We start from the raw sequence: 57,671 nt of genomic DNA on the forward strand, positions 1-57,671 counted from the left end.
GCACTGGTCCTCGCGGGCCAAGCTCACCAACACCGCCGACATGATCCGCCTGATCATCCGCGACGAGGCCGTGCACGGCTACTACATCGGCTACAAGTACCAGAAGGGCCTGGAGCTGGTCTCCCAGGCCGAGCGCGACGAGCTCAAGAACTACACCTTCGAGCTGCTCTTCGAGCTCTACGACAACGAGGTCGACTACACCCAGGACCTCTACGACGAGGTCGGGCTGACCGAGGACGTCAAGAAGTTCCTGCGCTACAACGCCAACAAGGCGCTGATGAACCTCGGCTACGAGGGCCTGTTCCCGAAGGACGAGTGCGAGGTGAACCCGGCGATCCTGTCGGCGCTCTCGCCCAACGCCGACGAGAACCACGACTTCTTCTCCGGCTCGGGTTCCAGCTACGTCATCGGCAAGGCGGTCAACACCGAGGACGAGGACTGGGAGTTCTGAGCGAACCCCCGCACTGACGACGGCGGCGCACCTGTTCGGGTGCGCCGCCGTCGTCAGTGCGCGCGCTTGCGCCAGCGCAGCGGCGGCATGCCGTAGCGGCGATGGAAGGCGCGGTTGAACGCGGCCTCGGAGTGATAGCCGACCGCGCCCGCGATCCGGCCGACCGGTTGCGCGGTCGAGCCGAGCAGATGCGCGGCGTGCTCGAGGCGCCGATCGGTGACGTAGGCGCCGGGCGACTGCCCGAGCAGCCGGGTGAACCGGTCGGTGAAGGCCGACCGGGACAGCCGGGCCAGCGCCGCCAGCTCGGCGACCTGCCACGGGTGGTCCGGGCGGTTGTGGATCGCGGTGAGGACCGGGCCGAAGGCTGGGTCGAGGGCCGCGGTCAGCCAGCCGGGCGCGGTGTCGTCGGCGGCCGACCAGGCGCGCAGCGCGTGGATGAACAGCAGATCCAGGATGCGCGAGATCATCACGCCCGCACCGGGTCTGGCATCGGTGATCTCGACGACGAGCAGTTGCAGGCTCAGCGTCAGCCAGTCGCGCTCGGCGCCTGCCCGGATCAGCACCACGGCGGGCAGGACCGACAGCAGCGGGTCGGCGATCACCTCCTCGACCTCGAAGGTGCCGGTGACCCAGCGTGGCGCCGCCGGATCGGCCAGGTCGCCGACGCGGCGGAAGGTGTCGGCGGTGGTGAGGCCGCGTTCGGCGAGCGCCGGGGTGCCCGCGCCGAGGACATGGCGATCACCGCGGGCGAGCAGAGCCATATCGCCCTCGCGCAGGGTGAACGAGCGGTCGTCGACGCGCAGCTCGAGCTCGCCGCGTTCGGCGATGTGCAGCAGCCGGAGACCGGCCGGAAGCGCGATGGCGAACGGTGCCGGCGGCGCGCAGCGGACGAGGCGATCACCGCGTAACCGGACCGTGTGCAGGATGTCCGAGAGGGCGTCCAGCTCGGTATCGGGCGCGAGGGGATCGGCGGTGTCTGGTCGATCGGCAAATTTTCCCGGTCCATCGGTCATGGTATTTGCCTCATCATCCAAATATCGTGGATCTTGCTCGTCGCGTCAATCGTCTCGCAACGCATCGGACGATCCGGCCGCCGAGAACCCGACCGAGAGAAAGGCATCTCATGGCTGCCAAGCCGACAGTTGTTCTGGTTCATGGTTTCTGGGGTGGCGCCGCGCACTGGGCGAAGGTGATCGTGGAACTGAACCGGCGCGGTTATCCGGCGTTGCACGCGGTGGAGAATCCGCTCACCTCGCTCGCCGATGACGCCGAGCGGACCAGGAAGATGGTGGCCCAGGTCGACGGACCGGTGCTGCTGGTCGGCCACTCCTACGGCGGTGCGGTGATCACCGAGGCCGGTGACCTGCCCAATGTCGCCGGCTTGGTCTACGTCGCGGCCTTCGCCCCCGACGCGGGGGAGAGCCCGGGCGCGATCAGCGAGCAGCACCCGCCCGCCGCGTTCGCGAATATCGCGCCGGATTCGGACGGCTATCTGTGGATCGCGCAGGACAAGTTCCACGAGAGCTTCTGTCAGGACCTGACCGCCGAGGAGGCGCTGGTGATGGCGGTGACGCAGAAGGCGCCGCTCGGGTCGACCTTCGGTGACACCGTCACCGCGCCCGCCTGGAAGGTCAAGCCCACCTGGTACCAGGTGTCCACCGAGGACCGGATGATCCACCCGGACAACGAGCGGCGGATGGCCGAGCGGATGAACCCGCGCGAGATCGTCGAACTCGCCGCGAGTCACGCGTCGCTGGCCTCGCAGCCGGGGGCGATCGTCGACCTGATCGACACCGCGGCCGCCGCCGTCGCGAGCTGAATCCGCTACGCCGCCCGCTGTTTTCACCGGCGGGCGGCGTCGCGGGTTCCGGTGCTCGGGATTCGTCCGTAGCGTCGCTGGTATGAGCAACGCGATCACCCCGTTCCGGATCGACATCGCCCAGCGCGAGCTGGACGACCTGCGTCGCAGGCTGACCGACGCGCGCTGGCCCGCCCAGCAGCCCGGCGCCGAGTGGAGCCGCGGCGTTCCGGTCGCGTACCTGCGGGAGCTGGCCGAATACTGGCGCACCGGCTACGACTGGCGCGCGGCCGAGGCGGAACTGAACTCCTTCCCGCAGTTCACCACCGAGATCGACGGCCAGCGCATCCACTTCCTGCACGTGCGGTCGGCGCGGCCCGACGCGACGCCGCTGCTGCTCACGCACGGCTGGCCGGGATCGATCGTCGAATTCCTCGACGTGATCGGGCCGCTCACCGATCCGGGCGCGCACGGCGGCGATCCGGCCGACGCCTTCCACCTGGTGATTCCGTCGCTGCCCGGCTACGGCTTCTCCGGTCCGGTGTCCGACACCGGCTGGAACCCGGCCAGGATCGCCGCCGCCTGGGTGGAGTTGATGGACCGGCTCGGCTACGAGCGGTTCGGCGCGCAGGGCGGCGACTGGGGCGCGTTCATCACGCCCGAGGTCGGGCGGGCGGGTGGTGACCGGGTGATCGGCGTGCACGTCAATGCCGCGACCGTCGGCTTCCTGCCGTTCGGGCCGGTCACCGACGCGGACAAGGCGACGATGACCGCGGCCGAACTGGCCCGGCTCGATCGGCTCGCGCTGTTCAAAGGCGAGGGCAGCGGCTACTTCCGGATCCAGGCGTCCCGCCCGCAGACCCTCGCCTACGGCCTGCACGACTCACCGATCGGTCAGCTCGCGTGGATCGTGGAGAAGTTCAAGGAGTGGACGTTCCCGGCCGACGGCCTCCCGGAGGCGGCCGTGCGCCGCGATCGGCTGCTCACCAATGTGACGCTCTACTGGCTCACCGGTACCGCGGGTTCCTCGGCCGCCCTGTACTACGAGGCGACACATACCGCGTCCTGGCCGACCACCCCGTCGGTCGCGCCCACGGGTGTCGCGGTGTTCGCCGAGGACGTCGCGATCCGCCGCTACGCCGAGGGCAACGCGCGGATCGTGCACTGGTCGGAGTTCGACCGGGGCGGGCATTTCGCGGCGATGGAGGCGCCGGACCTGCTGGTCGGCGACATCCGCGCGTTCTTCCGCGGCCTGCGCTGACTCAGCGGTCCCAGGGCGCCCGCAGGTCCGGGTCGTCGAAGGCCTTCGCCGCGTCCAGGTAGAGCTGGAGGCCATGGATCGGTGCCGGCCATGCTAGCAATCACGCTGCTACCTGCGGTTTGCCCATGGAAATCGGGCTTTTCCGATCCGCGTGGTTGCCGATCTAATCGGAGCATGACCGCGATCGGACAGCAGGCCATCCTCGGTGACATCCTCGATCGGGGTGGCGCGGGCGCGGGGATCGCCGTCGTCGACGGTGGTGGTGCGAGCTGGACCTACGCGGAGCTGTCCGGGGCGGCGCATCGGCTCGCCCGCGAGCTGATCGCGCACGCGGTGGGTCCGGAGTCGGTAGTGGTGCTGGCACTGCCGCGCTCGGCGGAGCTGGTGCGCGCGGTGTGGGCGGTGGCCGCGACCGGCGCGGCCGTCCTGCCGATCGATCTGCGCCAGCCGCAGGCCCGGCGCCGCTATCTGCTGGCCGATGCCGCGGCCACGATCGGCATCACCACCCGGTCGATGCTCGCCGACCTGCCGACGTGGATCACCTGGCTGGTGCTCGACGATCCCGACCTCGCGCAGCGGTGCGCGCGGCACGATCCGGCCCCGCTCACCGAGGCCGACCGGGTCGCGCCGACGCATCTCGACCAGCTCGCCTATGTCCTCTACACCTCCGGGTCGACCGGGGCGCCGAAGTCCGTCGCGGTGACGCACCGCGGGCTCGCGACACTGGTCGCGGCGGTGTCGGCGCGGCTGGGCTCGCTCGAGCGGGCGCGCGTCCTCCAGGTCAGCTCACCGGGTTTCGACCTCTTCGTGCTCGAGCTGATGCTGACGTTCACCCACGGCGCGACGGCGATCATCGTGCCCCCGGAGATCACCGGCGGCGGCGAACTCGACGAGCTCGTCGCCGCGCGAGCGGTCACCCACGCGGTGCTGACGCCTGGGGTGCTGGCGACTCTCGACGCGGCCCGCCACGTGACGCTGCGCGGGCTGGTGGTCGGCGGGGACGTCTCGGACCCGGCACTGGTGGCGCGCTGGGCGCCGGGCCGCGTTTACGTCAATGCCTACGGTCCGACCGAGACGACCGTCTTCGTCACGGCGGCAACACTGTTCGCGGGCGAGCCGGTGCTGCTCGGCGCGGTGTTCGACGGCTGGTCGGCGCGGATTCTGGACGAGCGGCTGCGTCCGGTGTCACCGGGCGAGCCCGGCGAGCTGTATCTGGCCGGGCCCGGTGTCGCGCGTGGGTACCGGCGAAGGCCCGCGACGTCAGCGACGCGGTTCGTGGCCGATCCCTTCGGCCCGGCAGGCGCGCGGATGTACCGCACGGGCGACCTGGTCCGCGCGCACCGCGGCGACGCGGCGGCCCTGGAGTTCCTCGGCCGCACCGACTTCCAGCTCAAGGTGCTCGGCGTCCGGGTGGAACCGGGCGAGATCGACGCCGTCCTCACCGGGCACGACGCGGTGCGCTCGGCGATCACGACCGGGTGGGAGACGCCGGCGGGGGCGCGGGTGCCGGTGAGCTATGTGACCGCCGAGCCGGGCCGGGCCGTCGATACCGGCGCGCTGCTGACCTTCGCGCGGAGCAGGCTCGCCGCGCACGCGGTCCCCGCGACCGTGATCGTCCTCGACGAGCTGCCGCTGACCCCGGTGGGCAAGGTCGACCGGGCCGCGCTGCCCGCGCCGGTGTTCGCCTCCCAGGGCGGTGCGGCGCCGACGGATTCGATCGAGCGGCTGATCGGCACGGTGATGGCCGGGTTGCTCGGGGTGGAATCGGTGACCGCCCAGGACGACTTCTTCGCGCTGGGCGGGAACTCCCTGCTCGCCGCCCAGCTCGGGGCCCGCGTCGGCGCCGCGACCGGCAAACAGATCCCGGTGCGCACCGTGTTCGACGCGCCGACCGTGGCCCGGCTCGCCGTCGCGATCCGGCAGCTGGCGCACGCGGCGCCGCGACCGCCGGTGACCCGGCGGGCCCGGCCGGCGTCGCTGCCGTTGGCACCCGCCCAGCAGCGCCTGTGGGTGCTCAACCGGATCGACCACCGGTCGCCGGCCGACAACATCGCGCTGACGGTGCGGCTGCGCGGCCCGCTGTCGATCGACGCGCTGCGCGCCGCCCTCGACGATGTCGTCGCCCGGCACGAACCGCTGCGCACCCGCTATCCCGATCTCGACGGAGTCGGCGTCCAGCACGTCGTACCCGTCGAACACGCGCGCACCGCGCTCCGGCCGGTGCCCGTGCGGCCCGGGGAACTCGCGGACGCGGTGGCCGAATTCGCTACGGCCGGGTTCGACCTCACCGTCGATCCGCCGCTGCGCACCCGGCTCTTCGCGCTGGACGACCGGGAGCACGTCTTGGCCGTCGTCGTGCACCACATCAGCGCCGACGGCTGGTCGCTCGGTCCGCTGCTGCGGGATCTGCTCGGCGCCTACGCCGCTCGGCTGCGGCATCGGGCGCCGGAGCTCGCGCCGCTGCCGGTCGACTACGCCGACTACGCACTGGCACACCAGGAATGGCTCGCCGACCCCGCCGGTGCGGCGACCTTCGACAGTCAGCTGCGGTACTGGCGGGCACGGCTGTCCGGCCTGGCTCCCCGGTTGTCCCTGCCGGTCGATCGCCCGCATCCGCCGGTGGCGTCCGGGCGCGGCGCCGTCCTGGACCTCACCCTCGACGCCGAGCTCACCGCCGCCCTGCGCCGGATCGCGGTGGCGCACGGCGCGACCCAGTTCATGGTGGTGCACGCCGTGCTCGCGGTCGCGCTGGCCCGCTCGGGCGCGGGCGCCGATATCGTCGTCGGCACCCCGGTGGCCGGGCGCGGCGGCCCCGAACTGGACGATCTCGTCGGCATGTTCGTCGCCATGGTGGCGTTGCGCACGACCGTCGATCTCGCGCAGTCCTTCGCGACCCTGCTCACCCGGGTCCGCGACATCGACCTCGGCGCGCTCGCCAACGCCGACATCGGGTTCGAGCGGGTCGTCGAGGCGCTCGATCCGCCGCGGACCCGGGCGCACCACCCGGTGTTCCAGGTGGTGCTCACCGCCGAGACGCGGGTCGAGCCGATCGCGGCCGATCTCGGCGGGCTCGTCGTCGAACCGGTCGAGCCCACCGCGACACCGGCGAAGTTCGATCTCCAGCTGACGATGTCGGATCCGGCGGCCGACACCCTGCGGCTGACCCTCACCTACGCGACCGACCTGTTCGACCGCGACACCATCGCCCGGTTGACCGAGACGATCGAGCGCGTCGCCCGCGCGGTCGCCGCCGATCCGGCGCGCACGGTCGGCGACATCGCGCTGGTCGAGCCGGCGGAGGCGCCTGCTGCGCCCCGCGCCGACCACCGCACGCTGCGCGATCGGTTCGACGTGGCCGCACATCGGCATCGACACGCGGTGGCCGTGCGCGCGGGGGCCACCACCCTCACCTATCAGGATCTCGACGACCGCAGCGCGGACTTGGCACGGGAACTCGTCGCGCACGGTGCGGGACCGGAGCGGCGGGTCGCGGTGATCGTGCCGCGGTCGGCCGAGCTGGTGGTGGCGATCGTCGCCGTGGTGCGCAGTGGCGCGGCTTACGTTCCCATCGACCCCGGGAACCCGCGCGAGCGGATCGACTACCTCGTGGCCGATGCACGGCCGGTCTGTGTGATCACCGAGGGGCTGGTCGTCCATCGCGTCCTGCCGGGCCTCGTACCAGGCTCCGGCGCAACGACGGAAACTCTTGCCCCACAGGCGATACCGAACGGCGGTGGGCGAAGGGTCCGCCCCATGCAGGCACTCTCGACGTCAGCGGCCGTCGACGGTGTCGATGACGCCGGCCAGCCGACCGGGGTGCGGCCCGCGGCGCCGGACGATCAGCTCGCCACCTGCGCCGACAGCGCGATCCACGCGGCGAACCTCGCCTACGTGATCTACACCTCCGGGACGACCGGTGCGCCGAAAGGCGTTGCGGTGGAACATCGCCAGGTCGTCGCCCTGCTCGACCGGACCCGGCGGGTGCTGTCCACCCGATCCACCGATATCTGGGCGCTGTTCCATTCGACGGCCTTCGACTTCTCGGTGTGGGAGCTGTGGGGTGCGCTCACCACCGGCGCGGCGCTCGTCGTGGTCGATCAGGACACCGCGCGCTCGCCCGAGCACCTGCGGGAACTCCTGGTGCGCGAGCAGGTCTCGATCCTCGGACAGACGCCGTCGGCCTTCGCCGGTCTGGACGATGCCGACGCCCGCGCCACAGGTGCGCCACTGTCCCTGCGGCGCATCGTGTTCGGCGGCGAGGCGCTCGACCCGGGCAGGCTCGTCGCGTGGCACGATCGGCACGGCGCGGACGGACCGCTGTTGGTCAACATGTTCGGTATCACCGAGACCACGGTGCACGTCACCCACGCGAACCGCACCGACAGCGGTCACGACCGCGCGGGCAGCCCGGTCGGCCGACCGCTCGACGGACTCACCGTGCACGTCCTCGACGACCGGTTGCGGCCGGTACCGACCGGCGTCATCGGCGAGATCTATGTCGGCGGTACCCAGGTGACCCGCGGCTACCTGCACCGCCCCGGTCTCACCGTTACCCGCTTCGTCGCGAATCCCGCTGCGGCGGGCGGTGTCCTGTACCGCTCCGGCGACCTCGCCCGCTGGACCCGCGAGGGCACGCTCGAGCATTTCGGTCGCGCGGATCGGCAGGTGAAGATCCGCGGGTACCGCATCGAACCCGCCGAAATCGAAGTGGCGCTGCTGGAATGCCCCGGCATCGCCGCCGCCGTCGTCGTGGAGCGTGCCGATCCGGCGACCGGACGACAGCTGATCGGCTACGTCGTGCCCGGTGGTGGCGAGCGGATCGACGGGGCCGAGGTCCGCGCGCAGCTGCGGGATCGGCTGCCGGAGTACCAGATTCCGGCGGCGGTCGTCGTCATCGCGAGTCTGCCGCTGACGCCGAACGGCAAGCTCGACCTCGCGGCCTTGCCGAGCCCGGCGTTCGGTTCCGCCGCCTACCGTGCCCCGGCGGGCACCGTCGAACCCCGCGTCGCCGCCGTCTTCGCCGAGCTGCTCGGTCGCGACCGGGTCGGCGCGGACGACTCGTTCTTCGACCTCGGCGGCAACTCGATGGTCGCGACCCGCCTGGTGGCGCGCCTGCGGGCCGAACTGGCCACCGATGTCGCCCTGCTCTGGCTGTTCACCGACCCCACCCCGGCCGGGCTGGCGCGCCGCATCGCCGAGGACACGGCGGGCGCCGACGACTCGATGCTGACGCCGATGCTCGCCCTGCGCCGTCAGGGCAGCGGCGCGCCGCTGTTCTGCGTCCACCCGGTGGTGGGGCTGGCCTGGAGCTTCGCCGGGCTGACCGGTGAACTCGACTGCCCGGTCTACGGGATGCAAGCTCCGACGATCGCCGAGGACACCGCGCCGCCGGAGTCGATCGACGCGCTGGCCGAGGACTATGTGACCCGGATCAGGGCGGTCCAGCCGCACGGACCGTACCGGCTGCTGGGCTGGTGCGTCGGCGGCGTGATCGCCCACGCCATGGCGGTGCGGCTGCAGGAGCTGGGGGAGCGGGTGACGGTGCTGGCCATGCTCGACTCCTTCGTCGGGGAGGTCGGCTACCGCAGTGAGACGCCGGTGACGGTGGGCGATCTGCTCGGCCAGTTCGGCACCGACCACGAACTCGCCACGCCGGTCGACGAATTCACGCCCGACGACGCCGTCGCGCTGGTCGCCGAGCTGCCGGGACCGTTCACGGAACTGACCGCCGACCGGATGCACCGGATCTTCGCGGGCATCGTGCGCGCCCAGGTGATCGGCGCGGCGCACCGGGCCCGCGTCTTCGACGGTGACCTGCTGTTCTTCACCGCGGGCCGCGACGATCGCGGCGCGGGGCGGGCCGCCGGGGCGTGGCGTGACCACATCGGCGGCGTCATCCGCGATATCGCGGTCGACGCCACCCACTGGGACATCACCGGAGCGCGAGCCCTGACCACCATCGGACCCGCGCTGGCCGCGGCGCTCGACCGCGCGTGAGCCCGGCCGGTGGCGGCGACCCCTCGCCGCCGCCACCGCGTCAGCGCAGCGCCGCCAAGCCGATCCGGTCGATCTTGCCGGTCGGTGTGCGCGGGAGTTCGTCGACGAACACCACGTCGCGGGGCGCTTTGAACCGGGCCAGGTGGGACTTCACATAGGTCCGGACGGTCTCGGCGTCGAGCTCGCCCGCGCGGACGACGAACGCGGCCAGCCGCTGCCCGAACTCCTCGTCCGGCACCCCGACCACCGCGGCCTCGGTGACCGCCGGGTGTCGGTAGAGCAGGTCCTCGATCTCGCCGGGGAAGACGTTCTCGCCGCCGGAGACGATCATGTCGTCGTCGCGGCCGTCGATGAAGAGCCTGCCCTCGGTGTCGAAGTGGCCGAGGTCGCCGGTGCTCATCAACCCGCCGCGCAGCTGTTTGGAGCCGCCGCCGGAGTACCCGTGGAAGGCGATCGAGTTGCCGACGTGCACGGTGCCGACCGCACCCGGCGCGGTGACCAGGGTGTCGCCGTCGTAGAGCGCCACCGTGATCCCGACCGGCGCCCGGCCGACCGTGCCCGGCGCGGCCAGCCAATCCCGTGGCGTGGCGATGGTGGCGGTGCCGGTCTCGGTGCAGCCGTAGAAGTTGTAGATCACCGGGCCGAAGACCTCGATCGCCCTGGTCCCCAGGGCCGACGGGAGCGCGGCACCGGCGGTGAACACGATCCGCAGCGCACCGGTATCGGTGGCGGACAACGCCTCCGGGCCCAGATCGAGGATGCGGCGCAGCATGGTCGGGACGAGCACGACCATGTCGGCGCGATGCTCGGCGATCTGGGCCAGGGCGCGGCGGGCGTCGAACCTGCCGTGCAGCACGATCGTCGACCCCAGATTCAGCGACAGGATGAACTGCGACAGCGCGGTGCCGTGGAACAGCGGCGCGCACAGCAGCACGGTCTGTCCGCGCCGCAGCGGCACCCGATCGACGAATTGCGCACCGGCCAAAGGCGATTCGACCCGGCGCGGAGCGCCCTTGGGTGTCCCGGTGGTGCCGCCGGTGAGCAGGACGAAGCCGCCCTGCTGGGCCGGGACGGGCGCACGGGCCCCGGTGTCGGGGCCTTCGGTGTCGAGCCGGGTGACGCCGTCGGCGACGGTCTCGGCGAGCGCGGCCAGGCTCGGGTCGAGAACCAGCGCCGCGACCTGTTCCCTGGCCAGCACATCGCGCAGCTGTGCCGCGCCGAACCCGGTGTTGAGCAGCACCAGCCGGGCGCCGAGCTTGCCCGCGGCGGCCATGGTTTCGACCAGGCGCCGGCCGTCGGGGCAGAGCACGCCGATGGTGTCGTCGGCGGTGATCCCCGCCGCGTGCCAGCGGCCCGCGATCGCATCGGTCCGCCGGTCGAGTTCGCCGTAGCTGATCAGGTGTGCGCCGTCGACGAGCGCGATCCGGTCCGGCGCGCGGCGGGCCGAGGTCAGGATGCCGCCGGCGATCGGGCCGTAGGTGCGCATCGCGCGGGCTGTCTGGACGAGCCGGTCGGGGCGCCGCAGGTCGATCAGTCCGGCGCGCTGCATCGCGCGCAGCTGCCGCGCCGTGGTGGCCGCGGTGTGCGTCCAGGTCATCGCGAAACTCCTTGTCGGCGGGCGGTATCGGGCCGGATCAGCACAGCGTCGGCCCGGGGTCGGCGCCCGCGGTCACCGCAAGCAGCCAGGCGACGGTGCCGAGCTCGGGCACGATCTCGGCACTGATGTGCTCCGACATCGGCACCCGGAACATGCGCATGTTCACCCCGCGCGCGCAGTAGTCGGCGGCGATGCGGTCGATGGCGAGTTCGGCGGGCAGCAACTGGTCGGTGGTCGAATGCCACATGAGCAGTGGGATGTCCGGGGTGTTCTCGGGACGGCCGAAGCTCGCGGCGGCGAGCCCCTCGTGCGCGGCGGCCAGCGCGGCGGCCGGATCGGTCAGGTAGTCGGCGACCGGCCGCAGCAGCGTGGAGCCGACCGCGGTGTAGAGGCAGCGGTCCTCGAGATCGCGCGCGACCTGCTTGCCCTCGGGGGTGAGGTAGGTCTGCAAGGCCTGGTCGAACTCGGGATATTCGCGAGCCAGGCCCAGAATGGCCAGCCAGCCGGTGAAGTTGGCCTGCGGCTGGGCGCCGGAGATGGCGAACGGCGCGATCGCGACCTTGTCGCCGGGGATGCCGCCCTGCGCGCTGGCCCGCAGCGCGAGCTCGGGCGCGTAGCCGCGGTGCTGCTCGGCCGCCGACGCGGAGGAATTGCCGCCACCGGAGTATCCCCACAGGCCCACCGGCGACGCCTCGAGGCCGAGGCCGCCGCGCTGGGCCGCCCGGATGCCGTCGAGCACCATCCGGCCCTCGCTCGGGGACATGATCGTGTTGCGCTTGCCGTCGAAATCGGTGACCACCACCGCCGCGCCCGCCGCCAGGAACTGGCCGATCAGCGCGACCTCCTTCTGGATGCCCGCGCGCAGCGTGTACGAGGGATTGCACTGCTGGCCGAGGCTGTCGATCGCCTCCTGATACGAGATCAGCGGGCGCGCACCGGGACCCAGCCAGGGGATGCCGGGCATCAGCACGGTGGTCGCGGTGGCGATCGGGTTGTCGCGGGCGTCGGTGCTGCGGAACAGGAGCTGGGTGGTGTGCACCGGGACCGGGATGCCGAGCGCGTAGGTCTGCACGATCCGGCTGCGGATCACGTCGCCGTTGGCGTAGGCCGCGAAGTCGGCCGGATCGGCGTACCAGGGGTCCTGCTGCGGGGTCGGCAGCGGCACGACCGCCGGATAGACCTGCGCCTCGTTCGGCAGCGGGGGGAGCTGGAAATCCTCGGCCCCGGCGGGACTCGCGGTCAGCGCCAGCACGACGGCCAGCAGGGCGGGCACGCCGAGGCGCCGGGATCGGTGGGTGGCCGTGCTGCGCTGCATGGCATCTCCTTCGGTAGGTGATCCCGATTACAGCAGGTTCTCTTGTTATGAACAAGAGTTCTTGTTCATATTGCGCGATCGGTAGGCTGAGCTGCGTGACGTCGACCGAGAAGAGTCCAGTTCGTTCCCGGCGCATCCAGGGGCTGGACGCCGAGCAACGCCGCGCCCGCAGGCGCGAGCAGATCCTGGCCGCCGCGTTCGAACTCATCGCCGCCGAGGGCTACGTCAATACCGCGATCGAGCAGATCTGCCAGACCGCCTTCGTCGGCAACAAGGCCTTCTACGAGCTGTTCGACAGCAAGGAGTCCTGCTATCTGGCGCTGCTCCAGCAGCTCAGCGAACGCGCCCAGGCCGAGGTCGCCACCGCGCTGGCCGAGTGCGCCGGTGGTCGCGACGAGGTGGTGTCGGTCGTCCTCGCCGCCTTCGCCCACTCCCTCGTCGACGACCCGCGCGTCGCCCAGGTCACCTTCGGCGAGGCCAGCGGCATCTCCGCGAAGGTCGAACAGCAGCGCCGCACCAACCGTCGCTGGGCCGCCCAATTCCTCGAAACCCTCTGGCGCGAATACGGTTTCGTCCCCGCCACCGGCATCGGCCTCGACCTGCACGCCCTCGCCGTCTCCACCATCGGCGGCCTGTTCGACACCGTCGCCGACTGGCTGCACAGCACCGGCGCAGGCACCACCGGCGACATCGACACCCTCATCCGCGACCTCACCGCCTTCACCGACATCGTCCATTTGGGCCTGGCGGCCGCGGCGGCCCGTTCAGCGGACTGACGCCGCGTATCGGCTCAGAGTGCCTTGATCTGGGCCGGATCCGGCAGGGTGTGGGGGGCGGTCGCTCGCTGAGCTGATGCTCAGCCGACGACCACCACTGCGCAGGCTGCGAGGAACAGGGCCTGGAGGGCGGTGCGGGCGGGGAGGGGCATGGATTTGATGCCCAGGTCGGCGTGGGCGGCGCGGATGTTGGCGGGGAACATGGCCAGGAGCAGGGCGAACAGGCAGGCGGCGGACAGCGGGGCAGTTGCTGGGATGAGCAGGCCGGCGGCGCCTGCCAGTTCTAGGACGCCGGTGAGGGTGACCAGGGCGGCCGCGTTGGGGAGGCGGGGCGGGACCATGGCGATCAGGGCGGTGCGGCGAGGCTCGAGGAAGTGGGCGCTCGCGGTGAGGGCGAACATGGCGGCCAGGCCCAGGGCGATCGCGCGGGGCCAGGAATCCAGCCAGGACACGTCGGTGAGCAGGCCGATCAGCCTGGCCAGGGCGGTGACGACGGTGAGAACGATGAAGGGGGCCATGGGAACTCCTCGAGGCGGTGCCGACTGGCCTGCTGCCAATCTTGACACTGGAAAGATTGACACCGAAAGACAAACTTGTCAATGACAAGTTTGTGCGTCAGGATCGAGGCATGACCAAGACCGGGTATCACCACGGGGATCTGCGGGCGGCGCTGCTCGACTCGGCGGCCGAGCAGATCGCGGCCGAGGGCGTCGAGGCGGTGTCACTGCGCGCGCTGGCGCGCCGGGCGGGGGTCTCGCATGCCGCCCCCGCGCACCACTTCGGCGACCGGGCAGGCTTGTTCACCGCCCTGGCCATCGAGGGATTCGACCTGCTGGCAACGGAATTGGTGGCGGCGGGCGAGGACATGCGGGAGGTCGCGGTCGCCTATATCCGCTTCGCGCTGAACAACCCGGGCCGGTTCGACATCATGTACCGCCGCGAGGTGCTGCGCGCCGACGACCCGGACTTGCTCGCCGCCCGCGCGCGGTCGGGTGCGGCGCTGCGATCGGGGATCGCCGAGTTGCAGTCCGGGCAGTCACCCGACCGGCAGCGCTCGACGCGGCTCGCCGCCTGGTCGCTGGTGCACGGATTCGCGACGCTGTGGCGGGAAGGGGCGCTCGACGGGTCGGAGCTGGCGTCGTCGTCGGACCCCGAAGTGCTCGCGCGCGAGATGCTCGCGACGGTGCAGTTCGACTGACGACGCAGAGCCGCTTCGGGGCCGGGTCCGCTGCGTCGGCTACCTGGGCGGCGCTCCGCCGGGACCCTGACCGCCCGGCGGCGGGGACCCCGCCGGGCCGCCACCGGGCGGCATCCCGGGAGAACCGTTGCCGGACTGGGTGTTCTGCGACTTCGCGGCGACGCCGACGGTCAAGGAGACGGCCATCGTGGTCGCCGGGGTCCCGGTGACCGTGGCGAGTTCGGCGTCCCACCCGTCGCCGAAGACATTGTCGGAGGACAGGGAGACGCCGGACATGTTCCGGATGCTCGCCGAATAGCCGGAGTCGGCGGCGAAGACGGCCTCGCAGGAATCCTGCGGAAGGGCGATCTGGGAGGTGAGGCGGGCGTTGTCGCCGGCCACGGCGGTGGCGAGATCGTCGTAGACCTCGAAGTGGATGTGCGGCCAGCGGCCCGCGTAGCAGGCGGGGAAGATCGAGGTGAAGCGGACGGTGCCGGTGTCGTCGGCGACCTGGACGCCGCGCAGATAGTTCTGGTCGGTGACGCCCTCGCTGTAGAGCGAGTACCGGCCCTCGCGGTCGCAATGCCAGACGTAGACCGCCATGCCGGCGCCCGCCGCGCTCGTGGTCAGGTCGCGCAGGTTCAGCGTGAGGGTCATCGGAACACCCTGGGCCACACCGGAGTACGCGCCGAAGCTGGTGGTGAGGTCGGAGCGGACCACGCCCGATTCGATCAGCACATTGGGCCCGTTGGAACCGTCACCCGGGTACGGGCCCGCCGTCTCCTGCGGCGCGGCGGCGGGGGTGGCCGAGTCGGTGGTGGTGGTGCCGGTGACGCCAGAATCGGTCGCCGAGGCGCAGGCCGCGGCGGCGGTCGCCACGCCCGCGGCGCCGATCAGGCCGAGGATCCGCCGTCGCGACATGACCCGCAGGTCGTGCCCGAGTCCGAGATCGTGGTCGTCCATCGCTGCTCCTTCGCTCGTACCGTGTCCTCGACGACGGTAGGCGCGGGCGCTGCGCCGGAACTGCGAGGACGCTGGGCGTTCGCTGGGAGCCCGGCGCTCAGTCGGTGACGTACCCGTTGAGGCTGTCGCGCAGGTCGGTCAGGATCGCGCGGGCGGCGGTCAGGCCGGTGGTGTGCCAGACGCTGTCGTCGACGGCGAACACGCGCCGATCGGTCGAGGCGCCGAGCTCGGTGAACTCGTCCGAGCGCAGCACCCGCCTGCCGTGGTCCTCGCCCGGCTCGCCGTCGAACATCACGTAGATGATGTCGCCCTCGGCCTTGGTGGCCAGCTCCGCGGTGGTGATGTCGTAGGAGGTGCCGCGCTGCGCGGTCGGGCGCTGCACGCCGACATCGGAGAGCACCTGGGCCGCGAAAGTCTCGCTGCCCTGCACCTGGGTGGCGTCGGCGGTGAACCGCAGCACCGACGCCTGCGACTGGCTCGCGTTGAGCGCGGGGCCCAGGTCGCGCGCCTCGGTGAGGTAGTTCCGCAGGGCGGCGTCGGCGGCGTCGCGGCGGCCCATCCCGGCGGCGTAGGCCGCGAAGTCGGACTGCCAGCTGCCGCCGGACCCGACCAGGACCGTCGGCGCGATCGCGCTCAGCGCCTCGTAGCCACCGGCCGGGGCGACGTCGCCGAGGATCAGGTCGGGCTTCAGTTCGGCGATGCGCGCCGGGTCGGGCTGACCGATCGAGCCGACGCTGGGCACCTTCAGCACGCCGTAGCCGAGGTACATCGGCTGGGAACGCTCGCCGTCGAGGGTGACCGCGCCCGCGACGCGCTCCCACAGGCCCACCGCGCAGGCGGCGTCGAGCGCCGAACTGGTGAGCACCACGATGCGCTGCGGGTCGGCGGGGACCTGCGTGGTCCCGGCGGCATGGGTGACGGTGCGGGTCGCGCCCGCGGCGGGATCGGGAGCGCTGGGCAGCGGGCACGCGGTGGCGGTGTCCCTGGCCACGCCGACGACACCGGCACCGGCGATATTGGTGGTGGTCCGGATGATCGTGCTCGCGTCGTCGTGCTTGTCCGCGCAGCCCGCGCTGACCACGGCGACGCACACCAGCGCGGCGACGGCGAGGACGCCACGCGAGCGGACGCGAACGCCCTGCTCGGCGGTGCGACGGAATCGGGTGCGTACTCGGGCGCTCACCGGCATGCGCACGAGGGTACTGCGTGGCGGGCCGGCCCGGCGCCGCGGGTTCGCGGGCCGGAGTCAGCGCCGGCTGGCCCGCCGGAACCCGATCGCGGCCGGGACCGCGAACAGCACGATCGCGCCGAGACACCACACCAGGGTCAGCGTCAGCGGCCGGGCGATGGGGCCGTGATCGGCCAGTCCGCGCATGGCGTCGACGGCGACCGACATGGGCTGGTTGCGCACGATCGGCTGGATCCAGGTCGGGAACGCGATCAGCGGGACGAAGCCGGTGCTGAAGAACATCATCAGCGAGGTGAGGATGGTGATGCCCTCGACCAGCGTGGCTTTCGCGGTGTAGACGGCGATCGCGGTGACGATGGTGGCGAAGGCGAGGCCGAAGAGCACCGGGATCAGCAGGAACACGAACGCGGCCAGCGGACCCTGGTGGAAGCGGAAGCCGAGCAGCATGCCGACGAGCACCACGGCGATGGTGCCGAGCACGATCCGGCAGCCCTCGGCGAGGACGCGCGAGGCGATCCCCGAGGCCCGGTGCACCGGCAGCACCCAGAACCGCGCGAGCAGACCGGCGTCGCGTTCGCGCCCGAGCATGACCCCGCTGGCCACGGCACCGGAGAGCGCGCCGACGATGGCGACCATCGGCACCGAGCCGTAGAGCGCGTCGTCGCCGGTGAACTTCTGGATCTGCCCGCCGACGACGATGTCGAGCATGATCAGCAGCAGGCACGGGATGAGCAGGGTCTCCAGCAGGGTGACCGGGTTGCGGGCCCAGCGCAGCAGCAGGCGCTGGGTCTGGATCAGGGTGTGCCGGACCAGCGCGCCCGGCGAGGTCTCCGAACCCGCGGTGGACTGCTCGGTACGAGCGGCAAGCAGCGCCATCACGCCCTCCTCGAACTCAGCCGGATGGCCAGTGGGGTACAGATCAGCAGGATCGCCGCCAGCCACAGCAGCGACGGGAGCATCAGCGACCAGCTGACCGTGCCCGCGTTCCCGGCGGTGTCACCGGCCAGCGCGCGCAGGACGGTCGCGAACTGCGAGACCGGCTGATTGCGGACGAACCACTGGATCCACTCGGGGAACTGGCTGGCCGGCGCGAGCCCGGTCGAGAGCATGCCGAAGATCAACGGCGGCAACACCAGTGCCTGGGTGGTGGCCTCGGGACTCTTGGACACGGTCCCGATGACATCGGCGCCCAGCGTGAACGCGATCCCGATGAGCAGCGAGAACGCCAGGAACCCCAGGGTGTGCGCGGCGTCGAGCCGGAAGCGGAAACCGATCACGTACCCGGACGCGACGGCCGCGGCCAGGGAGATCAGCAAGCGGAAGATGTTGGCCGACATCCGCGCCGCCACCGGCACCAGCGGACGCAGCGGCATCGCGCCGAACCGGCGGTTGAGCCCGGCCACGGCGTCGGTGGCCGAGCGGAATGCCGCCGAGATGGCGGTGAACGCGGCGGCCTGCAGGATCACCAGCGGCATCATGTACTGCGCGTAGCTGCTGAACCCGTTGCCGGAGAACATCATCACCGTCTTGAGCGGGATGTAGAAGCTCGCGGTGAAGGCCGCAGGCGCGACCACCGAGGCCAGCACCTCGCCGGTCTTGACCGAGGGCACGATCAACCGGGTGGTCAGCACCCACCACTGCTGCACGGTGTCCGGGGCGGCGCGGAAGTCCGTGCGCCAGGTGGTGGCGGTCACGACACGGCCTCCGGCGCCGTCTCGGTCGTGGCGAGGTGACCGGTGAGCTGGAGGAACACATCGTCGAGCGAGGGGCGGCGCAGCGCGATGTCGACGAGTTCGACCTCGGCGTCGTCGAGGCGGCGCAGGGCCTCGGCGAGGGTCTTGGCGCCGTCGGGGGCCGGGATGGTGATCCGGTCGGATTCCGGGGTCAGCGCGGCCAGGTTCTCGGCGGGCAGCAGCGAGCCGAGCGCGGCGACGATGGCGGGCATCTCCTCCAGGTCCAGCGGCACCACTTCGCAATAGCTGCCGCCGGTGCGGTGTTTGAGCTCGTCGGCGGTGCCGGAGGCGATCACCACGCCGTGGTCGATGACGATGATCTGGTCGCTGAGCGCGTCGGCTTCCTCCAGGTACTGGGTGGTGAGCAGGGTGGTGATGCCCGCGGTCTTGAAGCTGCGCACCAGGTCCCAGACGCCCTGGCGGCTGCGGGGATCCAGACCGGTGGTCGGCTCGTCGAGGAAGACCACATCCGGCCGCACCACCAGCCCGCAGGCGATGTCGATGCGCCGCCGCATGCCGCCGGAGTAGGTGCCGACCCGCCGGTTCGCGGCGCCCTCCAGGTCGAACTCGGTGATCAGTTCCCTGGCCCTGGCCCGGGCCGCCGGTTTGCGCAGCCCCATCAATCTGCCGAACATGACGAGGTTCTCGTAGCCGCTGAGCATGTCGTCGAGCGCGGCGTACTGGCCGGTCAGCATGATCGATCGGCGCACCGCGGCCGGGTCGGCGACGACGTCGTGCCCGGCGACAACGGCCCGCCCGCGATCGGGCGTGATGAGCGTGGACAAGACGTTCACCATCGTCGTCTTGCCCGCGCCGTTGGGACCGAGGATGCCGAGCACCTCGCCGGGCGCGGCCACGAAGTCGACGCCGCGCAGCGCGTCGACCTCGCCGAAGGACTTCTCGATCCCTTCGACGACAACGCCGCCGCCGGTGGAGGTGAGGGTGGGGCTCGGTGCGACGCTCATGTCCGGTCTCCTGCTTCCATGTGGTCATCCAGCACCGGCGAGATCACCGACAGTGCGAGGGGATTGGTCAGCTCGTCGTGCGTGGTCTCGACGTCGTTGGCGACGATCGAGCCGGTCACGTAGGGGCGCCAGCCGTCGGGGCCCATCCATTCGCCGGGGTCGACCGCGGCGGTGAAATAGAGGACGTCGCCGTGGTAGACCGGGCGCTGGTAGCCGGTTCTGGTGCCCGCGGAGGCGTTGTAGGAGCCCGCCATCCGCTCGATGGTGGCCGCGTCGACGAGTTCGACGCCGCCGAGTTTCGCGGTGATGAGCTCGGCGGCCTGCTGCGCGGTGGCCTCGGCGGGCACGTTGTCGATCCCGAAGATCGAGCCGAAGGTGTTGATGAACGCGCCCGGCGTGAGCCGCTCGATGGTGTCACCGTCGATATCGGCGGTGTCGGTGTCCAGCAGCGCCACCACGCCGACCCGCTCGCCCGCCTCGGCCAGCTGCACCGCCATGGCGTGCGCGATCAGTCCGCCGAAGGACCAGCCGAGCAGGTGGTACGGGCCGTGCGGCTGGACCGCGCGGATCTCGCGCACATACCGCCGCGCGAATTCCTCGATGGACCGGGCCGAGGGCTCGCGGCCGCTGAGATCGGGCGCCTGGAGGCCGTAGATCGGTCGGCCCGGGCGCAGCCGCTCGGCGAATCCCAGGTAGCTCCACGACATTCCGGAGGAGGAGTGGACGCAGAACAGCGCGGGTTTGTCGCCACCGAGCCGGATCGGCAGCAGGACGTCGAGTCCGAGGCCGGTCGATCCGGCGCCCGCGGGTTCGGCCGCCGCGACCATCGCCGCGGCTTCCTCGGCGGACGCGCGTTCGGCCGCCGGGGATTCCGCGAAGCGCGCGGCCGCGGCCAGCGCCTGCGCCCACAGCTGGGCCAGCTCGGCGACGTCGTCGCGGTCGAGTAGCTCGGCGGGATAACCGAAGTCGGCGCGCAGCCGATCCCCGAGCACCATGGCGTTGATGTCGATGGCCGCCATGACCGGGACCGTGGCGTGTTCGCCGACGTCCAGATCGCCGAACTCGTCGGTGGGCAGCCAGCCGAGACCTTCCAGCCCGGCCGGGATCTCGGCGGCGGTGTGCCTGCCGAGATAGTTGACGCAGATCTGGCCGGGCAGCCGTGCGGGCAGCTCCGCCGCGGTGTCGGGATTCAGGTAGCGCAGCAGCCCGAACCCGATGCCCTTGTCCGGCACCGAGAGCAGCTCGTGTTTGACCGCGCGGATGGCCGCGCCCATCGCCGGGCCGCCGGCGAACGCGTCGTCGATGTCGATCTCGGCCAGTCCGAGCCGGACCGGGTAGAGGTTGGTGAACCAGCCGATCGTGCGGGACAGGTCGGCGCCGGGCACGACTTCCTCCTGCCTGCCATGGCCTTCCAGCCGCAGCAGCGCGGACTTCTCGTCCACCCCGCGCCGGGCCCGCCAGCGCACCAGCGCCAGCGCGAGGGTGGCGAACAGCGCGTCGGTGACGCCGCCGTGGAACAGGCCGGGCAGCGTGGTGAGCAGCGCGGTCGTGACGTCTTCGTCGACCTCGAGGTCGACGCGGCGCACGGTGTGGGCCTGGTCGACGGCGGGATCGAGACGCCTGGTGCCGAGCAGCGGGTCGGGGCCGGCGACGATGTCGCGCCAGTAGCCGAGCTCGCCGCGGCGACGGTCCGAGTGCGCGGCCTCGGTCAGCGCGTAGGACCAGCGCCGCATCGAGGTCCCGGTCTCCGCGAGCACCGGCGTCGCGCCCGCCGACACCTGGGCCCAGGCACCGATCAAGTCCTGCACCAGGATTCGCCACGACACGCTGTCGATGGCGAGGTGATGGGCCACCACGATCAGCCGGCCGGGCCGGGTCCGCGAGCCCGCCGCGCCGACCGGATCGAGCCAGACGAACTGGAGCACGACGCCGTCGGCGGGATCGAGCCGGTTCAGCGCGGAGTCGAGTTCGCTGCGCACGTCCTCGCGCAGTTCGGTGGGTTCGGCCGCGGCGTCGATCTCGGTGCGGTGCACCAGGGCATCCACCTCGATGGTGCCGGGTTCGGCCACCCGCAGCTGCCAGCCGTCCTCGTCGGACCACAGCCGCGCGCGCAGCATGTCGTGCCGGTCGATGACGGCGGTGAGCGTGGCGACGAGCGACGAGCGCTCGATGCCGACGGGCAGTTCCAGCACCGCGGTCTGGGCGAAGCGGTCGAAATCGCCGCCGCGCTCGATCATGTACCGGACGATCGGGGTGAGCGGCAGGTCGCCGACCCCACCGCCGGGCAGCTCCTCGAGCGCCTCCACCGCACCTGCGGCGTCGACGGCCGCGGCCAGCGCCGCGACGGTGCGATGCTCGAACACCTGGAGCGGTGTGCAGTGCACGCCAAGCAGTTTCGCCTGGGTGACCAGCTGGATCGCCAGGATGCTGTCCCCGCCGAGGGCGAAGAACGAATCGTCCACGCCCACCTGGTCGCGGCCGAGCAGTTCGGCGTAGACCTCCGCCAGCACGTGTTCGGTGGGTGTGCTCGGCGCGAGATACGGCGCCTCCTCGGTGACGAATACCGGTTCCGGCAATGCTTTTCGATCGAGCTTGCCAACGGCGTTGACCGGGATGGCGTCGAGGACGACGAAGGCGGCGGGCACCATATAGGCGGGCAGGCTGTCGGCGGCGACGGCCCGCACCCGGGCGAGATCGAGATCGGCGCCGGGCATGCGGACCAGGTAGGCCGCCAGCGCCGTCGCCCCGGTGGGACCGGGAACACCCAGTGTCACCGCGAGATCGACGCCGTCGATGCCGCCGAGTACCGCGTCGATCTCCCCGAGCTCGATGCGCTGACCGCGCACCTTCACCTGGAAGTCGGTGCGGCCCAGGTATTCCAGTGTCAGGCCGAGCTCCGGCGGGCGGATCCAGCGCACCAGATCGCCCGTGCGGTACAGGACTTCGCCGGGCGCGCCGTAGGGGTCGGCGACGAAGCGGGCGGCGGTCAGGCCGGGGCGGGCGTGGTAGCACCGCGCGGTGGCGGTGCCGGTCAGATACAGCTCACCGGCGACGCCGACCGGCACCGGCCGCAACCGGTCGTCGAGCACCAGCACGGCCGCGCCCCGGATGGGCGTGCCGATGGTGACCGGCTCCGCCGTGGACAGCGGCGCGGAACCCGTTGCCCAGATGGTGTATTCGGTCGGGCCGTACAGATTCACCATCCGCCGACCGGTGGCTCCGCCGCACCAGCGCCCGACCAGATCGGGGCCGACCGCCTCGCCCGCCACCGCGAGGACCCGCACGCTCGACACCTCGGCGGGATCGATGGTGGCCAGCGCGGACGGCGTGATCACCATGTGCGTGACCGCCTCGGCGGCGATCAGCTCGGCCAGCGGCGCGCCACCGAAGACCTCGGGCGGCGCGATCACCGAAGCGCCACCGCAGCCGAACGCCATCAGTGCCTCGAAGATCGACGCGTCGAAACTCGGTGAGGCGACCTGGAGGACCCGGGACTGTTCGTCCAGGCCGAGATCAGCGCGCTGGGCCGCCACCAGATCGGCCAGGCCGCGGTGGGTGACGGTGACGCCCTTGGGCGTTCCGGTGGACCCGGAGGTGTAGATCATCCAGGCCGGATGCTCCGGCCGGATCGGCGTGGGGAGCTCGTCGGCGGTGAGCGCGGCGTCGTCGGCGGCGCGCAGCCGGGCGACGATATCCGGGTCGTCGAGGACCAGCCAGCGGGTGGTGTCGGGCAGGCTCGCGCGGTACGCGGTCAGCGTGAGCCCGACGCGGGCGCCGGAGTCGGCGAGCATGTGGTCGATGCGCTCGACCGGATGCTTCGGGTCGACCGGCAGGAACGCGGCCCCGGCCTTCGCGGCCGCCCAGAGGCCCGTGTGCAACTCGGCGCAGCGGGGCAGGCCGAGGGCGACAACGGTTTCGGTGCCCGCGCCGGCGTCGATCAGCAGGCGGGCCAGCTGGTTCGAACGGGCGTCGAGCGCGCGATAGGTCGTCGTGGTCCCGGCGACGAGGGCGGGATGGTCGGGGTAGGCCGCGGCGGTGTCGGCGAGCAACCGGGGCAGCGTGACGGTGCCCGCGGTGGCGGGGCCGCGGACCGGGATCAGTTCCGCGCATTCGCCCGCGTCGAGCAGGTCGATGTCGGCGACCCGGATGTCGAGGTCGGCGAGCACGGCCGTGAGGACGCGCTGCCAGCGGGTCACGAACGCGGCGACCGTGCCCGCGTCGAACAGGTCGGTCGCGTAGGTCAGCACGCCGTCGAGACCGGCGGGTCCGGCGTCGGTGAATCGCTCGCGCAGATCGAGGGTGAGATCGAAGGCCGAGGCGTCGCGGTCGAAATCCTCGACCTCGAACCGCACTCCGGCCAGTTCCAGCACCGGCTCGACGAAGTTCTGCAACGACAGCGACACCTGGAAGATCGGGTGGTGCGCGGTCGAGCGGGTGGGGTCGAGCGCCTGGACGAGCTGTTCGAAGGGCACGTCGGCGTGGGCGAACGCGTCGAGATCGGTGGTGCGGACCTCGGCCAGCACCTGGCGGAAGCTCGCGCCCGGGTCGATCGGCGTGCGCAGCGCCAGGGTGTTGACGAACATGCCGACCAGGTCGTCCAGCGCCGCCTCACCGCGTCCGGCGACCGGGGTGCCGACGACGACATCGCCCGTCCCGCTCAACCGCGCGAGCAGCACCGCGAGCGCGGCGTGCACGATCATGAAGACGCTGACATTGCCGGCCGCCGCGGCCTCGACCAGCGTGCGGTGCACCTGCTCGTCGATCGCGAAGTCGAGGTCGGCGCTGCGCATCGTCTGCACCGCGGGGCGCGGCCGGTCGGTCGGCAGTTCCAGGGCGTCCGGTGCGCCGGCGAGGGTGTCGGCCCAGTACCGGATCTGCCGCGCGGCCACGGATTCCGGGTCGGTCGCGCTGCCGAGGAGTTCGCGATGCCACAGCGCGAAGTCGGCGTACTGCACGGTGAGCGGGGCCCGGGTGGGTGCCGCGCCCGCCACCCGCGCCGAATAGGCGGCCACCAGGTCACTCGCGAGCGGGGCCATCGACGCGCCGTCGGCGCTGATGTGGTGCACCACCAGGACGACGACATGCACGGGGGCCGCGTCGCCGACCAGCCGGAACAGCCCCACGCGCAGGGGCGCCTCCCTGGTGAGATCGAACCCGGTGCCCGCCAGCTCGGTGATCCGCGCACGCAGTGGCGCACCGTCCTCGGTGTCGAGCACCGGCATGGGCGGGGTGGCGGCCTCGAGGCCGACGACCACCTGACGCGGACCCTCGGTATCGGCCGGATAGCGGGTACGCAGGCTCTCCTGCCGCGCGATCACATCGGTGAGCGCCAGGCGCAGGGCCTCGATATCCAGGTCGCCGGTGAGCCGCAGGGCGATCGCGATGTTGTAGGCGGCCGAGCCGGGGTCGAGCTGGTTGAGCACCCACATCCGCTGCTGCGCCGGCGAGAGCGGGACCCGGTCGGGGCGCACCCGCGCGGCCAGCGCCGGGCGGCCGGGACCGCCCGCGGCGGCGGGGACCACGCGGGCCGCCAGCTGTGCCACGGTCGGCGCGTCGAACAGATCGCGCAGGGCGATGGTGGAACCCAGCGCCGAGTTCACCCGGGCGACCACCTTGGTCGCGCTCAGCGAGTTGCCGCCGAGCTCGAAGAACGACTGGTCGACGCTGACCTGTTCGGTCCCGATCACCTCCGCGAACACCGCGGCCACCGCCGCCTCGGTCGCCGTCCGTGGCGCGAGGTACGGGCGCTGGGCCGCCGCGAAGTCCGGCACCGGCAGTGCCTTGCGATCCAGCTTGCCCACGGGCGTGAGCGGAATCTCGTCGAGCACGACGACATACGCGGGCACCATGTACCCCGGCAGTTCCGCCGCGACGGCCGCGCGGACCCGTTCGGTCTCGAGGTCGACGCCGGGTGCGGGCAGTACATACGACACCAGCACGGTCGCCCCCGCCGGTCCGGCGCGCCCGATGGTCACCGCGTACTCGATCTCCTCGTCGCGCGAGAGCACCGCGTCGATCTCGCCGAGCTCGATCCGCAGGCCACGGATCTTCACCTGGAAATCGCTGCGCCCCAGGTACTCCAGGGCGAGCGTGCCGTCCTCCACCACCCAGCGGACCATGTCGCCGGTGCGGTACATGCGGTCACCGGGCGCGCCGTACGGGTCGGCGACGAACCGGCTCGCGGTCATCTCGAACCGGTTGAAATAGCCGCGCGCCAGCGCCGGACCCGCCAGGTACAGCTCGCCCGCGATACCCACCGGCACCGGCCGCAACCAGCCGTCCAGCACGACCACCGCGGCGCCCCGGATCGGTCCGCCGATGGTGATCGGCTCGCCGGCGACGAGTTCGGCGGGACCGGTGGCCCAGATGCTGAACTCGGTGGGGCCGTACAGGTTCACCATCCGGCGCCCGGCCGACCACTTCTCGATCAGCTCGGGGGTGGCGGCCTCACCGGCGACCGAGAGCACCCGCAGATCGGTGAGTTCGGCCGGTTCCATGGTGGCCAGCGCCGACGGGGTGATCACCGCGTGGGTGACCCGCTCGGCCCGCAGCAGCTGTTCGAGTTCGCCGCCGCCGTACACCTCCGGCGGCGAGACCACCAGCCGCCCGCCCGCCGAGTGCGCGGTGAGCATCTCGAAGACCGAGGCGTCGAAGCTGGGCGAGGCGACCTGCAGGGCGCTCGCCGTCGGGTCGAGCGCCAGCGTTTCCCGTTGCGCGGTGGTGAGATTCGCGATGCCGCGATGACTGAGCAGCACCGCCTTCGGCTTGCCGGTGGAGCCGGAGGTGTAGATCAGGTAGGCGGTGTGGTCGATGTCGATCGGGCCGCCGCGCTCGGCGTCGGTGATCGGCGCGTCGGAGACCAGCATCACCCGGCGCAGCGTGTTCAGGTCGTCGAGCAGCAGCCAGTCGATGGTGCCGGGCAGTGTCTCACCGGTCGCGGTGACGGTGACGCCGATCGGCGCCTTCGAGTCCTCGAGCATGTGCTCGATCCGCTCCACCGGATAGCTCGGGTCCAGCGGGACGAAGGCCGCGCCGGTCTTGGCCAGCGCCCACACGGCCACCACCGATTCCAGCGACCGGGTGAGCGCGAGCACCACGAACACCTCGGGGCCGACGCCGCGGCCAAGCAGCACCCGGGCGAACCGGTTGGACCAGGAATCCAGGTCGCGGTAGCTCATCCGCAACTCGCCCGCGCTGACCGCGACGGCGTCGGGATCGATGCGCGCGCCCGCGGTCAGGATCTCGGGCATCGTCCGCATCGGTACCGAGGGCAGCCCGCGGACCGGCGCCAGTCGCGCCAGTTCGGTGTCGTCGCAGTACTGCACCTGCGACACCAGATCGTGCGGATGCGCGGCGAGCTGACCGAGCAGCCGGACGAACCGGTCCAGCAGCGACTGCGCCGCGGTGGCGTCGAGCTGATCGGCCATGAACTTCACCGAGATCCGCAGCGCGTCACCCGCGCCCTGCTCGCCGCGCAGCGGGATCACCATGAGATTGAGCGGATACGGCGTCGCGTCGGTGCCCTCGACATCGAGCACCCGCATCCCCGCGATGTCCAGCGCCTGCGACAGCGCCTCGCGGTCGATCGGGTAGGACTCGAAAACGGTGAGGGTGTCGAACAATTCGGCCAGCCCGACCGCGCGGTGGATCGCGGCGAGGCCGACGTGCTGATGGTCCATCAGCCGCGCCTGTTCGGCCTGCACCCGGGCCAGCAGATCGGACACCTTCTCGGCGGGGTCGAGGGTCACCCGCACCGGGACGGTGTTGATGAACAGCCCGACCATCTCCTCGACGCCGGGCAGCTCCGGCGGCCGTCCCGACACCGTGCTGCCGAACACCACGTCGGTGCGGCCGGTGAGCATGGCCAGCAGCAGCGACCAGCTGGTCTGCACCAGGGTGTTCACCGTCGCGCCCGCCTCGCGGGCCGCGCCTTCGAGCTCGGCGACCGTCGCGGCGGACAGCTCGCGGGTGACCATCGCGGTCTCCGGCGAGGCGATCCCGGCCAGGGTGGGGACCGCGCGCGTCGGGGTGTCGATCCCGGCGAGCGACTGCTGCCAGGCGGCGAGCGAGGCCTCGGCGTCCTGGTCGGCGAGCCAGGCCAGGAAGTCACGGTAGGAGCGGGCGGGCGGCAGCACCGACGCGTCGCCCGCCGTGACATAGAGCGCCAGCAGTTCCCGGACCAGCAGCGGCGTCGACCAGCCGTCGAGCACCAGGTGGTGATTGGTCATGATCAGCCGGAAGTGGCCGGGCGTGGTGGTGACCAGGGTGAAGCGGATCAGTGGGGGACGGGTGAGGTCGAAGCGGGTCAGCGCGTCGAGGGCGATGATCCGGTCGAGTTCACGGGTGCGTTCCTCGTCGTCGGCGGCGTCGGTGAGATCGATATCGGTCCAGTGGATCTCGGCGTCGGCGAGGACCAGCTGACGCGGGCCGTCGTCGGTCTCGACGAACGCCACCCGCAGGTTCTCGTGCCGGTCGACGAGGGCCTGGGCCGCGGCGCGCAGGCGGGTGGTGTCGACCGTGCCGGACAGGGTGAGCATCGACTGCACCGTGTAGCCGTCGGCGGTGTCGGAGTCGTAGAGGGCATGGAAGAGCAGGCCGTACTGGAGCGGCGAGAGCGGCCACACATCGGCGAGATTCGGATAGGCCTGTTCCCAGCGCTCGATCTGCGGCTGATCGACGGTGACCAGCGCGAAGTCCGACGGGGTGCGGCCACCGGCGCCGGCGGAGCGCGCGTGGTCGGCGAGCGCGCGCAGCGCGGCGGCCCACAGCTCGGCCAGTGCGTCGACGGCGTGCTCGTCGAGCAGTCTGCTCGCATAGGCCCAGGTGACCTCGAGCCCGGCGTCGGTCAGCACGGCGTTGATGTCGACGACGGCGGCCAGCGGAGCCCGGTCGTCGTTGGTGGCGGCGAACCGGCGCGGCATCCAGGGATCGTCGCCGGTCACCGCGCGGCCGAGGTAGTTGAAGCTCAGCTGGGGTGTCGGGGCGTCGGCGAGCGCGGCGGCGGTATCGCTGTTCAGATACCGCAGCAGGCCGTAGCCGACACCGCGATCGGGCAGCGCCCGCAGCTGCTCCTTGGTGGCCTTGATCGCGGACCCGGCCGCCGGGCCACCGGCGAAGGCGTCGGCGAGATCGATGCCGGCCAGATCGACCGCGACCGGGTACACGCTGGTGAACCAGCCGACCGTGCGCGCGACATCGGCGCCGGGCAGCAGTGATTCGTCGCGGCCGTGGCCCTCCAGGGTCAGCAGCGCGCCGGTGCGGTCGCGCCAGCGGCACACCGCCATCGTCAGGGCGGCGAGCAGGACATCGTCGGGGCCGCAGTGGAATCGCTCGGGCACGGTGGTGAGGACGGCGTGCGCCAGCTCCGGCGGCACCGTACTCAGCCGCTGCGCCATGGTGGCGACGACGTCGACGGCCGGATCGAAGGCGATCGGCTCGGTGGCGAACGACGGGTCCGGCATCGCCAGGACGCGCTGCCAGCCCGGCAGTTCGCCGGCGCGGGCCGCGGCATCGTCGGCCTGGCTGTGCGCCCAGCGACGGAAGGAGGTACCGACCGGCTCGAGCGTGCCACCGAAGGCGGCGGTCGCCAGGTCCGGCAGCAGGATGCGCCAGGAGACGCCGTCGGTGACCAGGTGGTGCAGGACCAGCCAGCACAGCGGGGGAGCCGCCTCGCGTTCGAGCAACACGAACCGGGCGACCGCGCCGACGGTGGGATCGAGCTGGTCCGCGGCGTCGGCGAGGGCGCGGTCGACGGCGTCCTCGGTGTCGGCCCCGACCACGTCGATCAGCGGGTCGGCCGTCACCGAACCCGGTTCGGCGACAACCCATTCCCAGCCCTCGGACGTGCCGCGCAGCGTCGACCGGAGCAGATCGTGGTGATCGAGCAGCGCTTGCACCGCCGTCGCGAGTGCCGCGCGGTCGATGCCGTCGGGCAGGCCGATCAGCACCGCCTGGCTGTACCGGCCCCAGGGGTCGCCGTGCTCGACCATCGCGCGCACGATCGGCGTGAGCGCCACCGGACCGACACCGCCACCGGGCAATTCGTGCACCACGTGCACCTCGGTGTCGGCCGCCACCGCGGCCAGCGCGGCGACGGTCTTGCGCTCGAACACATCCCGCGCGCTGAACGCGATACCGGCGGCCTTCGCCCGCGACACCAGCTGGATGGAGACGATGCTGTCCCCGCCCAGCGCGAAGAAACTGTCGTCGACGCCGACCGAGTCCAGCCCGAGCACTTCGGCGAACAGGGCGGCGAGCGCTTCCTCGCGCGGGGTCGACGGCGCCCGGCTGGTGACGGCGCGCGCGGTGAAATCCGGTGCGGGCAGTGCCTTGCGGTCCACCTTGCCCAGTGGCGTGAGCGGCACCCGGTCGAGCACCATGACGACCGACGGCACCATGTACGCCGGAAGGCTCTCGCCGACAGCGGCTTTCACGGCCTCGGGATGGACCTCGGCACCGGGTTCGGTGGTCACATAGGACACCAGGGCGGTCGCTCCCGCGGCGGTCTCGACGCCGAGGGTGAGCGCGAAATCGATCTCGGGCAGCCGTTGCAGCGCGGCGTCGATCTCGCCGAGCTCGATCCGGAAGCCGCGCACCTTCACCTGGAAGTCGCTGCGGCCCTGGTACTCCAGCACGAACCGGCCGTCGTCGTCGTGCCAGCGCACCAGATCGCCGGTCCGGTACATCCGTTCCCCTGGCGCGAGCGGATTCGCGACGAACCGGCTCGCCGTCAGCCCGGTGCGCCGGTGGTAGCCGCGGGCGACGCCGGGGCCGGCGAGATACAGCTCGCCGACGGTGCCCGCCGGGACCGGGCGCAGCCAGGGATCGAGCACCAGGCCGGTCACCCCGCGCACCAGGCTGCCGATGGTCACCGGCGCGTCGGGGACCAGGGGACCGGTGAGGGTGGTCGTCACGGTGGTCTCGGTGGGTCCGTAGCCGTTGAGCAGTGTGCGGCCCGCCCACTTGGCCACCAGTTCCGGCGGGCATGCGTCGCCGCCGACGACGATGGTCCGCAGATCGGGCAGGGTCGCCGGATCGAGCGAGCCGACGACGGCCGGGGTGACATTGAGATGGGTCACCCGGTGCGCGCGCAGCACCTGCGCCATGTCCTCGCCCGCGTACGCCGAGGGCGGCACCACCGCCAGGCTCGCACCCGCCGCCAGCGTCACCAGGATCTCCTCCACGGAGATGTCGAAACTCGGCGAGACCGCATGGGCGACCACGGAGGCGGCGTCGACCCCGAACCCGGCGCCCGAGCTCGCGACCAGATTGGCCAGGCCGCGATGCGAGACGAGCACGCCCTTGGGCAGACCGGTCGAGCCGGAGGTGTAGATGATGTAGGCGACCTGATCCGGCCGCACCGGGGCGCGGCGCTCGGCATCGCCGATCGGCCCGGCGTCCTGCGCGGCGATCCGCGCGAGGGTGGTCTCGTCGTCGAGGGTGAGCCAGTCGACCCGGTCCGGCAGCGATTTCCGTGCCTGGGCGACGGTCAGCCCGCTGACCACGCCGCTGTCGTCGACCATGTGCTCGATCCGGTCGGCCGGATAGGTGGGATCGATCGGGGCGAACGGCGCGCCCGTCTTGGCCACCGCGATGGTCGCCAGTACCGAGTCCGCCGAGCGCGGAATCGACAGGGCGACACCGTGTTCGGGGCCAGCGCCGGCGGCGATCAGGACCCGGGCCAGCCGGTTGGTGTAGTCGTCGACCGCGCGGTAGGTCAGCGTCTCGTCGGTGCCCCAGCGCAGGGCCACCGCGTCCGGGTCGAGCGCGGCGCCCGCCGCCAGGATCTCCGGCAGCGTGCGGATGTCGACCCCGGCCGGCCCGCGCGCGGGCACCGAGACGGCCTCCTCGGCGGGCGAGAGGACCGGCACCGCCGACAGCGGCGCCTCGGGTCCGGCGACCAGGAACCGGTGCAGGAACCGCAGGAAGCGCGCGTGGTGCGCCGCCAGGTCGGCCTCGCTGTACAGGTTGCCGTTGCCCTGGAGGTCGATGTGGGTGCTCTCGCCGCCGACGCCCGGATACAGGTTGACGAACAGGTCGTCGATCAGGCCGGAGGTGAGCACGTGCAGCCGCCCGACGACCGGGCCCAGCGCGATCCTGGTGTCGACCATCATCAGATTCACGGCCGGGCCGAACGAGGTGGCCTCGTCCATCGCCCAGCCGAGATCACGGACGATGTCCTCCTGGCGGTAGCGCTGGCGGCGCAGCGCGCCGGTCAGCTCACCCTGCACGGCCAGGATCGCGGCGCCGACGGTCGTCGTCGGGTCCAGGGTGACCCGCAGCGGGACGACATTGGCGAGCATGCCGCCGGAGCGGCGCAGCGTCGCGGAGGTCCGGGCCGACACCGGCAGACTCAGCACCACTTCCGGCGCACCGGTCATCGCGGCCAGATAGGCGCCGAACGCGGCGACCACCGTCGGCGCGACGCCCGAATTCACGGCGGCGGCAACGGAATCCAGCAGGGCGGCGGTCTCGGCGGGCAGGGCGCCGGAGACCCGGTTGGGGTGGCCGTCGACCTCGGCGTCGCGGCCCGCCAGATTCACCGGGTCCGCCATCGCGGCCAGGTGCTCGCGCCAGTACTCGCGGTCCGCGGTGAACCGGTCCGAGGTGCGGTAGGCCAGATCGGCCTCGACGATCTTCTGCAGCGGCTCGGCCTTGGCCGGCGGGGCCTCCCTGCCCTCGACGGCGGCGTTGTACAGCTCGCCGGTGCGCTGTACCAGGGCCAGCGCGCCCATCCCGTCCAGCACGATGTGGTGCATCCGCGAGTACCAGAACCAGCGGTCGTCGGCGACCCGGATCATGGCCAGCCGGACCAGGCGGTCGCGCATCACGTCCAGGGGCGCGGCGTACTCGGCGCGCATCCACGCGTGCGCGGTCGCCACCGGATCTGGCTCGGCGCGCAGATCGAGCTCGGCCATCTCCTCGTCGAGGGAGAGGTCGACGAGCTGATGGGGTTGTCCGTCGATGTCGATCAGGCGCAGATAGCCGGTGCCGAACTCGCGACCGGTCTGCCGCACGACCCGCACCAGCAGATCGTGGTCGACGGGACCACTCAACTCGACGTATTGGGCGATGGAGATGGGGGTGTCACCCGCGATGTGCTGGGCGAACCAGATACCGCGCTGGGCCGCGGACAGCGGGAAGGCACTCTCGGAAGGCTGGGTCATGAGCGGACCTGCGTTCTCATGTCTGGAGCTCGGTATTCACCTGTGTGTCCCCGACCGGCGGGTACTACCTCCTGAGGTAGTACCCGCCGCTGCGTACTGCGCTCTGATCCATTCTGGACCTGCGAGGACCAGACCGGAATGGGTTCAGGAGACAGCGCGCAGATCGGCGGTGGACAGCGGCGCGTCGGAGCTGACCAGATAGCGCTGCAGGGTCGAGCGATCGTCGAGGACCAGCCAGTCGACGACGTCGGTCAGTTCGGGCCGGTCGGACCGGGTGGTGATGCCGAGATAGGCGCCGAAGACGAACTCGTCGTCGGCGACGGCGACGGGAACGGCACCGATCTTGCGCACCGCCGCCTCGGCGACGATCGCCTCGGTCGCGGCGTCGACCGCCAGGGCGATCCGGGCGCCCGCGGTGGCGCCGCGGCCCAGCAGCAGGCGTGCGAGCCGGTTGGCCCAGCGATCCAGATCGGCATCGGCGAGGTGACCATCGGTGGCGATCGGGGCGGCCTGCCGACGAGGCAGCTGGATGACGTTGTCGGCGATCGCGGTGGTGGTCATCGTGCTCATCGTGGGTCCCCTTGGCGCTGGTAGGAGGTGCTTTTAGGTACACCTCTACTGTCGTCGCCGGGCGGGGACTCCGACAGCGACCCCAGCGTTGGGGAGCGGCCTCCCAGGGGGCGGGTTTACCACCCCAAGGTGGGTGAACCCGGTGGTGGGCGTGTTTGTTGGCGCCACCGGTCGGGGGCGTCAGCCGAAGCCGATGACCTCGATATCGCGGTTTTCGTTATCGCTTGCGATCAGCAGCAGGGCACCCGCGGCGGTGGTCAACCGCACGGATCGGGTTTCCGGTGCCACGCTGATCGGCGTCACCGATCCCGCGCGGCCGGTCTGCCGGTCCCACGTTCGCAGGGTGTAGCTGTCGTCCGAGGTGAGCATGATGACCTGGTCGGCGAGCAGCGCGGCCGTGACGGGGTATCGCGCGCTCCTGTCGAGCAGTGACATGTCGAGTTCGGTGGACCCGGTGCCGCCGGCCGCCGACAGGACTTCCCATCGATCGGGCAGCGGGTACCCGTCCGGGTGACGGGAGCTGATCAGGGCATCGTTGTCCGCGGCGCGCACCTCGACGTCCGTGCGGCTCGAATCGACGATGGTCGATGTCAAGGCGGCATTCGGTGGCAGGAAGAGCTCGGTGTCCGCGCCGTCCTGGACACAGTTGATCCAGACGAAGCCGCTGTCGAGCACGCGGACCTCAGGCGAGACGGACGATCGCACGTATGGCGTGGGAAAACTGCGCTTGTCGCGAACCTCTCCGGATTGCGGATCGAACACGGTGACGGCGACCGTGGCCGTGTCTCCGGCGCCGCAGGTGGCGGCTCGGTAGATGGCGGTCACCGTCGCGACGACGCGCTGTCTGGTAGAGGTGCATCCGGCCGTCTCGGCTGGGGTGGTCCACTGGCTACGGCCGCTCCTCGCGTCGTACCGGGTCATCGTCCCGCGAGCGGTGGTGGTGGCGAGCAGATGCCCGCGAACGGTGAAGTCCGAGTCGCGGGTGAAGGCCGTTTCCGTCCAGAGTTGATCGCCGGTGACGGAGTCGAAGGCCATCCAGCCGCGCTTCTCCCAGTAGGTCAGCACGACATTCTCGCCGCGGACCGCCATGGTCTTCTGCGGCAGGTTTCCCACGTTGTCGGATCGGACGCCGAGGCGCCGGTAGTGCCAGCGTTCGGCACCTGTCACGCCGTCGTACGACGTGACACCGTCCCTGGTCGAGACGACGAATCCGGTTCCGGTGAAGACGATTCGGGTGTCCTCCGGAAAGCGCGAGAACGGGAGCCGGAAGCGGAACTTCTCCGGCCCGAGCGCGGCGGGCACGGCGGTGTCCGGGCCGGGCGCGGCGGTGACGTGATCGATCGCGGACGAATCGTCACCCAGCCGGAGTGCGACCCCGGCGGCGCCGAGCACCGGCACGATACCGACCACCAAGGCCACGGCGAGCGCCGAGCGCCCGGGCATCGGGGCGGTCGGCGTCGCGACCAGGACAAAGATCAGCACCGCGCCGAGGAGGACGAGGACAAGCCCGGCGATCGCGGCGGGCACCCGTGGCGTGACGACGAAGACCGAGGTCAACCGCTCATACGTGGACGGGATGTGCGCGGTCACCGCGAACACGACACCGCCGATCAGCACCGCCAGCAGCGCGAGCACACCACCCGCGGTGAAATCCGCGGCGCGCTCGTCTCCGCGTCGTCTCCGGACCAGCACGACCAGCCCGAGCAGCACCACCGCGCCCGCGAAGACCAGGGCTCCCAGGACGAGACGGCGGGGGAAGTCGCCGGTCTCGGCGTAGTCGTCGACCGGCACCGGAATCGGCGCGGCGACGAACTGGCTGTACAGCGCCAGCGCGATACCCCCGGCGACCAGCACGGCACCGGCCAGACCCGCCAGGACCGGCCACGGCGAGCACGCGGGCACGGTGGACTGATCGTCGGACATGTTCCCCCCGGGTGAGATTCGACCCGGCACCCCCCACCGGGTGCCGGATCGAGACTAGCGCCGGTGGTGGCGGCGCGGAAATCGCGCCGCCACCGCGCTCAGCGTGCGTTGCCGCCGATGCTGAAGTGGGCTCCGGTGGGGTCGGTGAGACTGGCAAGGCGGCCGTAGGGGGTGTCCATCGGCTCGAAGACGATCGCGCCGCCGAGGGTCGTGGCCAGTTCGGCGGTCTTGTCGACGTCGTCGGCGCCGAAGTAGGCCGTCCACGCGCCGGGGATGCCCTCGGGGAGGTGGCCGGTGGCGTCCATTACGCCGCCGCGCATCGGCGAGGTCGCGTGCAGGGTGGTGTACCGGAACTCGGGGGAGTCGGCCACGACGAAGGTGTCGCGCCAGCCGAAGACATCGCGGTAGAAGGTCAGCGAGGCATCGTAGGCGCGGGTCATCAGCTCGAACCAGGACGGGACGCCGTCGTGGTTGCTCCAGAGGCCGTCGGCGACATCGCCGATCGCCTCGAACCCGGGGAACTCGCCGGCCTGCCAGACACCGACACCGACCCCGCCGACGTCGGCGAGCACCGCCATCGTGCCGAGCTCGCCGACGGCCATCGGCTCGACGAAGATGTTGCCGCCCGCGGCGCTGGCCTTGGCCGTGGTCGCCGCGGCGTCGGCCGAGGCCAGGTAGACGGTCCAGCGGTCGGGGTACGGGTCACCGGCGTCGGGGACCCGGCTCATCGCGCCCGCGACGGCCTTGCCGTCCTTGCGCAGGGTGGTGTAGCCGCCGAATTCCTCGCCGCCGCGTTCGGCGGTCCAGCCGAACATCTCGCCGTAGAAGGCGATGGCGCGGTCGAGATCGGCGGTGTAGAGATCGACCCAGGTGGGATCACCGGGTTGCTGGGCGATGGACATGGCGACTCCTCGGCTGTGGGGTACTGGCTCGACAGAGACGGTGGCGGGGCGTGCCCACCGTCATCGATCATGACGCCGCGACACCCGAAAAGTCATCGCCGACAACCGTTGCACCCGCGCGACCTGCGGAGGAAGATCGAGAACGGCGCGCGGCCGACACGCCGTCGGCCGTCTACGGCGCGCTGAATACGACACAGAGTAGGACCCGCGCGGAATGCTGCGGCAGCACGGTTTACGATTCACACCAACGCATGCTGACCGTCGTCTGCCTCTGACCGGAGGACGGAGGGCCTGCGAGTGACGTACAGGCATCTTCAGGAGGATCAGTGACTGCGGTAGAGCCCAGGCCAGTCCCTCAGTTGGAAGCGACTCGACCGTATCCCGCTCGGACCGGGCCCAAGGGCTCGTTCCTGTACAAGGCGGTCACCACCACCGACCCCAAGGTGCTCGGCACCATGTACCTGGTGACGGCGATCAGCTTCTTCCTGGTCGGTGGTCTCATGGCGCTGCTCATGCGCGCCGAGCTGGCGCGCCCGGGTCTGCAGTTCCTCTCGCCCGAGCAGTTCAACCAGCTGTTCACCATGCACGGCACGATCATGCTGCTGTTCTACGCGACGGCGATCGTGTTCGGCTTCGCCAATATCATCCTGCCGCTGCAGATCGGCGCCCCCGACGTCGCCTTCCCGCGACTGAACGCGTTCAGCTACTGGCTGTACCTGTTCGGCGGCACCATGGCGACCGCGGGCTTCGTGACCCCCGGTGGCGCGGCGGACTTCGGCTGGACGGCGTACGTGCCGCTGACCGACATCCTGCACTCGCCCGGCGTCGGCACCGACCTGTGGATCCTGGGCCTGGCCGTCTCCGGTCTGGGCACCATCCTCGGTGGCGTCAACATGCTCACCACCGTGGTCTGCCTGCGCGCGCCCGGTATGACCATGTTCCGCATGCCGATCTTCACCTGGAACATCGCGGTGACCTCGGTCCTGGTGCTGCTGGCCTTCCCGCTGCTGACCGCGGCGCTGTTCGGTCTGGCCTACGACCGCCACCTGGGCGGCCACATCTACGACCCGGCCACCGGCGGCATCCTGCTCTACCAGCACCTGTTCTGGTTCTTCGGCCACCCCGAGGTCTACATCATCGCGCTGCCGTTCTTCGGCATCGTGTCCGAGATCTTCCCGGTCTTCAGCCGTAAGCCGATCTTCGGTTACACCACGCTGGTCTACGCGACCCTCGGTATCGCGGCGCTGTCGATCGCGGTGTGGGCGCACCACATGTACGCCACCGGCGCCGTGCTGCTGCCGTACTTCTCCTTCATGACCTTCTTGATCGCCGTCCCGACCGGTGTGAAGTTCTTCAACTGGATCGGCACCATGTGGCGCGGCCAGCTGACCTTCGAATCACCGATGCTGTGGTCGATCGGCTTCCTGGTGACCTTCCTCTTCGGTGGTCTGTCGGGCGTCATCCTGGCCTCGCCGCCGCTGGACTTCCACGTCACCGACTCGTACTTCGTCGTCGCGCACTTCCACTACGTGCTCTTCGGCACCATCGTGTTCGCCACCTTCGCGGGTATCTACTTCTGGTTCCCGAAGATCACCGGCCGCATGATGGACGAGCGCCTGGCGAAGTGGCACTTCTGGACCACCTTCGTCGGCTTCCACACCACCTTCCTGGTGCAGCACTGGCTGGGCGCCGAGGGCATGCCGCGTCGCTACGCCGACTACCTGCCCAGCGACGGCTTCACCACGCTGAACACGATCTCCACCATCGGTGCCTTCATCCTGGGCTCGTCGATGCTGCCGTTCGTGTGGAACACCTTCAAGAGCTACCGCTACGGCGAGGTCGTCACGGTGGACGACCCGTGGGGCTACGGCAACTCGCTCGAGTGGGCCACCACCTGCCCGCCGCCGCGGCACAACTTCTACGAGCTGCCGCGCATCCGCTCGGAGCGCCCGGCGTTCGAGCTGCACTACCCGCACATGGTCGAGCGCATGAAGGCCGAGGCGCACGTGGGCTGGGGCTCGGGTAAGCACGCGACGCACGTGTCCGAAGGCGCGCTCGCGAAGAAGTAAGAAACACCGGAAGACCAAGGGTGTGCACCTGCTGGGTGACCAGCGGGTGCACACTCTTTTTGTGGGTAATCGAACGGAGCAGATCGACTTGGCCGACACCACAGTTCTCGTGACCGTCACCGGCCCCGACCGACCCGGCGTCACGTCCGTGCTGCTGGCGACGCTGTCACGCCATCAGGTGAGCCTGCTGGACGTGGAACAGGTGGTCATCAGGGGCAGGCTCACCCTCGGCGTGCTGGTCTCGTGCCCCAACGACCCCGAGGCGCTGCAGGACGAGCTCGAAGAGGCCATGAACACCGTCGGCATGCAGGTCGACGTGTCGGTCGACGCGCAGATCGGCAAGCCGCCGATGTCGACGCACGCCGTCGTCGTGCTCGGCGCGCCCGTCACCGCGCACGCCTTCAGCGCGATCTCGCGCCTGCTGGCCGGGCTCGGCGCCAATATCGACACCATCCGCGGCATCGCCGACTACCCGGTGACCGGCATGGAACTGATGGTCTCGGCGGCCGACTCCGGCGCCGACACCGACGCGCGGCTGCGTACCGCGCTGGCCGACATCGCCGTCGCCGAACAGGTCGACATCGCGGTGGAACGGGCCGGGCTTGCCCGCCGGGCCAAGCGGCTCATCGTCTTCGACGTGGACTCCACGCTGATCCAGGGCGAGGTCATCGAGATGCTGGCCGCGCACGCCGGCGTCGAGGAGCAGGTCCGCGAGGTCACCGAGGCCGCGATGCGCGGCGAGCTCGACTTCGCCGAATCGCTGCGGCAGCGGGTGGCCACGCTCGAGGGCCTGGACGAATCGGTGATCGAGCAGGTCGCCGACCGGATCGAGCTCACCCCCGGCGCGCGCACCACCATCCGCACGCTGCGGCGGCTCGGTTTCCGCTGCGGTGTGGTCTCCGGTGGGTTCCGGCAGGTCATCGAGCCGCTCGCGCACGAGCTGGAACTGGACTTCGTGCAGGCCAACACGCTCGAGATCGTCGACGGCAAGCTCACCGGCCGGGTGATCGGCGAGATCGTCGACCGGGCGTTCAAGGCGACCGCGCTGCGCAAGTTCGCCGCCGAGGCGGGCGTGCCGATGGAGCAGACCGTCGCCGTCGGTGACGGCGCCAACGACATCGACATGCTCAACGCGGCCGGGCTGGGCGTGGCGTTCAACGCCAAGCCCGCGCTGCGCGAGGTGGCCGATACGGCGCTGTCGCACCCGTACCTGGACGCGGTGCTGTTCATCCTCGGCGTCACCCGCGACGAGGTCGAGGCGGCCGACGCCCGCGACGGCGGCGTGCGCCGGGTTCCGCTGCTCGGCCGGTAGTCCTGGCGCGTCGCGACCGGATCGGCCCGGTCGCGGCGTTAGCCTCCAGCGCAGGGTGTCCTTCGGCGTTGGGAGTGTGCCATGCGGAAAATCCTGTTCGCGGCGTGCGCGGTGGCGATGGTGGTCTCCGGGTGCGGTGCCGACGACGACACCGGGGATCTCTCCTCGACCACGATCGAGCTGCCGACCACCGCGCCGCAGTCCGCGGCGGGCCCGGTGGAGGTGGACCAGACCTTCAGCGGGAGCACGGTCGCGCTGGGGCTCGGCCAGCTGCTGCTGGTCCGGCTGCCGCAGAACCCGGACGACACCGAGTCCTGGTCGCCGGTGAACATCGAGCGGGGCGTGCTCGCGCCGGAGCCACCGCAGGCCGACGGCGCCAGCACGCTGTGGCCGTTCCGCGGTGTCGGGCCGGGGACCGCGACCATCCAGTTCGTCTACGGTCCGGCCAGTCAGCCGCCGATCGAGCCGGGACCGGAGTTCATCCTGACCGTGCGGGTCGCCTAGCGCCCACGTCGCGGTGTCGGCCCGCCTCGATAGGCTTGGCCGCAGTGGCGTCGAGCGGATCGGGTGTTGGGTATGGGTAGCGGGGAACTGAGCGGCGTGGAGATCGAGGCGCAGGCACGCGACGACGCGGCCGAATTCGCGCTCCGGCACGCCGAACTGGCGCGCGGCTACGGCGGCAACGGTGACCCCGACGACCCGGCCATGGTCCAGGCGATGCAGATGGTGCTGCACATCCCCAAGGCCGACCCGCCCGCCCGCAGCGCGCTGCTGGAAGCCGCGGCGGCCGCGGCGGTGGCCGTGTGCCTCGATCCGCGATCCGGGCCGGCCGGGGAGTGGGAGCCGCGCTATCTGGCGTGGAAGCGCTCCCGGATCAGGAAGGTGGCGCGGCGGGCGCGCGGTGCGCAGTGGGTCGCGGCGGGCGAGGTCGACGGGGTCACCGTCGAGGTCGACGGCGCCCAGGCGCGCGCGTTCGTGCCCGGCCCGGTGGGCGCGATCGATCAGCGGATCCGCAAGTTGCAGATCGGCGGCACCGACCTCGACCACGACGAGCCCGGTCCGCCGGACCCCGAACTGCCGGTGCTGTGGGTGAACGCGGCCCTGGCGATGTCGGTCGGCAAGGCCGCCGCCCAGGTCGGTCACGCGAGCATGCTGCTGGCGGGCGCGCTGCCGGTGGCCGCCGCCGCGGACTGGGCCGCGCGCGAGTTCCGCTGCGCGGTCCGCGACGCCGACGCGCGACTGTGGCCCGCGCTGGTGGCCGAGGTCGCCGCCGGATGCGCCGTCGCCGTCCGCGACGCGGGCTTCACCGAGGTGGCGCCCGGTTCGATGACGGTGATCGCGGTGCCCGCGCAGGCCTGAGCGGGCGCGCTACGCGCTCCGAATTCGTCGTTCTCGCGGCGGATTTCGCGACCCGCCGCCCGGACTCGGTGTATCTGGAGGACCCTGGGGGTATACGTACACGACGGCTGGGGCATCGAGGGCGTAGGGAGGTTCCGCGATGGTGACGACGATTGTGGTGATCCTGATCGTGTGGGTGGTGCTGTCGGTGCCGGTCTCCTTCGTCGCCGCGCGGATGTTGCGTGGCGAGTCCGGCGGGGGCCGCGAATCGGTATCGACCAGGGCCGACGAATCCCACACGGGCCGGTCGTTCCGCTGAGGGCCCCCGTGGGCCAAGATGGAGCGCGTGTCGCAACCCGATCCCGATCTGCTCATCGACTTCTCCGACGTGACCATCCGCCGCTCGGGCCGAACGCTCGTAGGCCCGGTCACCTGGCAGGTCGAGCTCGACGAACGCTGGGTGGTGCTCGGCCCGAACGGGGCCGGCAAGACCTCGCTATTGAGAATGGCCGCCGCCGAGGTCCATCCGACCTCCGGTGACGCGAACCTGTTGGGGGAGACCCTGGGTCGCGTCGACGTCACCGAGCTGCGGCCACGCATCGGGTTGTCCTCGGCGGCGGTGGCCAGCCGCATCCCGGTCGACGAGAAGGTCAGCGACCTGGTGGTGTCGGCCGGGTACGCGGTGCTGGGCCGCTGGCGCGAACGCTACGAGGACATCGACACCGAACGCGCCGTCGACATGCTGGAAACCCTCGGCGCCGAACACCTTTCCGACCGCACCTACGGCACCCTGTCCGAGGGTGAGCGCAAGCGCGTGCTGATCGCCCGCGCCCTGATGACCGACCCCGAACTGCTGCTGCTCGACGAACCGGCCGCAGGCCTCGACCTGGGCGGGCGCGAGGAACTGGTGGAGCGGCTGGGCAATCTGGCCGCCGATCCCGACGCTCCCGCCATGGTCCTGGTGACCCACCACGTGGAGGAGATCCCGCCGGGCTTCACCCACGCCCTGCTGCTCAAGGAGGGCGAGGTGGTCGGGCAGGGGCTGCTCGAGGACGTGCTCACCGCCGCGAACCTCAGCGCCGCGTTCAGCCAGTCGATCGCGCTGGACCGGGTCGACGGGCGCTGGTTCGCCCGCCGGGCCCGGCGGGCCGGTCAGCACCGCCGGGCCTGAGGCCCACTCAGCGGGAACCCTCGGGTCGCGGTGGCACGGTCCGGGCTGAACTGTTTCCCTGGCGAACCAAGCGAGCGTTAGGGTGCAGACAGGCCGATGCGACGGCCGCGGTGGAACGGATGTGGCTCCGGTGAGCCGCCGTTGCGCGGCGGCCGCCGGACCGTCGGCCCTGTGGTGGAGAGGAACGGTATGAGTGAGTCCGGGGTAGCCGCGCGCGACGCGTCGACGGTGATGCTGGTGCGCGACGGCGCCGACGGCATCGAGGTGTTCCTGCAGCGCCGCGTCAGCGGGATGGCCTTCGCGGGCGGGATGACGGTGTTCCCCGGCGGTGGCGTCGACGCCGCCGACGGTACCGCCGACATCGCCTGGGCCGGGCCGGCGCCTGCCTGGTGGGCCGAGCGTTTCGCGACGACCGAGCAGGCCGCGCAGGCGCTGGTCGCCGCCGCGGTCCGGGAGACCTTCGAGGAATGCGGCGTGCTGCTGGCCGGGCCGACCGCCGACACCGTCGTCGACGACTCCGCGGTCTATCGCGAGGCCCGCGGCAAGCTCGAGCGCCGTGAGCTCTCGCTCGCGGACTTCCTCGCGGCCGAGGGACTGGTGCTGCGCGCCGATCTGCTGCGGCCGTGGTCGAACTGGATCACCCCCGAGGCCGAGCCGCGGCGCTACGACACCCGCTTCTTCGTCGCCGTGCTGCCGCAGGGGCAGATCGCCGACGGTGCCACCTCCGAGGCCGCCCAGGTCGTCTGGGCGACCCCGCAGGCCGCCCTGGCGAGCTGGCGGGCGGGCGAACACGTCCTGCTGCCGCCGACCTGGTCGCAGCTCGACGGCCTGTGCGGATTCGCCGATACCGCGGCCGTGCTGGCCGCCGAGCGGGCGATCACGCCGATCATGCCGCACTACACGCCCAACGCCGATGGCCCGCCGCTGACCGACTTCCCGGACAACGGCCGGTATTTCGCGGAGCTGCCGCAGCTGGGTGCACTGGGCGGCCGGTAGGTTGACCGCATGGCCGAATTCGTCACCCTCGAGCTGCCCGCCGACCCGTCCGCTCGCGGCGTCGCGCTGCTGCGCATCGATCGCCCGCCGCTGAACCTGGTCGATGCCCAGCTGGCCCGTGAGGTCGCCGCGGCGGCCGAGACGGTGGCCCGGCACCCGGGCGTGGCCGCGCTCATCGTCTACGGCGACGAGCGGGTCTTCAGCGCGGGCGACGAGATGACCGAACTCGCCGAGCTCGACGCCGGGCAGGCCGCCGCGATGGCAGCGGATCTGCAGGCGGCGCTGGGCTGTCTCACCAAGGTGCCGCAGCCGACCGTCGCCGCGATCACCGGCTACTGCCTCGGCGCGGGCCTCGAGCTCGCCCTCGGCGCCGACCACCGGATCATCGGCGACAACGTCAAGCTCGGCCTGCCGCAGATCAAGGCCGGGCTGATCCCGCTCGCCGGCATCCGCAAGCTCTCGCTGCTGATCGGCGCGAGCCGGGCCAAGGACCTCGTCTACACCGGCCGTTTCGTCGACGCCGAGGAGGCCGCGAAGCTCGGTCTGGTCGACGAGGTGGTCGCGCCCGACCACGTCCTCGACGCCGCGCGCCGGTGGGCCGAGCAGTTCGTCACGGCCGCGCCGCGGGCGCTGGCCGCCGCCAAGGCCGTCTTCGAAGCGGGCCCGCACGCGCACTCCACCGCCGTCACCGAGTGGTCGGCGTTGTTCGACACCGACGACGCGCGCACCGGCACCCGCGCCTTCGCCGCCGACGGTCCGAACAGCGCCGTTTTCACCGGACGGTGAGCTGAGACCGGTCAATCGACCAAGTGGAACCGCCGGAAACAAGACCGGCCATTGCGTGCTGAGGGTCTCCTATTACTCTTGGCGGTTATGACGGTCCACCCCGATGACCCGGCGCCGAACCCGCACGCCACCGAGGCCGAGGTCGAAGCAGCGCTGAAGGACACCAAGCTCGCCCAGGTCCTGTATCACGACTGGGAAGCGGAGACGTACGACGACAAGTGGTCGATCTCCTATGACGAACGCTGTATCGCGTATGCCCGCGGCCGGTTCGACCTCGCGGTCGGCCCCGCCCCGCTGCCCTACGAACGGGCGCTCGAGCTCGGCTGCGGCACGGGGTTCTTCCTGCTGAACCTGATGCAGGGCGGCATCGCGAAGAAGGGGTCGGTCACCGATCTCTCGCCGGGCATGGTGAAGGTCGCGCTGCGCAACGCCGAGCACCTGGGCCTGGATGTCGACGGCCGCGTCGCCGACGCCGAGACGATCCCCTACGACGACGACACCTTCGACCTGGTCTGCGGCCACGCCGTGCTGCACCACATCCCGGACGTGGAGCTGGCGCTCAAGGAGTGCCTGCGTGTGCTCAAGCCGGGCGGGCGTTTCGTCTTCGCCGGTGAGCCGACCACCGTGGGCAATTTCTACGCCCGCAAGCTCGGCCAGGCCACCTGGAAGGTGACCACCGAGATCACCAAGCTGCCGTTCCTGTCCGGCTGGCGCCGTCCGCAGACCGAGCTGGACGAGTCCTCCCGCGCCGCCGCGCTCGAGGCCGTCGTCGACCTGCACACCTTCGACCCGACCGATCTCGAGAAGATGGCGTCCTCGGCCGGTGCGGTCGACGTGAAGGCCACCACCGAGGAGTTCGCCGCGGCCCTGTGGGGCTGGCCGGTGCGCACCTTCGAGGCCGCCGTGCCCGACGAGAAGCTGACGGTCGGCTACCGCATGGCGCAGTACCGTGCCTGGCTCGGCCTGAGCTGGCTCGACGAGAACGTGCTGCGCAAGGTCGTTCCGCGCGAGTTCTTCTACAACGCGATGATCACCGGCGTGAAGCCGGGCGCGGCCAAGAAGTAAGTGGGGTACCGCTTCGGCCGCGACGATGTCGCCTTCCTGGGCAGCGCGGCGGGATCCGCCGCGCTCGCCGAGGTCGACCGGCTGGAGCTGACTCCGGCGACGCACCTGCGCGATCTCGAGCAGGTGCGTCGCGCGTCTCCGGAGCGGGCCGCGGCGCTGATAGAGACGGTGCGATTGCGCCGCAAGGCCGCCGTGAAGCTGCCCGGCGCCGCCGACTGGCTGTTCACCGACGACGCGTTGCAGCAGGCGACGCCCGCGCTGGTGGCCCGGCACCGGGCGGCCCGGCTGGCCGGTCGGGCCGTGCACGATGTCACCTGTTCGATCGGCGCGGAGCTGGCCGAGCTGTCGGCCGTGTGCCCGGCGGTGATCGGCAGCGATCTCGACGAGGTCCGGCTGGCGATGGCCGCCCACAATCTCGGCGCTGTGCCGCTGCGCGCGACCGCGGAGCAGCCCGCAGCGAACGACCGAACGGGGACCGCCGAGCGAAACGACGCCGCTCCGGTCGGCACCGAGCACTCGTCGACGCGGGGGCGCAACATCGTGTTGGCACAGGCCGACGCAATCGTACCGACCTCGCGCGACACCGTGATCATCGCCGACCCGGCGCGCCGAGCCGACGGCAGGCGGACCTACGACCCCGCCAAACTCCAGCCCCCGCTGCCCGATCTGCTGGCCGCGTACGCGGGCCGCGACATCGCCGTGAAATCCGCCCCCGGTCTGGACTTCGACCGCCTCGGCTGGGCAGGCGAGGTGGAGATCGTCTCCCTCGACGGCGCGGTCCGCGAGGCCTGCCTGTGGTCGCCCGGCCTGACCGAACCCGGCGTCACCCGCCGCGCCACCGTCCTCGACTCCCGGGGCGGCGCGAGCACGCTCACCGACGCCGAACCCGACGATATCCCCGAACGCGCTCCCGGCGCGTGGATCGTCGACCCCGACGGCGCGGTCGTGCGCGCGGGCCTGGTCCGTCACTACGCGGCGAAACACGGTCTCTGGCAGCTCGATCCGCAGATCGCCTATCTCACCGGCGACACGGTCCCGGCGGGCCTGCGTGGCTTCCGCATCGAGGACCGCTTCGAGCTGCGCGAGAAGACCCTGCGCCAGGAACTGTCCCGGCGCGATTGCGGATCGCTGGAGATCCTGGTCCGTGGCATCGATCTCGATCCCGACGCCCTGCGCAAGAAGCTGAAATTGCGCGGCTCGGTCCCCTACACCTTGGTCGTCACCCGGATCGGCCGGGCGGGTGTGGTCTTCCTCTGCACCGCCGTCGCCCCGTAGGCGTCAGTGCGCGGTCCAGTCGGGCTGGGTGAAGTGGGCGACCCGGGAATCGGTGGGGGAGTGGCCGAGCAGAACGACCGCGCGGAACTGCCACAGCAGGGCGCCGGTGGGGGCGTGGATGGTCATATCAGGGGCGATGCGCATCTGGAGCAGCCCGGTGGCATCCGCCTCCGGGAGATCGCCGCGCAGTTCGTGCTGGAGGGTGGCGTGTTCGGGGCGCACCCAGTGCGGGACGTCCTCGGCGGCGAGCCGGGCGAGGTCGACCTGGTGGACGGAGAACACCTCGTCCGGGTTGGGCCGCAAGGAGTCGATATCGTCGACCGTGACCACGGCCGGGGTGATCGCGAAGCCGGAGGTGGCCGGGAAATCGTCGAGCAGGCCCAGCACATCGGCCGGTTTCGCGGTCAGGTTCAGTTCCTCGCGCAGTTCCCGCAGCGCCGCGACCTCGGCGGTCTCACCGGGCTCCAGCCGCCCGCCCGGCAACCCCCACTGGCCCGCGTTGCGACCGCGGTAGGCGCGCTTCATCACGATCACGGACAGGACGTCACCGGCGCCCGGCACCACGCACAGCGTCACGCCCGCGCGGCGCATACCGGGGACATCGGGGACGGCGATCCGGGGAAACGCCGTCAACCGGGCCTTGGCGAGGGCGCGAAATTCCTCGATGCCGCGCGGGAGGTACGGGTGGCTCACCCCTCGATCTTGCCCCAGCGGCCGACGAGTCAGGATTCCATCTTCTTCACCACGCGCTGGACCGTGAGCCAGGTGCGGGTGGTGATGTCCTTGCCGTAGGTCTTCTCGAGTCGGGCCATGAAGTCCGGGGTCTTGCCGGTGCTGTTGTCGATCACGGTGAGGAAGGCGCGTGCGGCGGCGTCGTAGCCGATGACGCGGGTGAGCGGATCGTCCTCGAAGGCCGTCGTATCCGCCTGACGCATGCGATCTTTGAAGAAGGTGACCGTCAGATACGAGCCGCGTTCGTGCGGCAGGCCCTCGAACGGGTCGCGGTCGAGCAGGGCGCGCAGCTCGGGGTGGCTGCGGATGATGGTGCCGCCGGGTATACCCAGTTCGGCCGACAGCGCCTCCTGGATACGCGCTTCCAGATCGACGGGATCATCCGCGGTACGGAACACGATATTGCCGCTCGTCAGCACCGAGGCCACCTCGGTGAACCCGAGCCCCTCGAACACCGCGCGCAACTTCTCGTTCCGCATGTTCGGATTCGTGGGCATGATGCCCCGCAGCAGCGCCGCATAGCTCTCCACGGAGCAGACCGTACCCAGCGCCACCGACACGCACCATCCTGCACCGGCGCGCGTCGGCGGGCAGGACGATCACGCCTGGGCGGCGGCGTTCTTCTTGCGCTCGATATCGGCCAGGGCGGCCAGGTAGGCCTCGCGCTCCTCGGCGCTCGCGTCCCAGGCGACCTTGCGGTTCTTGACGACCTTGGCCGGCGCGCCGACGGCGATGCTGTAGTCGGGGACGTCACCGCGGACGACGGCGTGCGCACCGAGCACACAGCCCCGGCCCACCCGGGTGTCGCGCAGCACGGTCACCTTGGCGGCGATCCAGGTGTCGGGGCCGATCCGGACCGGGCTCTTCACGATGCCCTGGTCCTTGATGGGCAGGGTGATGTCGTCCATCCTGTGGTCGAAGTCGCAGATGTAGCACCAGTCGGCGACCAGCGTGGACTCGCCGATCTCGATGTCGAGGTAGGTGTTGACGACGTTGTCCTTGCCGAACACCACCTTGTCGCCGATGCGCAGTGAACCCTCGTGGCACCGGATGGCGTTGCCGTCGCCGATGTGCACCCAGCGGCCGATCTCCATGCGGGCGAATTCCGGGGTCGCGTGGATCTCCACATTGCGGCCGAGGAACACCATCCCGCGCAGCACGATGTGCGGATTGGCCAGCCGGAACTTGGCCAGCCGGTAGTAGCGCACCAGGTACCAGGGGGTGTAGGCGCGGTTGGCGAGCACCCAGCGCAGCGAGTCCTTGGTCAGGAACCGCGCCTGCTGCGGATCGCGGCGGCGGGAACCACGCCAGCGCGCGCTCAGCGGCGCGCCCCACATGCTCGTCACGAAGTACTCTCCCGTCGTGATCGCACCGGGCCAGCCCCGGGGATTCGGTCGTCGGTTACACAGAGTACTTTCGGAGCGCACGCCTACCGTGCGATACCCCGATCATCGGCTCGATTACACAGGGAGATCAGCAGGTGCGAACTCGGACTCGCGTCGCGGCCTCGCTCGCTGCCGCCGGTGTGGTGGCGTTGGCAGGATGCGGCACCGATGTGGACGACATCACCGTCGGCGGCGGAAAGGGCTGGCCCGCAGCCCATCACGACGGCCGCAACGGCGGGGCGAGCCCGGTGGCGGGCGCGGACGCGATGACGCTGAGCTGGTCCCGTCCGGTGGGCGGCCCGATCGCCCAGCCGTTGACGATCGGTCCCGAGGGGCAGATGTTCGTCACCTCGAGCACCGGCAACTGCGCGATCTTCTCCTTCCAGATGCCGACCGGCCGCAAGCGCTTCTGCAACCCGCTCGGCCCGTCGACGATCGAGGCGCCGACCGTGGTCGACGGCGTCAGCAATGTCTACGTCGGCGACGACGGCGCGGTGAACTCCTTCAACTACCTGGGCCAGCCCCGCTGGCGCACGCCGGTGGCGGGCGTCCCGGTGGCCATCCAGTTCACCGGCGACGGCCGGGTGCTGACGGTGACCCAGTCCGGCCAGGTCGACATCCTGAGCCGCCAGACCGGCGGCCGCGAGGTGCCGACGCTGCAACTGCTCGGCGAGCCCGACTTCCTGCAACTGCCCGGCCTGACCCGCCCGGCCTCCGGCGACGGTCTCGACGACTGCCGGACCGGCGGCCCGCGCTGCGCGGTCGCCAACACCACCGCCGTCGACCCCGAGTCGGGCCGGTTCTTCGTCACCGTGTGGGAGCCGGGCAAGGCGGCCGCCTCGCTGCGGTCGATGCGCTACGCCGACGGCAAGGTCGTCCAGGAGTGGAGCGCCGACATGCTCACCGGTGGCAGCGCCACCAGCCCCACCCTCTCCGGCGACGGCGACACCGTCTACATCGGCGACAACAGCGGCCGCCTGATCGCGGTGAACACCGAGGACGGCAGCACCCGCTGGACGCACGCGCTCGGCTGGACCCCCAGCGGCGGCATCTCCGTCGTCGACGACCTGATCATCCCCGCGGGCGACGACGGCTACCTGATGGCCGTGCACGACCGTGGTGACCGCGCCGAGCCCGCCTGGGAACGCAAGGACCTGGCCCTGCGCGGCACGCCCGCCCAGACCGCGGGCGGCGTCGGCTACACCGTGGCCGCGATCGGCGCGGGCCTGAGCCTGATCACCTTCGACACCGCCACCGGCAACACCGTCGACTCCGATGTCCTGCCCGGTGCCACCGGCACCACCACCGGCACCTCCGTCGGGCCGAAGGGCGAGGTCGTCGTCGCCACCCGCCTCGGCGAGATCTTCACCTTCTCTCCCGACGCCTGAGCGGGCGTCAGTACGGGGTGGTCCGGTCCGCCCAGCGCGGGTCGACCTCCGCCGCGAGGTGGCGGGGGAAGCAGACGCGGGCCGGATCGCCGTCGGCGGTGTAGCGCTGCTCCGGGCGGGCCGCCAGCCAGTCCAGCCAGTAGCCCGAGTCGAACGGGACCGCGCCCCGGCCGGACCGGATGCGCGGCACGCCGCCCGGGTCGACCGTGCCGTACGGTGCCGGGGCGGGATTCGAGCCGACCAGCATGACGGCGTCGAAGCGATAGTCGGTGCCGTCCCAGCTGCCCGCGGCGGCCAGCGCGTGGTCGCGAGGATAGATGCCGAGCGGTAGGGCCATGGTGCGCACGGTGACGCCCGGCGCGGCCGCGCGCACCGCGCGCACGTTCTGCGCCAGCTCGCGCTGCACGCCGTCGGCGTCCAGGGTCGCGAGATTCGCGTGATCGGCGGTGTGCGCGCCGATCTCGTGGCCGTTGGCCGCCAGCCAGGGCAGCGCCCGCGGGTCGCCGCCGAACGGCTCGTTGTTGACGTAGAAGGTGGCGACCGGCCGGAAATCCGGGTAGCGGGCGCCGAATGCGGCGAGGATGCCCGCGGCGCTGTCCGGGGTCACGGCCCCGCTGTCGGTGAAGGCGAGCTGGCTGGCGGTGGAATCGTCGAAGGTGAGGACGACCGGATGGGTGCCCGCGGGCAGGTCGAGGTCGCCCGCGATGTACTGCGCGGCCGTCACCGGGCGGTAGTTCTCGCGGTACAGCCGCTCCAGTTCGTCGCGGAACTCCGCGGGGGTCTGGTCGTATTCACCGGCCGGGTCCGGCGTGATCTGGTGGTACATCAGCACCGGGACGAATCCCAGTTCGTTGGCGGCGATCTCGGCCGGATCCGGCGGCGCGGGTTTCGTTGTCGCCGCGGCAGGCGGTGGGGGCGGGGGCGGTGCTTCCGGTGTCGCGCAGGCGGTCGCGAGCAGCAGGAGCGCGGGCGCGAGTCGGAATGCCAGTGTCGAACCGCCGGTCATCGCGGCGATATTACGCGCAGGCGGAGGTTTTCCCCCGATCTTGCGATAACCCGCAGACGGACTGCCCGACTGCGCCATAGTGGCCTGGCGAACGGTAGTGGAAGTTGGTGCGGGCGTTGGGATTGCGGATCCAGTCGGGCGATCGGCGGCGGTGGGCGACGATCGCCTCGGGTGCCGTCCTCGCGGTGGTCATCGTGGCTCTGGTGGCCGGATTCGCGCTGAGCAGATCCGCCTCGGAGCCGGCGGCCGACACCGCGCCGCCGGTCCTCCAGGTGGCCCCGCCCGATCCCGCGCGCTCCTACCGGGCGCCGATCGTGGTGCGCGGCAAGGCCGTCGACGCCGTGCGCGTCGCCGTCGGCACGGACACGGTGACACCCGCCGCCGACGGCAGCTTCGAGCTGTCGGTGCCGTGGGCGCCCGCCGTCGAGGTCGTCGCGGTGGACGCCGCGGGGAATCAGAGCAGCGCCGTCGCCGTCACGGGGGTGACGCTGCCGCGCATGCGGGCGGTGCACGTCACCGCGCACGCCTGGTCGCACGAGGGGTTGCGCGAGGCCGTGCTCGATCTCGCGCGCGAGGGCCGCATCGATACCGTGCAGCTCGACATCAAGGACGAGGACGGGGTCGTCGGCTACGACTCCCAGGTGCCGCTGGCCCGCGAATCCGGTGCCGTCGCGGGCATCTACGACGCGCCGTCGGCCCTGCGGCAACTCCACGAGCTGGGCTTGCAGGTGGTCGGGCGCATCGTCGCGTTCCGCGATCCGACCGTCGCCGCGTGGGCCTGGCACAACGGCCGACCCGACTGGGTGGTCCAGAACCCGTCGGGGCAGCCCTATTCCAGCCACTACGGTCCGATCGCGTTCACCAATGTCGCCCATCCCGACATCCGCCGCTACAACATCGATCTGGCGGTGGAGGCGGGCAGGCTCGGCTTCGACGGCGTCATGTACGACTACGTCCGCCGCCCCGACGGCAGCCTGACCAGCATGCATTTCGCCGGACTCACCGGCACCCCCGCCGACGCCGTCGCCGGCTTCCTCGCCGAGAGCCGCTACCCGGTGCACGCCGCGGGCGCCCACCTGAGCGCCGCGGTCTACGGCATCGCGTCGACCCGCCCCGACGAGATCGCCCAGGACATCCCCCGCATGGCCCGCAGCGTCGACTTCGTCGCCCCCATGCTCTACCCCTCGCACTGGAACTCCGGCGAATACGGCGTGGCCAACCCCAACGCCCAGCCCTACGACATCATCTTCCGCTCCCTGCGCGACTTCCAGACCAGCACCGCGGGCACCGGCGCGACCGTCATCCCCTGGCTCCAGGACTTCAGCCTCGGCGTCACCTACGGCGACGCCGAACTCCGCGCCCAGATCGACGTCACCAACGCCACCGGCATCGACAGCTTCTTCCTCTGGAACGCCGCCACCCGCTACCACACCAACGGCCTCCCCCCGGCCTGACTCACCCCACCCAGGTGAGGGCTTCGGGTTCGGCGGAGACGGGGAAGACGCGGACTTCGGCGGGGATGAGGAAGCCGAAGAGGTGGACGGCTTCGCCGAGGGCTTTGTGGTCGGTGACCAGGGCGATGCGGCCCCAGGAGCTGCGGGGGACGCGGACCAGTTTCAGGTCCTGCCACATGGCGTCGAGGGAGTAGCGGTCGAAGTCGGGGCCGAGGACGTAGACCAGGTTGACCGGCTGTTCGTGCTGGAGGGCGGCGTCGATGGCCGGGTCCAGGACCGTGGTGTAGTCCTCGGCGGTGACGGTGCCGGAGGCGCGGAAGCCGATGGTCGCGGCGGGCAGGTCGGGAATCGGCTGCAGGGGCATGGTCGGCTCCTTCGTCGTGGTGGTCTTCCACCGGCGACGGTAGAGCCGGGCCGGGGCCGCGGCGTCATGCGTTGTGGGTGAACTCGAGCTCGGCGCGCGAACCGCGAACGGTCGCGCGACGAGCGCCGCGTCCTACTTCGGGTCGCGCTCGGGCAGCGGCCGTTCCACGATGTCGGGCCTGCCCAGCGAGGTGCGCACCCGGCGCTTGGCGGCCGAGTAGACCTGCGCGGTCTCGGCGGCGACCACGTCCCAGGCGAAGTCGGCGGTGAGCCGTTCGCGGGCGTTGTAGGCGCGGTCCTGGGCGGTCGCCGGGTCGTCGAGGACGGCGCGGGCGGCGTCGACGATGCCGTCGACGTCGGCCGGTTCGAAGGAGGCGCCGGTGACACCGTCGATGACGGCCTCGCCGAGCCCGCCCGCGGTGGAGGCGATCAGCGGGACCCCCGCGGCCGCGGCTTCCAGCGCGACGATCCCGAACGGCTCGTACCGGCTCGGCAGCACGATGGCGTCCGCGCCGTGCAGCCAGCCCAGCAGCTCGGAGTGCCCGAGACTGCCGACGAACTGCACCGCCCTGGCGACGCGATGCACGCGCGCCCGCTCGCGCAGCCAGTCGAACTGGGTACCGACACCGGCCACGGTCAGGGTGGTCCCCGGGTGCGCGCGCCGGATGCGGGGCAGCGCCGCGATCGCGTCCTGCACGCCCTTCTCGTATTCGAGCCTGCCCACGTAGAGCAGCTTGGGCGGCCCGGAGCGGGGCGCGCGCGGCCGGAAGGTCCACGCGCCGACGTCGATGCCGTTGCGGATCACCGTGATCGGCGCGAGCTCGGGCCCGTAGAGCCGTTCCACCTCGTCCTGCATGGAGGTCGAGCAGGTGATCAGCTGATCGGCCTCGTTGGTCAGCCACCACTCCACCGAGTGGACCTGCTTGTTGACCCGCCCGGACACCCAGCCGCTGTGCCGACCCGCCTCGGTGGCGTGGATGGTCGCCACCAGCGGCACGTCGTAGTACTCGGCGAGCGCGATGGACGGGTGCGCGACGAGCCAGTCGTGCGCGTGCACCACATCGGGCGTCCAGCCCTCGCCGACGCCCGGCTTGCCCAGGGCGACACCGGCGCGGACCATCGCGTGCCCCATCGCCAGGGTCCAGGCGAGCATGTCCTCGCCGAAGTCGAAGCAGGGCGGGTCCTCGGCCACCGCGACGACGAGCACGCCGTCGGCGATGTAGGAGTGCGTGGGGTGGGTGATCGAGTCGGTGCCCGTCGGCCTGCGCGCCAGCACCACGACCTCGTGACCGGCCGCGGCCAGCTCCACCGCCAGGTGATGGACATGTCGACCGAGCCCGCCGACCACGACCGGCGGGTACTCCCACGACACCATCAAAATCTTCATGCGAATCCTTCAGCGGCGGCCGACGGGACAGCGGTCGGCAACCGCCGCGCGTCCAGACCTGGGAAGAATCCGTCGGCCAGGCTCCATCCTGCCGCGAGACGGGCCGCTTTGGCGAACTGGCCGGCCCCGATGGCCTCGGCGAGTTCGCGCACGGCGTGCGCGTGCTCGTGCGCCCGATCGCGGGCGTACCCGGCGGCGGAGTCCTTGGAGACCATGAAGGCCCAGTCGCTGGAGACGGTGAGGATCGCCTCGCGCAGCAACTGGTCGGCGACCGGATCGCGCAGCGAACCGTCGCGGCCGACCTTGTCGAGGGTGTCCAGCGCGAGCCGGACGACGTCGGCGTTGAGCGCGACGAGGTCGGCGACCTGGTCGCCCGCCCACACCCGCCAGTCCTTGCCCGAACCCCACGACGAGTCGTTGAGCTGCACGGGTTCGCCGACGAAGCCGTTGTCGCGGGCGTCGGCGAGGGTGCCGACGGTGACGCCGGCCTCGGGCAGCGCGCGCAGCACCTGCTCGAGCCACTCGGGACCCTCGTGCCACCAGTGCCCGAACAATTCGGTGTCGAAGGCGGCCACCACGAGGGCGGGCCTGCCGATCCGCGCGGACTCCTCGATCAGCCGCGCGCGCACGGTCTCGACGAAGTCGGCGACGTCGCGGGTGATGGCGGTGGCGGCCAATTCCGGATCGTAAGGGGCCTTGTCAGGACCGGCGACGGTCTTGCCGGTCACCCGAGACGGTTTCAGGCCGGTCGCGTGGTCGTAGTGGTGGAAATCGCGGTAGGCGCTCTGGCCCGGGTAGCCCTGCTTCGGCGACCAGACCCGGTAGCTCACCTGGAGATCGCGGCCGAACGCGAGCACGTCGGCGTCGCGGACCGGCCTGCCGAGGGTGGTGTCGCCGCGCAGCGACGGGCCGTCGACCATGAAATGCGTCACACCCGCGGCGTCGTAGTTACGCTCCATTCCGGGGGTGTAGCCGCACTCGGGCGCCCAGATGCCGGTGGGCGTGGTGCCCCAGCGCAGGCGCGCGTCGGCCAGGCCCTCGGTGAGCTGGAACTGCCGCAGCCGCTCGTCGAGCAGCGGCTGGAACGGGTGCGCCAGCGGGCCGCCGAGCAGTTCGATCGCGTCGGCGTCGATGAGCGAGCGCCAGACCGGCGCGCTGCCGTGCCGCCAGTCGCGCTCGAACTCGGCCAGCGCCGTCGCGGCCAGCCGGTGTTCGTGCCTGCCCAGCGCCACATTGCCCGACATCGACGCCTCGTCGGCGCGCAACTGCCAGTTGCCCAGCCAGTGGTGCATGCCGGCCAGGCAGTGCGGATCGTCGAGCTGGGCGGCCAGCACCGGGGTGATCCCCAGGCTCAGCAGATGCGTACGGCCTTCGGCCGCAAGGTTTTTCAGGACCCGGACCACGGGCAGGTACGACGCGGCCCAGGACTGGTAGAGCCATTCCTCGCCGACCGGCCAGCGTCCGTGATGGGCCAGCCAGGGGAGGTGGGAGTGCAGAACGAGCGTGAACTGGCCTGGAACGTTCAACGCCTCGCCTTTTCGGCGATCGCGACCAGGTCCAGGCTCGCGTCGATCTCCCCGGCCCGCAGGTCGAAATCGTCGATCGTGACAGCGGCGACGTCGGCGGTCAGGTCGGCGGGCCACGGCTCGCCGGCCAGCGCGCGCTCGATCTGGGCGTCGATGAACGACCCACCGTGCTTGGCGTCCAAGGCTTTCAGGCTCGCGCCGTGGTGCACGCCGAGCATCTCCGCGACCGTGAAACCGGCCTCGACCAGCAGCTCGGTCAGCTCGTCGGCATTGAGCTCGCGGGTGTGGAACGGGTTGAGCGGGGTGTCGCGACCGGGGGAGAAGGTGATCCGGTTCGGGGTGCTGATCAGCAGCTGCCCGCCGGGGCGCAGCACCCGCAGGCACTCGCGCAGGAACTGCGCCTGGTCCCAGAGATGTTCGATGACCTGGAAATTCACGACCACATCGACGGATTCGTCATCGAGCGGCAGCTCGGCCAGATTGCCCTGGATCATCTCGACCCGCGGGTAGCGCGCGCGCACGTGCGCGACGGCGCCGTCGTCGTAGTCGACGCCGACGACACGCGCGGCCACGCCGGCGATCATGTCGGCGCCGTAGCCCTCGCCCGAACCCGCCTCGAGCACGGTCTTGCCGGTGCAACGGTCGAGCAGGCGGGCATAGGCGATCTCGTGCCGACGGAACCAGTAGTTCTCCTCGGCGATGCCGGGCACGGTCCGCTCACCGGTCAGCGGCAGTGGTTCATGTGTGTCGGCCACAGGTGCGGCAGGGATCACAGCCTCGCTCATTTCTCCGACGTTACTGGTACCGCCGGTTCCCGCAGGAGTCAGGGACCGGTTGGGAACCCCTTGTGCATGTAGGTTACCCACGAGTAACTTAGCGTAGGGTAGTGTTCCGCTCTGAGCTACTCACACGGACGTACGGCCCAGCTCGTGCGGCCACCACACACGTGTATCCAGAAGGAGGTCGACGAAGACCGATGCCGAACATCGTCGTACTCATCAAGCAGGTTCCCGACACCTGGTCCGAGCGCAAGCTGACCGATGGTGACTACACCCTCGACCGCGAGGCCGCCGACGCCGTCCTCGACGAGATCAACGAGCGCGCCGTCGAGGAAGCGCTGCTGATCAAGGAGGCGCAGGGCGGCGAGGTCACCGTGCTGGCCGCCGGTCCGGATCGCGCCACCGAGGCCATCCGCAAGGCGCTGTCCATGGGTGCCGACAAGGCCATCCACATCAACGACCCGGCGATCCACGGCTCCGACGCCGTGCAGACCGCGTGGGTGCTGGCCGGCGCGCTGGGCCAGGTCGAGGGCGTCGAGCTGGTCATCGCCGGCAACGAGGCCACCGACGGTCGCGCGGGTGCCGTGCCGGCGATCATCGCCGAGTACCTGGGCATCCCGCAGCTGACGCACCTGCGCAAGCTGACCGTCGACGGCGACAAGATCACCGGCGAGCGCGAGACCGACGAGGGCGTGTTCAAGCTCGAGGCCTCCCTGCCCGCGATCGTCTCGGTCACCGAGAAGATCAACGAGCCGCGCTTCCCGTCCTTCAAGGGCATCATGGCCGCGAAGAAGAAGGAAGTTCAGGTCTTCACCCTGGCCGACCTGGGCATCGACCCGTCGACCGTGGGCGTCGCCAACGCCGGCACCCAGGTCACCGGCTCCACCCCGAAGCCTGCCCGTACCGCGGGCGAGAAGATCGCGGACGAGGGCGAGGGCGGCAACCAGATCGCCACCTACCTCATCGGTCAGAAGATCATCTGATCCGGCCCCGTCCGAGACTTCGAAGGAGAAAGAACAATGGCTGAAGTACTTGTGCTCGTCGAGCACGCCGACGGTGCCGTGAAGAAGGTCAGCACCGAACTGCTCACCGCCGCCCGCACCCTGGGCGAGCCCGCCGCGGTCGTCACCGGCCCGGCCGGTACCGCCGAGAAGCTGGCCTCCGCGCTGGCCGCCGCCGGTGCCGAGAAGATCTACGTCGCCGAGTCCGACGACGTCGACGGCTTCCTGGTCACCCCGAAGGTCGACGTGCTCGCCGGTCTGGTCGAGTCCGCCTCGCCCGCCGCCGTGCTGGTCGCCGCCACCGCCGAGGGCAAGGAGGTGTCGGGCCGCCTCGCCGCGCGCATCGGCTCCGGCCTGCTCGTCGACGTCATCGGCGTCAACGCCGACGGCTCGGCCGTGCACTCCATCTTCGGTGGCGCGTTTACCGTCGACGCCAAGGCCACCGGCGACGTGCCGGTGATCTCGATCCGTCCGGGCGCCATCGAGGCGGCCGCCCAGGCCGGCGCGGGCGAGCAGGTCGCCGTCGCGGTTCCCGCCCAGGAAGAGGGCGTCGTCAAGGTCGTCTCGCGTGAGCCGATCGTGGGCGGCGACCGTCCGGAGCTCACCGAGGCCGGCATCGTCGTCTCCGGTGGCCGTGGTGTCGGTTCGGCCGACAACTTCGCGGTCGTCGAGGCGCTGGCCGACTCGCTCGGTGCCGCCGTCGGCGCCTCGCGTGCCGCCGTCGACTCGGGCTACTACCCGGGCCAGTTCCAGGTCGGTCAGACCGGTAAGACGGTCTCCCCGCAGCTCTACATCGCCCTCGGCATCTCCGGCGCCATCCAGCACCGCGCCGGCATGCAGACCTCGAAGACCATC

42 protein-coding genes (2 of these 42 only partly in view) are annotated in these 57,671 nt (G+C 71.3%); 21 read left to right on the plus strand and 21 right to left on the minus strand.

Going from position 1 to position 57,671, the window contains the following annotated elements:
- Window positions 1–451, plus strand: the final stretch of a protein-coding gene (gene nrdF, locus ACFVW6_RS30350; RefSeq protein ID WP_019048442.1) for a class 1b ribonucleoside-diphosphate reductase subunit beta. 512 nt of this gene lie to the left of the window's left edge; 451 of the gene's 963 nt are visible here — the last part of the coding sequence; its start codon lies beyond the left edge, outside the window; the stop codon is at window positions 449–451.
- Window positions 452–504: 53 nt separating this feature from the next.
- On the opposite strand, the gene ACFVW6_RS30355 is transcribed toward nrdF, so the two are convergent.
- Complete coding sequence (locus tag ACFVW6_RS30355) at window positions 505–1,464, minus strand: cupin domain-containing protein (protein ID WP_378832461.1); 960 nt, start codon at window positions 1,462–1,464, stop codon at window positions 505–507.
- A gap of 110 nt (window positions 1,465–1,574) precedes the next feature.
- Here ACFVW6_RS30355 and ACFVW6_RS30360 point away from each other — a divergent pair, with 110 nt between their 5' ends.
- From ACFVW6_RS30360 to ACFVW6_RS30370, 3 genes are all read left to right on the plus strand, one after another.
- Entirely contained in the window at window positions 1,575–2,270 is a 696-nt protein-coding gene (locus ACFVW6_RS30360) for an alpha/beta hydrolase (protein ID WP_378832459.1), read from the plus strand.
- A gap of 82 nt (window positions 2,271–2,352) precedes the next feature.
- Window positions 2,353–3,510: an epoxide hydrolase family protein gene (locus ACFVW6_RS30365; RefSeq protein WP_378832457.1), complete on the plus strand. Its 1,158-nt coding sequence runs from the start codon at window positions 2,353–2,355 to the stop codon at window positions 3,508–3,510.
- A gap of 174 nt (window positions 3,511–3,684) precedes the next feature.
- Window positions 3,685–9,507 carry an amino acid adenylation domain-containing protein gene (locus tag ACFVW6_RS30370; RefSeq protein WP_378832455.1) on the plus strand — a complete coding sequence of 1,941 codons (5,823 nt, stop codon included), beginning with the start codon at window positions 3,685–3,687 and terminating at the stop codon, window positions 9,505–9,507.
- A gap of 40 nt (window positions 9,508–9,547) precedes the next feature.
- Here the strand turns inward: ACFVW6_RS30370 and ACFVW6_RS30375 are convergent, their stop codons facing one another.
- Together ACFVW6_RS30375 and ACFVW6_RS30380 are read right to left on the minus strand one after the other, a co-directional pair.
- Entirely contained in the window at window positions 9,548–11,104 is a 1,557-nt protein-coding gene (locus ACFVW6_RS30375; RefSeq protein WP_378832453.1) for an AMP-binding protein, read from the minus strand.
- 37 nt (window positions 11,105–11,141) lie between these two features.
- Window positions 11,142–12,419: a lipase family protein gene (locus ACFVW6_RS30380; protein ID WP_378832451.1), complete on the minus strand. Its 1,278-nt coding sequence runs from the start codon at window positions 12,417–12,419 to the stop codon at window positions 11,142–11,144.
- Between the two features lie 95 nt (window positions 12,420–12,514).
- On the opposite strand from ACFVW6_RS30380, the gene ACFVW6_RS30385 reads away from it, so the two are divergent.
- A complete protein-coding gene (locus tag ACFVW6_RS30385) occupies window positions 12,515–13,195 on the plus strand; it encodes a TetR/AcrR family transcriptional regulator (protein WP_357343910.1) in 681 nt (226 codons plus the stop codon).
- 80 nt (window positions 13,196–13,275) lie between these two features.
- Here the strand turns inward: ACFVW6_RS30385 and ACFVW6_RS30390 are convergent, their stop codons facing one another.
- Window positions 13,276–13,713 carry a hypothetical protein gene (locus ACFVW6_RS30390; protein ID WP_378832447.1) on the minus strand — a complete coding sequence of 146 codons (438 nt, stop codon included), beginning with the start codon at window positions 13,711–13,713 and terminating at the stop codon, window positions 13,276–13,278.
- Window positions 13,714–13,823: 110 nt separating this feature from the next.
- Here ACFVW6_RS30390 and ACFVW6_RS30395 point away from each other — a divergent pair, with 110 nt between their 5' ends.
- Window positions 13,824–14,393: a TetR/AcrR family transcriptional regulator gene (locus tag ACFVW6_RS30395; RefSeq protein ID WP_378832445.1), complete on the plus strand. Its 570-nt coding sequence runs from the start codon at window positions 13,824–13,826 to the stop codon at window positions 14,391–14,393.
- A gap of 39 nt (window positions 14,394–14,432) precedes the next feature.
- Here the strand turns inward: ACFVW6_RS30395 and ACFVW6_RS30400 are convergent, their stop codons facing one another.
- From ACFVW6_RS30400 to ACFVW6_RS30440, 9 genes are all read right to left on the minus strand, one after another.
- Window positions 14,433–15,335 (minus strand): dioxygenase, encoded by a 903-nt coding sequence (locus ACFVW6_RS30400; protein WP_378832442.1) that lies wholly within the window; start codon window positions 15,333–15,335, stop codon window positions 14,433–14,435.
- A 97-nt stretch (window positions 15,336–15,432) separates the two neighbouring features.
- Window positions 15,433–16,524 carry an ABC transporter substrate-binding protein gene (locus tag ACFVW6_RS30405; RefSeq protein WP_378832440.1) on the minus strand — a complete coding sequence of 364 codons (1,092 nt, stop codon included), beginning with the start codon at window positions 16,522–16,524 and terminating at the stop codon, window positions 15,433–15,435.
- Window positions 16,525–16,581: 57 nt separating this feature from the next.
- Complete coding sequence (locus tag ACFVW6_RS30410) at window positions 16,582–17,400, minus strand: ABC transporter permease (RefSeq protein WP_378832438.1); 819 nt, start codon at window positions 17,398–17,400, stop codon at window positions 16,582–16,584.
- Window positions 17,400–18,218: an ABC transporter permease gene (locus ACFVW6_RS30415; protein ID WP_355282209.1), complete on the minus strand. Its 819-nt coding sequence runs from the start codon at window positions 18,216–18,218 to the stop codon at window positions 17,400–17,402. Before ACFVW6_RS30415 ends, ACFVW6_RS30410 begins: the two co-directional genes overlap by 1 nt.
- Window positions 18,215–19,222, minus strand: a complete 1,008-nt coding sequence (locus ACFVW6_RS30420) for an ATP-binding cassette domain-containing protein (protein ID WP_365007154.1) — start codon at window positions 19,220–19,222, stop codon at window positions 18,215–18,217. Before ACFVW6_RS30420 ends, ACFVW6_RS30415 begins: the two co-directional genes overlap by 4 nt.
- Window positions 19,219–32,388, minus strand: a complete 13,170-nt coding sequence (locus ACFVW6_RS30425) for an amino acid adenylation domain-containing protein (protein ID WP_378832434.1) — start codon at window positions 32,386–32,388, stop codon at window positions 19,219–19,221. The genes ACFVW6_RS30420 and ACFVW6_RS30425 overlap by 4 nt, the downstream gene beginning before the upstream one ends.
- Before the next feature lie 144 nt (window positions 32,389–32,532).
- Window positions 32,533–32,949 carry an AMP-binding protein gene (locus ACFVW6_RS30430; protein WP_387793422.1) on the minus strand — a complete coding sequence of 139 codons (417 nt, stop codon included), beginning with the start codon at window positions 32,947–32,949 and terminating at the stop codon, window positions 32,533–32,535.
- A gap of 189 nt (window positions 32,950–33,138) precedes the next feature.
- Window positions 33,139–34,881 (minus strand): PQQ-binding-like beta-propeller repeat protein, encoded by a 1,743-nt coding sequence (locus ACFVW6_RS30435; protein ID WP_378832429.1) that lies wholly within the window; start codon window positions 34,879–34,881, stop codon window positions 33,139–33,141.
- Between the two features lie 98 nt (window positions 34,882–34,979).
- A complete protein-coding gene (locus tag ACFVW6_RS30440; RefSeq protein WP_378832427.1) occupies window positions 34,980–35,783 on the minus strand; it encodes a VOC family protein in 804 nt (267 codons plus the stop codon).
- A 50-nt stretch (window positions 35,784–35,833) separates the two neighbouring features.
- Between ACFVW6_RS30440 and ACFVW6_RS30445 the strand changes: the two genes are divergently transcribed.
- The 11 genes from ACFVW6_RS30445 to ACFVW6_RS30495 all read left to right on the plus strand — a co-directional run bounded on the left by ACFVW6_RS30445 (window position 35,834) and on the right by ACFVW6_RS30495 (window position 45,795).
- A complete protein-coding gene (locus tag ACFVW6_RS30445; protein ID WP_378832425.1) occupies window positions 35,834–36,058 on the plus strand; it encodes a hypothetical protein in 225 nt (74 codons plus the stop codon).
- A gap of 51 nt (window positions 36,059–36,109) precedes the next feature.
- Window positions 36,110–37,852, plus strand: a complete 1,743-nt coding sequence (gene ctaD, locus ACFVW6_RS30450; RefSeq protein ID WP_218719296.1) for a cytochrome c oxidase subunit I — start codon at window positions 36,110–36,112, stop codon at window positions 37,850–37,852.
- Window positions 37,853–37,934: 82 nt separating this feature from the next.
- Window positions 37,935–39,164, plus strand: coding sequence for a phosphoserine phosphatase SerB (gene serB, locus ACFVW6_RS30455; RefSeq protein ID WP_355282368.1), 1,230 nt, complete (start codon window positions 37,935–37,937; stop codon window positions 39,162–39,164).
- A gap of 81 nt (window positions 39,165–39,245) precedes the next feature.
- Window positions 39,246–39,668, plus strand: a complete 423-nt coding sequence (locus tag ACFVW6_RS30460) for a protease inhibitor I42 family protein (RefSeq protein ID WP_355282191.1) — start codon at window positions 39,246–39,248, stop codon at window positions 39,666–39,668.
- 72 nt (window positions 39,669–39,740) lie between these two features.
- On the plus strand, window positions 39,741–40,523 hold the full coding sequence (locus tag ACFVW6_RS30465; protein WP_378832422.1) for a peptidyl-tRNA hydrolase: 783 nt from the start codon (window positions 39,741–39,743) through the stop codon (window positions 40,521–40,523).
- A gap of 139 nt (window positions 40,524–40,662) precedes the next feature.
- Window positions 40,663–40,821, plus strand: a complete 159-nt coding sequence (locus tag ACFVW6_RS30470) for a hypothetical protein (RefSeq protein WP_365007147.1) — start codon at window positions 40,663–40,665, stop codon at window positions 40,819–40,821.
- Window positions 40,822–40,839: 18 nt separating this feature from the next.
- A complete protein-coding gene (locus ACFVW6_RS30475; RefSeq protein WP_355282184.1) occupies window positions 40,840–41,673 on the plus strand; it encodes an ABC transporter ATP-binding protein in 834 nt (277 codons plus the stop codon).
- Window positions 41,674–41,862: 189 nt separating this feature from the next.
- Window positions 41,863–42,669, plus strand: coding sequence for an NUDIX hydrolase (locus ACFVW6_RS30480; protein ID WP_355282182.1), 807 nt, complete (start codon window positions 41,863–41,865; stop codon window positions 42,667–42,669).
- 9 nt (window positions 42,670–42,678) lie between these two features.
- Window positions 42,679–43,455 (plus strand): enoyl-CoA hydratase-related protein, encoded by a 777-nt coding sequence (locus ACFVW6_RS30485; RefSeq protein WP_355282180.1) that lies wholly within the window; start codon window positions 42,679–42,681, stop codon window positions 43,453–43,455.
- A gap of 87 nt (window positions 43,456–43,542) precedes the next feature.
- Window positions 43,543–44,520 carry a class I SAM-dependent methyltransferase gene (locus ACFVW6_RS30490; RefSeq protein WP_378832418.1) on the plus strand — a complete coding sequence of 326 codons (978 nt, stop codon included), beginning with the start codon at window positions 43,543–43,545 and terminating at the stop codon, window positions 44,518–44,520.
- Complete coding sequence (locus ACFVW6_RS30495; protein ID WP_378832416.1) at window positions 44,521–45,795, plus strand: class I SAM-dependent methyltransferase; 1,275 nt, start codon at window positions 44,521–44,523, stop codon at window positions 45,793–45,795.
- Window positions 45,796–45,798: 3 nt separating this feature from the next.
- Here the strand turns inward: ACFVW6_RS30495 and ACFVW6_RS30500 are convergent, their stop codons facing one another.
- The 3 genes from ACFVW6_RS30500 to ACFVW6_RS30510 form a co-directional block, all read right to left on the minus strand.
- Window positions 45,799–46,488, minus strand: coding sequence for an NUDIX hydrolase (locus ACFVW6_RS30500; protein ID WP_378832414.1), 690 nt, complete (start codon window positions 46,486–46,488; stop codon window positions 45,799–45,801).
- 29 nt (window positions 46,489–46,517) lie between these two features.
- Window positions 46,518–47,057 (minus strand): DUF1697 domain-containing protein, encoded by a 540-nt coding sequence (locus ACFVW6_RS30505; protein ID WP_378832412.1) that lies wholly within the window; start codon window positions 47,055–47,057, stop codon window positions 46,518–46,520.
- Between the two features lie 69 nt (window positions 47,058–47,126).
- Window positions 47,127–47,873, minus strand: coding sequence for an acyltransferase (locus ACFVW6_RS30510; protein WP_355282167.1), 747 nt, complete (start codon window positions 47,871–47,873; stop codon window positions 47,127–47,129).
- 134 nt (window positions 47,874–48,007) lie between these two features.
- Between ACFVW6_RS30510 and ACFVW6_RS30515 the strand changes: the two genes are divergently transcribed.
- Window positions 48,008–49,300: a PQQ-binding-like beta-propeller repeat protein gene (locus ACFVW6_RS30515; RefSeq protein ID WP_378832410.1), complete on the plus strand. Its 1,293-nt coding sequence runs from the start codon at window positions 48,008–48,010 to the stop codon at window positions 49,298–49,300.
- A gap of 7 nt (window positions 49,301–49,307) precedes the next feature.
- Here ACFVW6_RS30515 and ACFVW6_RS30520 read toward each other — a convergent pair whose 3' ends face one another.
- On the minus strand, window positions 49,308–50,306 hold the full coding sequence (locus ACFVW6_RS30520) for a polysaccharide deacetylase family protein (RefSeq protein WP_378832408.1): 999 nt from the start codon (window positions 50,304–50,306) through the stop codon (window positions 49,308–49,310).
- A 116-nt stretch (window positions 50,307–50,422) separates the two neighbouring features.
- Between ACFVW6_RS30520 and ACFVW6_RS30525 the strand changes: the two genes are divergently transcribed.
- Window positions 50,423–51,760, plus strand: a complete 1,338-nt coding sequence (locus ACFVW6_RS30525; protein WP_378832405.1) for a putative glycoside hydrolase — start codon at window positions 50,423–50,425, stop codon at window positions 51,758–51,760.
- A 1-nt stretch (window position 51,761) separates the two neighbouring features.
- Here ACFVW6_RS30525 and ACFVW6_RS30530 read toward each other — a convergent pair whose 3' ends face one another.
- The 4 genes from ACFVW6_RS30530 to ACFVW6_RS30545 all read right to left on the minus strand — a co-directional run bounded on the left by ACFVW6_RS30530 (window position 51,762) and on the right by ACFVW6_RS30545 (window position 55,821).
- Window positions 51,762–52,124 carry an STAS/SEC14 domain-containing protein gene (locus ACFVW6_RS30530; RefSeq protein WP_355282156.1) on the minus strand — a complete coding sequence of 121 codons (363 nt, stop codon included), beginning with the start codon at window positions 52,122–52,124 and terminating at the stop codon, window positions 51,762–51,764.
- A 132-nt stretch (window positions 52,125–52,256) separates the two neighbouring features.
- Entirely contained in the window at window positions 52,257–53,510 is a 1,254-nt protein-coding gene (locus ACFVW6_RS30535) for a glycosyltransferase family 4 protein (protein ID WP_357343957.1), read from the minus strand.
- Window positions 53,507–55,036, minus strand: a complete 1,530-nt coding sequence (locus ACFVW6_RS30540) for a glycoside hydrolase family 57 protein (protein WP_355282151.1) — start codon at window positions 55,034–55,036, stop codon at window positions 53,507–53,509. Before ACFVW6_RS30540 ends, ACFVW6_RS30535 begins: the two co-directional genes overlap by 4 nt.
- Window positions 55,033–55,821, minus strand: a complete 789-nt coding sequence (locus tag ACFVW6_RS30545; protein WP_355282149.1) for a methyltransferase domain-containing protein — start codon at window positions 55,819–55,821, stop codon at window positions 55,033–55,035. Before ACFVW6_RS30545 ends, ACFVW6_RS30540 begins: the two co-directional genes overlap by 4 nt.
- A gap of 191 nt (window positions 55,822–56,012) precedes the next feature.
- Between ACFVW6_RS30545 and ACFVW6_RS30550 the strand changes: the two genes are divergently transcribed.
- Together ACFVW6_RS30550 and ACFVW6_RS30555 are read left to right on the plus strand one after the other, a co-directional pair.
- A complete protein-coding gene (locus tag ACFVW6_RS30550) occupies window positions 56,013–56,798 on the plus strand; it encodes an electron transfer flavoprotein subunit beta/FixA family protein (RefSeq protein WP_189027240.1) in 786 nt (261 codons plus the stop codon).
- A gap of 36 nt (window positions 56,799–56,834) precedes the next feature.
- On the plus strand, window positions 56,835–57,671 hold the 5' portion of the coding sequence (locus tag ACFVW6_RS30555) for an electron transfer flavoprotein subunit alpha/FixB family protein (protein WP_355282146.1). It continues 120 nt past the right edge of the window; the window shows 837 of its 957 coding nt (coding positions 1–837); the start codon lies at window positions 56,835–56,837; the stop codon falls past the right edge of the window.

This window comes from Nocardia sp. NPDC058244 (genome assembly GCF_042882065.1).
Classification (GTDB): Bacteria; Actinomycetota; Actinomycetes; order Mycobacteriales; family Mycobacteriaceae; genus Nocardia.

What these genes read in the sequence shown, in the direction of transcription:
- ACFVW6_RS30535 (WP_357343957.1), bottom strand. Translation starts at nt 53,510, where the DNA reads ATGAAGATTTTGATGGTGTCGTGGGAGTACCCGCCGGTCGTGGTCGGC.
- ACFVW6_RS30395 (WP_378832445.1), top strand. Translation starts at nt 13,824, where the DNA reads ATGACCAAGACCGGGTATCACCACGGGGATCTGCGGGCGGCGCTGCTC.
- ACFVW6_RS30480 (WP_355282182.1), top strand. Translation starts at nt 41,863, where the DNA reads ATGAGTGAGTCCGGGGTAGCCGCGCGCGACGCGTCGACGGTGATGCTG.
- ACFVW6_RS30380 (WP_378832451.1), bottom strand. Translation starts at nt 12,419, where the DNA reads ATGCAGCGCAGCACGGCCACCCACCGATCCCGGCGCCTCGGCGTGCCC.
- ACFVW6_RS30490 (WP_378832418.1), top strand. Translation starts at nt 43,543, where the DNA reads ATGACGGTCCACCCCGATGACCCGGCGCCGAACCCGCACGCCACCGAG.
- ACFVW6_RS30375 (WP_378832453.1), bottom strand. Translation starts at nt 11,104, where the DNA reads ATGACCTGGACGCACACCGCGGCCACCACGGCGCGGCAGCTGCGCGCG.
- ACFVW6_RS30465 (WP_378832422.1), top strand. Translation starts at nt 39,741, where the DNA reads ATGGGTAGCGGGGAACTGAGCGGCGTGGAGATCGAGGCGCAGGCACGC.
- ACFVW6_RS30550 (WP_189027240.1), top strand. Translation starts at nt 56,013, where the DNA reads ATGCCGAACATCGTCGTACTCATCAAGCAGGTTCCCGACACCTGGTCC.
- ACFVW6_RS30460 (WP_355282191.1), top strand. Translation starts at nt 39,246, where the DNA reads ATGCGGAAAATCCTGTTCGCGGCGTGCGCGGTGGCGATGGTGGTCTCC.
- ACFVW6_RS30370 (WP_378832455.1), top strand. Translation starts at nt 3,685, where the DNA reads ATGACCGCGATCGGACAGCAGGCCATCCTCGGTGACATCCTCGATCGG.
- ACFVW6_RS30530 (WP_355282156.1), bottom strand. Translation starts at nt 52,124, where the DNA reads ATGCCCCTGCAGCCGATTCCCGACCTGCCCGCCGCGACCATCGGCTTC.
- ACFVW6_RS30360 (WP_378832459.1), top strand. Translation starts at nt 1,575, where the DNA reads ATGGCTGCCAAGCCGACAGTTGTTCTGGTTCATGGTTTCTGGGGTGGC.
- ACFVW6_RS30405 (WP_378832440.1), bottom strand. Translation starts at nt 16,524, where the DNA reads ATGCCGGTGAGCGCCCGAGTACGCACCCGATTCCGTCGCACCGCCGAG.
- ACFVW6_RS30485 (WP_355282180.1), top strand. Translation starts at nt 42,679, where the DNA reads ATGGCCGAATTCGTCACCCTCGAGCTGCCCGCCGACCCGTCCGCTCGC.
- ACFVW6_RS30365 (WP_378832457.1), top strand. Translation starts at nt 2,353, where the DNA reads ATGAGCAACGCGATCACCCCGTTCCGGATCGACATCGCCCAGCGCGAG.
- ACFVW6_RS30410 (WP_378832438.1), bottom strand. Translation starts at nt 17,400, where the DNA reads ATGGCGCTGCTTGCCGCTCGTACCGAGCAGTCCACCGCGGGTTCGGAG.
- ACFVW6_RS30355 (WP_378832461.1), bottom strand. Translation starts at nt 1,464, where the DNA reads ATGACCGATGGACCGGGAAAATTTGCCGATCGACCAGACACCGCCGAT.
- ACFVW6_RS30425 (WP_378832434.1), bottom strand. Translation starts at nt 32,388, where the DNA reads ATGACCCAGCCTTCCGAGAGTGCCTTCCCGCTGTCCGCGGCCCAGCGC.
- ACFVW6_RS30520 (WP_378832408.1), bottom strand. Translation starts at nt 50,306, where the DNA reads ATGACCGGCGGTTCGACACTGGCATTCCGACTCGCGCCCGCGCTCCTG.
- ACFVW6_RS30400 (WP_378832442.1), bottom strand. Translation starts at nt 15,335, where the DNA reads ATGGACGACCACGATCTCGGACTCGGGCACGACCTGCGGGTCATGTCG.
- ACFVW6_RS30545 (WP_355282149.1), bottom strand. Translation starts at nt 55,821, where the DNA reads ATGAGCGAGGCTGTGATCCCTGCCGCACCTGTGGCCGACACACATGAA.
- ACFVW6_RS30470 (WP_365007147.1), top strand. Translation starts at nt 40,663, where the DNA reads ATGGTGACGACGATTGTGGTGATCCTGATCGTGTGGGTGGTGCTGTCG.
- ACFVW6_RS30420 (WP_365007154.1), bottom strand. Translation starts at nt 19,222, where the DNA reads ATGAGCGTCGCACCGAGCCCCACCCTCACCTCCACCGGCGGCGGCGTT.
- ACFVW6_RS30390 (WP_378832447.1), bottom strand. Translation starts at nt 13,713, where the DNA reads ATGGCCCCCTTCATCGTTCTCACCGTCGTCACCGCCCTGGCCAGGCTG.
- ACFVW6_RS30430 (WP_387793422.1), bottom strand. Translation starts at nt 32,949, where the DNA reads ATGACCACCACCGCGATCGCCGACAACGTCATCCAGCTGCCTCGTCGG.
- ACFVW6_RS30435 (WP_378832429.1), bottom strand. Translation starts at nt 34,881, where the DNA reads ATGTCCGACGATCAGTCCACCGTGCCCGCGTGCTCGCCGTGGCCGGTC.
- ACFVW6_RS30440 (WP_378832427.1), bottom strand. Translation starts at nt 35,783, where the DNA reads ATGTCCATCGCCCAGCAACCCGGTGATCCCACCTGGGTCGATCTCTAC.
- ACFVW6_RS30475 (WP_355282184.1), top strand. Translation starts at nt 40,840, where the DNA reads ATGGAGCGCGTGTCGCAACCCGATCCCGATCTGCTCATCGACTTCTCC.